This is a genomic window from Alienimonas chondri (assembly GCF_013036045.1).
GTDB classification, from domain to species: Bacteria; Planctomycetota; Planctomycetia; order Planctomycetales; family Planctomycetaceae; genus Alienimonas; species Alienimonas chondri.
The window spans coordinates 1-45224 of sequence record NZ_WTPX01000023.1 but is presented as its reverse complement, the minus strand read 5'-3'; the positions used below and the strand labels follow the sequence as shown (position 1 = coordinate 45224).

General features: G+C 67.3%; 42 protein-coding genes. 23 read left to right on the top strand and 19 right to left on the bottom strand.

Annotation, left to right across the window (positions count from 1 at the left end):
- Positions 1-220 precede the first annotated feature (220 nt).
- The 3 genes from rplI to dnaB all read left to right on the top strand — a co-directional run bounded on the left by rplI (position 221) and on the right by dnaB (position 2653).
- Positions 221-745: a 50S ribosomal protein L9 gene (gene rplI / locus LzC2_RS05610; protein WP_171184640.1), complete on the top strand. Its 525-nt coding sequence runs from the start codon at positions 221-223 to the stop codon at positions 743-745.
- 2 nt (positions 746-747) lie between these two features.
- On the top strand, positions 748-1023 hold the full coding sequence (locus LzC2_RS05605; RefSeq protein WP_171184638.1) for a DUF7660 family protein: 276 nt from the start codon (positions 748-750) through the stop codon (positions 1021-1023).
- Positions 1024-1183: 160 nt separating this feature from the next.
- Positions 1184-2653: a replicative DNA helicase gene (gene dnaB / locus LzC2_RS05600; RefSeq protein ID WP_171184635.1), complete on the top strand. Its 1470-nt coding sequence runs from the start codon at positions 1184-1186 to the stop codon at positions 2651-2653.
- 37 nt (positions 2654-2690) lie between these two features.
- Here dnaB and LzC2_RS05595 read toward each other — a convergent pair whose 3' ends face one another.
- The 3 genes from LzC2_RS05595 to argJ form a co-directional block, all read right to left on the bottom strand.
- Complete coding sequence (locus LzC2_RS05595) at positions 2691-3890, bottom strand: aldose epimerase family protein (protein WP_171184633.1); 1200 nt, start codon at positions 3888-3890, stop codon at positions 2691-2693.
- 82 nt (positions 3891-3972) lie between these two features.
- The gene (locus LzC2_RS05590; RefSeq protein WP_246254780.1) at positions 3973-7053 is read right to left on the bottom strand and encodes a proline dehydrogenase family protein; all 3081 of its coding nucleotides are present in this window, start codon (positions 7051-7053) and stop codon (positions 3973-3975) included.
- A 138-nt stretch (positions 7054-7191) separates the two neighbouring features.
- Entirely contained in the window at positions 7192-8382 is a 1191-nt protein-coding gene (argJ, locus tag LzC2_RS05585) for a bifunctional glutamate N-acetyltransferase/amino-acid acetyltransferase ArgJ (RefSeq protein ID WP_171184632.1), read from the bottom strand.
- Between the two features lie 80 nt (positions 8383-8462).
- On the opposite strand from argJ, the gene LzC2_RS05580 reads away from it, so the two are divergent.
- Positions 8463-8747, top strand: coding sequence for an addiction module protein (locus tag LzC2_RS05580; RefSeq protein WP_171184630.1), 285 nt, complete (start codon positions 8463-8465; stop codon positions 8745-8747).
- Positions 8737-9051: a type II toxin-antitoxin system RelE/ParE family toxin gene (locus LzC2_RS05575; protein ID WP_171184628.1), complete on the top strand. Its 315-nt coding sequence runs from the start codon at positions 8737-8739 to the stop codon at positions 9049-9051. Before LzC2_RS05580 ends, LzC2_RS05575 begins: the two co-directional genes overlap by 11 nt.
- A 7-nt stretch (positions 9052-9058) precedes the next feature.
- Here LzC2_RS05575 and argC read toward each other — a convergent pair whose 3' ends face one another.
- Positions 9059-10093, bottom strand: coding sequence for an N-acetyl-gamma-glutamyl-phosphate reductase (gene argC / locus LzC2_RS05570; protein ID WP_171184625.1), 1035 nt, complete (start codon positions 10091-10093; stop codon positions 9059-9061).
- A 125-nt stretch (positions 10094-10218) separates the two neighbouring features.
- On the opposite strand from argC, the gene LzC2_RS05565 reads away from it, so the two are divergent.
- From LzC2_RS05565 to LzC2_RS05535, 7 genes are all read left to right on the top strand, one after another.
- Positions 10219-11436 carry a cupin domain-containing protein gene (locus LzC2_RS05565; RefSeq protein ID WP_171184623.1) on the top strand — a complete coding sequence of 406 codons (1218 nt, stop codon included), beginning with the start codon at positions 10219-10221 and terminating at the stop codon, positions 11434-11436.
- Between the two features lie 83 nt (positions 11437-11519).
- On the top strand, positions 11520-12551 hold the full coding sequence (locus LzC2_RS05560) for a sugar phosphate isomerase/epimerase family protein (RefSeq protein ID WP_171184621.1): 1032 nt from the start codon (positions 11520-11522) through the stop codon (positions 12549-12551).
- A 127-nt stretch (positions 12552-12678) separates the two neighbouring features.
- Positions 12679-13830: a Gfo/Idh/MocA family protein gene (locus LzC2_RS05555; protein WP_171184619.1), complete on the top strand. Its 1152-nt coding sequence runs from the start codon at positions 12679-12681 to the stop codon at positions 13828-13830.
- Between the two features lie 190 nt (positions 13831-14020).
- A complete protein-coding gene (locus LzC2_RS05550; RefSeq protein ID WP_171184617.1) occupies positions 14021-14500 on the top strand; it encodes a GreA/GreB family elongation factor in 480 nt (159 codons plus the stop codon).
- Between the two features lie 81 nt (positions 14501-14581).
- Complete coding sequence (locus LzC2_RS05545) at positions 14582-15907, top strand: outer membrane protein assembly factor BamB family protein (protein WP_171184615.1); 1326 nt, start codon at positions 14582-14584, stop codon at positions 15905-15907.
- A gap of 69 nt (positions 15908-15976) precedes the next feature.
- A complete protein-coding gene (locus LzC2_RS05540; protein WP_171184613.1) occupies positions 15977-16180 on the top strand; it encodes a hypothetical protein in 204 nt (67 codons plus the stop codon).
- Complete coding sequence (locus LzC2_RS05535) at positions 16180-16572, top strand: type II toxin-antitoxin system death-on-curing family toxin (RefSeq protein WP_206678575.1); 393 nt, start codon at positions 16180-16182, stop codon at positions 16570-16572. Before LzC2_RS05540 ends, LzC2_RS05535 begins: the two co-directional genes overlap by 1 nt.
- 70 nt (positions 16573-16642) lie before the next feature.
- Here the strand turns inward: LzC2_RS05535 and LzC2_RS22115 are convergent, their stop codons facing one another.
- Both LzC2_RS22115 and LzC2_RS05525 read right to left on the bottom strand, forming a co-directional pair.
- Entirely contained in the window at positions 16643-16945 is a 303-nt protein-coding gene (locus LzC2_RS22115; protein ID WP_246254779.1) for a hypothetical protein, read from the bottom strand.
- A gap of 600 nt (positions 16946-17545) precedes the next feature.
- The gene (locus tag LzC2_RS05525; RefSeq protein WP_171184611.1) at positions 17546-19750 is read right to left on the bottom strand and encodes a sigma 54-interacting transcriptional regulator; all 2205 of its coding nucleotides are present in this window, start codon (positions 19748-19750) and stop codon (positions 17546-17548) included.
- A gap of 130 nt (positions 19751-19880) precedes the next feature.
- Between LzC2_RS05525 and LzC2_RS05520 the strand changes: the two genes are divergently transcribed.
- A complete protein-coding gene (locus LzC2_RS05520; RefSeq protein WP_171184609.1) occupies positions 19881-21173 on the top strand; it encodes an outer membrane protein assembly factor BamB family protein in 1293 nt (430 codons plus the stop codon).
- Positions 21174-21321: 148 nt separating this feature from the next.
- Positions 21322-21666, top strand: coding sequence for a hypothetical protein (locus LzC2_RS05515; RefSeq protein ID WP_246254777.1), 345 nt, complete (start codon positions 21322-21324; stop codon positions 21664-21666).
- Here LzC2_RS05515 and pheS read toward each other — a convergent pair.
- From pheS to LzC2_RS05470, 9 genes are all read right to left on the bottom strand, one after another.
- The gene (gene pheS, locus LzC2_RS05510; RefSeq protein WP_171184604.1) at positions 21663-22712 is read right to left on the bottom strand and encodes a phenylalanine--tRNA ligase subunit alpha; all 1050 of its coding nucleotides are present in this window, start codon (positions 22710-22712) and stop codon (positions 21663-21665) included. The genes LzC2_RS05515 and pheS overlap by 4 nt on opposite strands.
- A 108-nt stretch (positions 22713-22820) precedes the next feature.
- The gene (rplT, locus tag LzC2_RS05505) at positions 22821-23183 is read right to left on the bottom strand and encodes a 50S ribosomal protein L20 (RefSeq protein ID WP_171184602.1); all 363 of its coding nucleotides are present in this window, start codon (positions 23181-23183) and stop codon (positions 22821-22823) included.
- A gap of 122 nt (positions 23184-23305) precedes the next feature.
- Positions 23306-23506 (bottom strand): 50S ribosomal protein L35, encoded by a 201-nt coding sequence (rpmI, locus tag LzC2_RS05500; protein WP_171184600.1) that lies wholly within the window; start codon positions 23504-23506, stop codon positions 23306-23308.
- Positions 23507-23686: 180 nt separating this feature from the next.
- Complete coding sequence (infC, locus tag LzC2_RS05495) at positions 23687-24229, bottom strand: translation initiation factor IF-3 (RefSeq protein ID WP_171184645.1); 543 nt, start codon at positions 24227-24229, stop codon at positions 23687-23689.
- 123 nt (positions 24230-24352) lie between these two features.
- Complete coding sequence (gene fliM, locus LzC2_RS05490) at positions 24353-25444, bottom strand: flagellar motor switch protein FliM (RefSeq protein ID WP_171184598.1); 1092 nt, start codon at positions 25442-25444, stop codon at positions 24353-24355.
- A 170-nt stretch (positions 25445-25614) separates the two neighbouring features.
- Entirely contained in the window at positions 25615-26874 is a 1260-nt protein-coding gene (locus LzC2_RS05485; RefSeq protein ID WP_171184596.1) for a glutamate-5-semialdehyde dehydrogenase, read from the bottom strand.
- 102 nt (positions 26875-26976) lie between these two features.
- On the bottom strand, positions 26977-27528 hold the full coding sequence (locus tag LzC2_RS05480) for a Crp/Fnr family transcriptional regulator (RefSeq protein ID WP_171184594.1): 552 nt from the start codon (positions 27526-27528) through the stop codon (positions 26977-26979).
- A 212-nt stretch (positions 27529-27740) separates the two neighbouring features.
- Entirely contained in the window at positions 27741-28970 is a 1230-nt protein-coding gene (locus LzC2_RS05475) for a Glu/Leu/Phe/Val family dehydrogenase (protein ID WP_171184592.1), read from the bottom strand.
- Between the two features lie 61 nt (positions 28971-29031).
- Positions 29032-30165, bottom strand: a complete 1134-nt coding sequence (locus LzC2_RS05470) for a hypothetical protein (protein WP_171184590.1) — start codon at positions 30163-30165, stop codon at positions 29032-29034.
- Between the two features lie 517 nt (positions 30166-30682).
- On the opposite strand from LzC2_RS05470, the gene LzC2_RS05465 reads away from it, so the two are divergent.
- The gene (locus LzC2_RS05465) at positions 30683-31150 is read left to right on the top strand and encodes a hypothetical protein (RefSeq protein ID WP_171184588.1); all 468 of its coding nucleotides are present in this window, start codon (positions 30683-30685) and stop codon (positions 31148-31150) included.
- Between the two features lie 220 nt (positions 31151-31370).
- On the opposite strand, the gene LzC2_RS05460 is transcribed toward LzC2_RS05465, so the two are convergent.
- The gene (locus LzC2_RS05460) at positions 31371-32636 is read right to left on the bottom strand and encodes a 1-acyl-sn-glycerol-3-phosphate acyltransferase (protein ID WP_171184586.1); all 1266 of its coding nucleotides are present in this window, start codon (positions 32634-32636) and stop codon (positions 31371-31373) included.
- A 213-nt stretch (positions 32637-32849) separates the two neighbouring features.
- Here LzC2_RS05460 and LzC2_RS05455 point away from each other — a divergent pair, with 213 nt between their 5' ends.
- Together LzC2_RS05455 and dxs are read left to right on the top strand one after the other, a co-directional pair.
- Positions 32850-33836, top strand: a complete 987-nt coding sequence (locus tag LzC2_RS05455) for a polyprenyl synthetase family protein (RefSeq protein ID WP_171184584.1) — start codon at positions 32850-32852, stop codon at positions 33834-33836.
- Between the two features lie 81 nt (positions 33837-33917).
- Entirely contained in the window at positions 33918-35867 is a 1950-nt protein-coding gene (dxs, locus tag LzC2_RS05450) for a 1-deoxy-D-xylulose-5-phosphate synthase (protein WP_194362332.1), read from the top strand.
- Positions 35868-35933: 66 nt separating this feature from the next.
- Here the strand turns inward: dxs and LzC2_RS05445 are convergent, their stop codons facing one another.
- Positions 35934-36929, bottom strand: coding sequence for an NADPH:quinone reductase (locus tag LzC2_RS05445; protein ID WP_171184582.1), 996 nt, complete (start codon positions 36927-36929; stop codon positions 35934-35936).
- 555 nt (positions 36930-37484) lie between these two features.
- On the opposite strand from LzC2_RS05445, the gene LzC2_RS05440 reads away from it, so the two are divergent.
- On the top strand, positions 37485-38063 hold the full coding sequence (locus tag LzC2_RS05440; protein WP_206678572.1) for a hypothetical protein: 579 nt from the start codon (positions 37485-37487) through the stop codon (positions 38061-38063).
- 102 nt (positions 38064-38165) lie between these two features.
- Here the strand turns inward: LzC2_RS05440 and LzC2_RS05435 are convergent, their stop codons facing one another.
- Complete coding sequence (locus LzC2_RS05435) at positions 38166-38861, bottom strand: hypothetical protein (protein WP_171184578.1); 696 nt, start codon at positions 38859-38861, stop codon at positions 38166-38168.
- Positions 38862-39162: 301 nt separating this feature from the next.
- On the opposite strand from LzC2_RS05435, the gene aspS reads away from it, so the two are divergent.
- From aspS to LzC2_RS05420, 3 genes are all read left to right on the top strand, one after another.
- Positions 39163-41022 carry an aspartate--tRNA ligase gene (aspS, locus tag LzC2_RS05430; protein ID WP_171184576.1) on the top strand — a complete coding sequence of 620 codons (1860 nt, stop codon included), beginning with the start codon at positions 39163-39165 and terminating at the stop codon, positions 41020-41022.
- 39 nt (positions 41023-41061) lie between these two features.
- Positions 41062-41454, top strand: coding sequence for a hypothetical protein (locus tag LzC2_RS05425; protein ID WP_171184574.1), 393 nt, complete (start codon positions 41062-41064; stop codon positions 41452-41454).
- 70 nt (positions 41455-41524) lie between these two features.
- Positions 41525-41803 (top strand): hypothetical protein, encoded by a 279-nt coding sequence (locus tag LzC2_RS05420; RefSeq protein ID WP_171184572.1) that lies wholly within the window; start codon positions 41525-41527, stop codon positions 41801-41803.
- Here the strand turns inward: LzC2_RS05420 and LzC2_RS05415 are convergent.
- Positions 41796-42317, bottom strand: a complete 522-nt coding sequence (locus LzC2_RS05415; RefSeq protein ID WP_171184570.1) for a DUF1569 domain-containing protein — start codon at positions 42315-42317, stop codon at positions 41796-41798. The two genes, LzC2_RS05420 and LzC2_RS05415, sit on opposite strands and share 8 nt — an antisense overlap.
- Positions 42318-42495: 178 nt before the next feature.
- Between LzC2_RS05415 and LzC2_RS05410 the strand changes: the two genes are divergently transcribed.
- Positions 42496-43515: an ATP-binding protein gene (locus LzC2_RS05410; protein ID WP_171184568.1), complete on the top strand. Its 1020-nt coding sequence runs from the start codon at positions 42496-42498 to the stop codon at positions 43513-43515.
- A 120-nt stretch (positions 43516-43635) separates the two neighbouring features.
- Positions 43636-45012 (top strand): hypothetical protein, encoded by a 1377-nt coding sequence (locus LzC2_RS05405; RefSeq protein ID WP_206678571.1) that lies wholly within the window; start codon positions 43636-43638, stop codon positions 45010-45012.
- The last annotated feature ends 212 nt before the right edge of the window (positions 45013-45224 follow it).

Sequence of the window (45224 nt, the reverse complement as noted above, 5' to 3'; positions counted from 1 at the left end):
GCGGCTATCAGCGCGGCAGCCGCGGCGGCGGGGGTGCGCAGCAGTCCTCCGGCGGCCCCGGCGGCGGGGATAGCGGCGGCAGCCCCGCAGACGACTATTATCAGGACGCCCCGTCCGATCTCGGCGACGACGACGTTCCCTTCTGACCGGTCGACGCGGTTTGCCCGAACCGCCTCGCCCTTCCCGATCAACGACTCACCCGTTTTCCGCTGACGCCCCGATGACCGCCCCCAACAAGACGCGCGCCCGCACTTCCCGCCGAGGTGTCGGCGGTTCCAGCAACTCCTTCGTCGAAGTGCTGCTCGCCGAACCGATCGTCGGTCAGGGCAACCGCGGCGAGATCGTCCGCGTTCGTCCCGGCTACGCCCGCAACTACCTGTTGCCGATGGGGCTGGCCACGATCGCCACGGAGAACAACCGGCGGCAGGTGGCCAAGCACCAGGAACGCATCGGCCAGATCGAAGGCGAACGCCTCAAGACCCTCAAGACGACCGCGGATTCGCTGGGCCGGTACTCCGTGACCCTCGAAGCCAACGCCAACGAGGAAGGCCACCTGTACGGCTCGATCGTGCAGACGGACATCTCCAAGGCACTGAAGGCGGCCAGCTTTAACGTCGAGCCGGATCAGGTGAAGCTCGAGGGTCCGCTGAAGGAACTCGGTATGTACACCGTGAAGATCGAATTGCACGAGAAGGCCAAGGCCGACGTGAAGGTCTGGGTCGTCCCGGGCGCTGCCAAGGGCTGACGATGGCGGTCGCGTCATCAGGTTCGTCGTCCCTGCCGCATCCTGAGGGGGTGCGGTCTCGGGCGGAGTTCGCGGAGTTTCTTCAGCGACTCAGAGGCGACTTGGAAGTGCGACCGGATGAGTGGGAGAACGTCACGCTCGAATCGTTCCTCGAAGCCTTCGCCGCCATCGCCCACGACGCCCCCGGTTGGGTGAAGAACGGCGTATGCAGCGATGTCGAATCGCCGTCGTGGGCGCTCTTCGCACGGTTGGTCTCGACGGCCGCGCATTACGAGTGACGCCGCGGCGGCGCGGATTGGCGCGGTCGTACAGGCGGATCGCCGGTTCCGGTCGATCGGCGGCAGTGAACTTGCGTTCCCGCCGGTCGATGACCGACCTAGAACGAATGACCCGTTCCCCGGGTCGTTCGCCCGCCTCCCCACAGGACTTCCCGCTCTGATGTCCGATCGCTTCGATTCCGCCCCCGCCCCCTGGGACGCCCCGGACAGCGGTCGGAGCGAGGGTCGCGGTCTTTCGAAGCGGAAGAAAGGCGGCGAGGGGTCGGCCGGGATCGACCGCACCGGCGCCCTGCCGCCGCAGAACCTGGACGCCGAACGCGGCGTACTGGGCAGTCTGCTGGTGATGAACGAGGCAATCGACGACGTCGCCGAGTTCCTCACCGCAGACCACTTCTACAGCGATCGCCACCGGGCGATTTACGAGGCGATCCTCAAGCTGTCTGAGAGCGGCGCTCGCGGGATCGACCTCGTCACCGTCGCCGACAAGCTTGCTCAGACGGGCATGCTGGAGGAGGCCGGGGGGCTGGTTTACCTCGACGAAGTATGCGCCAGCGTCCCGCACGCGGCTCACGCGAAGTACTACGCGGAGATCGTCCGCGAGAAGGCGGTCCAGCGGAGCCTGATCTACGCCTGCACCGACGTGCTGACGGAGTGCTACGACTCCTCCCGCCCGGTGCAGGAGGTGCTCGATTCGGCGGAGCAGAAGATCTTCGCGATCTCCGAATCGCAGGACGGCGGCGAGAAAATCGCCATCGATCAGATCCTCCAGATGGCGTGGGACCGGATCGAGGAGCGGGCCAACAGCGACGGCGACGCCACCGGCCTGCCGACCGGCTTCCTCGACCTCGATCAGAAGACGAACGGCTTCCAGCCTGCCGAGTTGATCATCCTCGCCGCCCGTCCTTCGATGGGAAAGACGGCGCTGGTCTGTAACTTCGCCGAGGCGATCGCGGACAAGACCGGCAAGGGCGTGCTGTTATTCAGCCTGGAGCAGAGCAAGCTGGAACTCGCGGAGCGATTCCTCTGCATCCGGGCCCGGGTCAACGGGCACAAGCTGCGGGCCGCGGACTTCGACGATGCGGAGCGCCATCGCCTGATGGTCGCCAGCGGCGAATTGAACGAGATGCCGCTGTTTATCGACGACAAGCCGGGCCGGACGGTCTCCCAGATCGCCGCGATCGCACGACGGCTGAAGCGTCAGAGCGACCTGGGCATCATCATCGTCGACTACCTCCAGCTCGTGGAGCCGGAGGACAAGAAGGTGCCCCGCGAGCAGCAGATCGCGTTCATCTCCCGGCGACTGAAGTTCATCGCCAAGGAACTGGACATCCCCGTGATCGCGTTGGCTCAGTTGAACCGCGGTGTCGAACTCCGCGAGGACAAACGGCCTCGGTTGGCGGACCTGCGTGAGTCCGGCGCCATCGAGCAGGACGCCGACCTCATCGCCTTCCTGCACCGCCCGGAGATGTACGACGCGGAGGATCGCCCGGGCGAAGCGGAGATCGTGATCGCCAAGCACCGCAGCGGCCCCACCGGCATCGTCACCCTCACGTGGCGGGCGGAGTGCATGCGGTTCGAAGACTACGCCGGCACCGCGGGCCCGGACTACGCGGTCAGCGAAGGGTTCTGAGCGGCTGCGACGCGGGCTCCGCAACCCACGTCGCAGCTCACTCCGCGGCGTCGGTGGTGAAGCGGAAGGTCGTCGTGCTTCGCATCGTCTCGCCGGGCCGCAGGATCGTGGACGGGAAGGCCGGCTGATTGGGGCTGTCCGGGAAGTGCTGCGTCTCCAGACAGAAGGCCCCCCGCTTCGTGTACGGCCGGCCGGACGTGCCGACGATCGAGCCGTTGAGGAAGTTGCCGGTGTAGAGCTGTACGCCGGGTTCGGTCGTCCTCACCTCTAAGATTCGACCGGTCAGCGGTTCATGGACGCGGGCCGCGAGGGTCGGTTCCTCCGCTCCCGCATCGCCGCGGTTCAACACGAGGTTGTGGTCGTAGCCACCGCCGATTTCAAGTTGTTCGTTTTCGGCGTCGATGCGTCCCCCGATCGGCGTCGCCGCCCGGAAGTCGAACGGCGTCCCCTCGACCGGGGCCAGTTCGCCGGTGGGAATCAGCGTGTCGTCGACGGGGGTGAAACGATCGGCGTTCAGCGTCAGTTCATGCCCGAGCACGTCGCCGGCACCCTCCCCCTTCAAGTTGAAGTAGGTGTGTTGGGTGAGGTTCACCGGGGTGGGTTTGGTGGTCTGTGCGCCGTAATGGACTGTCAGCGTGTCTCCAAAAAGGCCGTAGACGACGATTGCGGTCAGTTCGCCGGGATAGCCTTCCTCGCCGTCGGGACTGACGTAGCGGAAGGCGACGGTGTTGCCGGCCACCGGCGGCATCTCCATTTTGAGGAGGGCACCGTAGTCGTCAGAGCGTTTCCCGGGGCGGCGGGGGTCTTGAGAAAGGATCGTCTCCCACCGGACTGAATCAAATCCGACGTCGCCGCCGTGCAGGCTGTTCAGGCCGTTGTTCGCGGGCAACTCGTAGCTCTTGCCGTCCAACTCGAACGTCGCCCCGGCGATGCGGTTGCCGTAGCGGCCGACGACGGCCCCGAAGTACGGATTCCGCCCGCTCTGCACGTCGTCGATCCAGTCCGACAACTCCGGCCCGTGGCCGAGGGCAACGTTCGTTCGGTTCCCCTCCCGGTCCGGGCAATCGATCGAGAGGATGCGAGCGCCGTAATTCGTCACCTTGACCGTCACCCCGGCGCCGCCGTCCAGCGTGTAGACGCGGAAGGCGTCGGCGGGTTCGGAGGTCACGGTCTGGGCGGGCGCTGGGGAGACAGCCGCTGCGAAGGACACGGCGGCGAGAAATGATCGGGCGAACATAACGGCGGTTCCGAATGGGCGAACCGCGTCACCGTAGCCACCTCCCAAGCCGGACGCATGCGTCCGGCCTGGAGGGGTTCGCTCACTCGCCCTTCTGGGGGGCGGACGGCTTTGCGGCGCCGGGGGCGAAGCCGCGTCGCATGGTGTTCTCCGTCACGTTGACCGGGACGAGGAACTGGTGCAGGTAGTCCGGCCCGCCGGCTTTCGTGCCGACGCCGGACAGCTTGTAACCGCCGAACGGCTGCCGGTTGACCAACGCTCCGGTGCATCCCCGGTTCAGGTAGATATTCCCGGCGACTAACTCGCGACGGGCGGTTTCGAGGTTCTCCGGCGAGCGGCTGAACACGCCGGCGGTCAGGGCGTAGTCGGTCGCGTTCGCCACCTCGATCGCCTCGGCGAAGGTCTTCACCTTGAGGACCGCCAGCACCGGGCCGAAGAGTTCGTCGTTCGCCAACGGATCATCTTGCGTCACGCCGGTGAAGACGCGCGGGGGGACGTAGTGCCCCTTGGCGGGCAGATCGAAGTCCGACAAGTCGAGCGTCGCGGCCAATTCGACCTCCTCGCCAAGGTTCTTCAGAGCCTTCTCGATGCGGGCCTTGGAGTCCGCATCGATCACCGGGCCGACCTGCACGCCGGGGCGCTTCGGCTCGCCGATTTCCAAGCTCTCGACGGCCCCTTTGAGCCGTTTCATGAACTCATCGTGGCAGTCGGCCAACACGACGGCGCGACTGCACGCGCTGCACTTCTGGCCGGCGTAATCGAACGCGCTGTGCAGCACGCCGAGAACGGCTTCGTCGAGGTCGGCGTCGGCGTCGACGATCACCGCATTCTTGCCGCCCATCTCCGCGAGGACGGTTTTGACGTGATCCTGACCCGGAGGAGTCTTCGCGGCCTCGGCGTTGATGCTCAGACCGACCTCGCGGCTGCCGGTGAAGGCGACGAGGGAGACGTCCGGGTGCTTGACCAGCGGCGGGCCGATCAGTTCGCCGTCGCCGGGCAGATAGTTCACCACGCCGTCCGGAATGCCCGCGTCCCGCAGCACGTCCATCAGCAAGGCGCCGATGACGGGGCTTTGCTCCGCCGGCTTCATCACGACGGTGTTGCCGGTCACCAGCGCGGCGGCCGTCATGCCGGTCAGGATCGCGAGGGGGAAGTTCCACGGCGCGATGACCACCGCGACGCCCCGGGGGCGATAGCTCAGCACGTTGTGCTCGCCGGGCACGTCGACGACGCGGCCCGCGGCGAGATCCCGCATCTGCTGGGCGTAGTAGTTGAGGAAGTCGATCGCCTCGGCGACGTCCGCATCGGCCTCGCCCCAGCTCTTGCCGACCTCGCGGACGATCCAGGCGGACAGCTCGAACCGGCGGTGCCGCAGGCCGTCCGCGGCGAGTTCGAGGTATTCGCAGCGATGCTCGGGGCCGGTGCGCATCCAAGCCGGGAACGCCTTCTTCGCCGCGGCGACGGCGGAGTCCGCGTCGCGGGGGGTGGCCGCGGGCGCCTTGCCGATGACCGTCACGCCGTCGGCCGGATCGCGGGAGACGAGGTTCAGGTTCGGCTGCACGCTGCGGCCGTCGATCACCAGTGAGTACTCCCCGCCCAGTTCCCCTTCGACCTGCTCAAGCGCGGCGAGCATCGCGTCGCGGTTCTCCGCAATCGCGAAGTCGGTCAGCGGTTCGTTGGCGAAGCCGCCGTGCGGCGGGTTCGTTTCAAGCTGTTCGGGGGGTTCGGCGTCGCCGGCGGTGACGGGATTCATGAACAGTTCGGCGGGGTCGGCGTCGGGGTCGTGGGCGTGGCGGACGAACGAATCGTTCGAACTGTTTTCAAGCAATCGGCGGACGAGATACGCCATCCCGGGGATCGGCTCCCCGAACGGCGTGTAGATGCGGACGCGGCGGCCGGCGTCGCGGAGCAATTCGGCCTGCTCCCCCGCCATGCCGTACAGCATCTGCACCTCCCAGGCGCCGTCCGGCACCTCGAGCGCCTCGGCAACGGCTTCGGCGTGGGCGAGGCTGCGGAGGTTATGCGAGGCGATCGCCGGGCGAAGCGTCTCGTGGTTCGCCATCAGGAACCGCGTGCACCGCTCAAAGCAGGCGTCGCTGTCCGGCTTCCGCGTGTAGACCGGCACCGGCCAGCCGCGGGCCGCGGCGGTGACGGTTTCGTAGTCCCAGTAGGCGCCCTTCACCAGCCGCACGGTGATCGGCGTGCCGCGGTCGTTCGCCCAGCGATTCAGATCTTCCAGATCCTGCTCCGCATCGCGGAGGTACGCCTGAATGACCAAACCGGCGTCCGGCCAGTCGCGGAACTCCTCTTCGATCAGCACCCGTTTGGCGATCTCCAGCGTGATCGCTTTGAAGTCGTACTGCTCCATGTCGAAGTTCACGAACGCCCCACGTTCCTTCGCCAGCCGCAGAATCGGGCGGAGACGCTCCGTGACGCCGTCGTAGGTGCCCGACGGATCCGCCGGATTGAACCGCGGAAACAACGCCGAGAGCTTCAGCGAGACGTTCACCCGCGGAATCGGACCGACGTGGTCGGTATCGGTCGGTTCGTTCTCCGGCCAGGCGTTGACGGCCTCGGAGAGACCTTCGATCAGATCGAGGTACTGCTGCTGATACTGGTCGGCCTCGATGTCGGAGACCACCGCTTCGCCCAGCAGGTCGAGCGTGAAGGCGAAGCCTTCGCGCCGCAGTTGGCGAACCGTCTTCAACACCTCCGGGACGGTCTCCCCGGCGATGAACCGTTCGGCCATCTGGCGGGCGTTCCAGCGAGCGCCCACCGCCAGCGCTTTGCCGACCATGCTGTTCGGGTCGCCGTTGAGGGCCAGCCGAGCCGGGGCCGGCAGCCGGGAGACGTCCGTGAAGTATTCCCGGAGATGCTTCGTGACCGCCCGGTGCGTGCGGAGCGTGGGCAGCACGTCGACAAAGCGGAACGCCTGCACCTTGAGGGCTTCGTCCCCCATCGCCCACTCCATCAGGCGGTCGTCCCAGAACCGCTTGGAGAACATCGACGCCCCCCGCCGTCCCCGCCGCGTCCAGTGAGCGGTCGCGGTGCGGATCGCGGCCGCATCGAGGGCGTCGAGATCGAGCGCAGCGACGGCGTCCGGTCGGTCGGGCCGAACGGCGGAGGCTGGGGCTTCTGGAGCAGGAGGCGTGGCGATCGCCAAAGCGGGTTGTACCTTCCGTGGGGCGGAGCGAAGCGAGGGAGTGTAACATCGCGGCCCAAAAGGTCTCGTCGGCATCCTCCGATGAGACGGATCTCTCGCTCCCGCAGCACTCGACGAGCGCGAGCAGGAGCAGCGCGACTACGTCGTGTAGTCGGCGTTCAGACGGACGTACTCCGCCGTCAGGTCGCAGGTCCAGAACCGGCAGATCCCCGGGCCGTCGCCGAAGTTCAATCGGAGCGAACAGTCCCGGTGGGAGCGAATCGAGTCGCTGAGCGTCGCCTCGTCGAACTCGACCGGCACCCCGCTTCGGCAAACCGCCTGGCCGTTGATGTCGAGATCGAACCGACTCGGTTCAAACGGCACCCCGGCGTAACCCGCAGCCGATTTGATCCGGCCCCAGTTCGGGTCGGCGCCGTGGATCGCCGTTTTCACCAGCGGACTGTCCGCGACGGTGCGGGCGATCGTGGCGGCGTCCTCGTCGCTGGGCAGCCCGGTCACGTCGATGGTGACGAAATGCGTCGCGCCTTCGGCGTCGCGAATGATGTCTGTGGCGAGGTCTTCGCACACCTCGTTCAACGCCGCGGCGAAGGCCTCCTCATCGCACGGCCCCGCGGCGCCGTTGGCGAGCAGCAGGACCGTGTCGCTGGTCGACATGTGCCCGTCGACGCTGATCCGGTTAAAGGACCGATCCACCGCGGCCCGCAGCAATCGATCGGCGTCTGAAGGCGTGACCGCGGCGTCCGTCAAGACGACGCCCAACATCGTCGCCATGTTCGGCGCGATCATCGCGGCGCCCTTCGCCGCCCCGCTGAGTCTCGCTTCGCCGCCCTGCTCCGTTTGGAGGGTGCGAGTCGAAAGTTTCGCGAAGGTGTCCGTGGTCCGCATCCCCTCCGCGGCGGCATGCAGATCGTTCGGCGTCTCGCCCAGCGCCGCGGCGAGCTTCGGCAGGCCGGGGCGAATCGCGTCCATGTTGAGGAAGTGCCCGATCACCCCGGTCGAGCAGATCGTCACCGCCTCGTCGTCGCAGCCGAGCGCGGCGGCGATCGCGGCGGTCATCTCGCGGGCGTCGGCGAGGCCGCGGGCGCCGGTCGAGACGTTCGAACATCCGCTGTTCATCACGACCGCTCGCGCGGCGTCGCTCGGCACGCGCTCCCGGCTGACCTGCACCGGCGCCCCGACGACCACGTTCTGAGTGAACACCCCCGCCGCGGTCGCCGGGCGATCCGACACGAACAACGCCAGATCCCGCTTCGCGGGGTCGGATTTGACGCCGCAATTCACCCCCGCGGCGGAGAACCCAACGGGGAGCGGAACGGACTCAGCGGGCATCGCAGCTTCGATCTTCGGTCGGTCGGGGGACGGCGGTACAGTAACGTTCCCACTTCGCCCCGTCCCGTGAGCCTTCTCCGATGACCACCCTCGCCGAGATCGAAGCCGCCGCGTTTGCGTTGCCGGAAGAAGACCGCGTCGAGTTGGGCCGCCGGCTCGTCGAAGGGGCGGCAGTCGATTCGCCCGACGCCCCCCCGCCGGGCATTCTCGCCGCGGACGCGGAGGGCGTCCGCGCAGCGGAGCGACGGTTGGAGGCGTATCGTCGGGGCGAGTTGAAGGCCGTCCCTCATGAGGAGGTGATGCGGAAGGCGGACGCCGTCCTCGAAGCCGCACGACGCGAGCAGGAAGCTGCCCGTGCCGCTTAAGACGCTCGACGAAGCGGAAGACGAGTTCCTCGAAACGCTCCGTTACTATGCGTCGCAGGACTGGCGGACCGGTCATCGGTTCCGCCGGGCTTACGATACGGCGATCGCCCGCATCGCGGCCGACCCGACATCGCTTCCTTGGCACCACGAAGCTGCGTCCGACGAAACACGCTTCAAGCGGATCGACGGGTTCCCGTATCTGGTTCTGTTCACGACGGTCAATCCAGGTGGAGTCGTCGTGTTGGCGGTCTTGCACGAGTCGGCCGGCCCTTCTCGACTCTCCGCGGCCGAAAGGCGCACGTAGAGGTTGTTTACCCGCCCACTTCCGGGAAGCCGGTGATCTCCGGGCGGCCGGTGATCAGATTGAAGTTCTGCACGGCGACGCCCGCGGCGCCTTTGACCAGATTGTCCAACGCGGCGAGGACGACCACCTTCCCCTTCGCGACGCGGACCGTCAGGTCGCAGAAGTTCGTGCCGACGGTCGCTTTCGTCCCCGGCAGACCGTCCAACACGCGGACGAACGGGCTGTTCGCGTAGAACATCGACAGCGCCTCCCGGGCCGCCTCGGCGGTCAAAGGCTCGGCGGGCGTCGCATAGATCGTGGCGAGAATCCCCCGATCCATCGGCACGAGGTGCGGGGTGAACAACACGTCGACCGGCTTCTGGGCCACATCGGAGAGCACCTGCTCGATCTCCGGCTGATGGCGATGGTCGCCGACGGCGTAGGCGGCGAGGTTCTCGTTGACCTCGCAGAACAACGTGCCGAGCTTCGGGTTCCGACCGGCGCCGCTCGTGCCGCTCTTGGCGTCCACGATGATCCCGGTCGGCTCGATGTAGCCGCCGGCCAGCAACGGGGCGAGAGCGAGGATCGTGGTGCTGGTGTAGCACCCGGGGTTAGCGACGAGCCGGGCGCCGGGGATCTGCGTCCGAAGCAATTCCGGCAAGCCGTAGACCGTCTCCGGCAGGCGGGCGGCGTCGACGTGGTCGAGCTTGTACCACTCCGCGTAGACCGCGGGATCGTTCAGGCGGTAGTCGGCGGAGAGGTCGACCACTTTCGCCCCGGCGTCCAACAGCGCCGGCACGACGGCCATGCTGGCGCCGTGGGGCGTGCACAGGAAGACGATCTCGGCCCGCTCGGCGAGTTGCTGCGGGGATAGGTTCTCGCAGTGAAGATCAAGCCGCCCGCGGAGCGACGGGTGCACGTCGGCGACGTGGGGAGCGTCGTCTCGGCGGGTGGTGAGCGCAGTCACCTCCGCCCCCGGGTGGCGAGCGAGGATGGTGAGCAGTTCGCGGGCGGCGTACCCGGTCGCGCCGTGAACGGCGACGGTGGTTCTGGCGTCGGACATGGCCGGAAGTGTAACGCCGCGGCTTCGGGGAACCTCCCGAGATTGGTCCGCGGTCGGTTTCACATGGACCGCGGAAAGGGCATCATCCGGGGCCGATCCGTTGCCACGCCGATCTTTCCCCACCAATGCCTGACGCTTCGTCCTTCGCCGCCGCCGCCCTCAAAGCCGGGAACGGCATTCTTCGACTGTCGCCCACCTGGGTGCCGCGGTCGTTCCTGCAGCCGGGGCGTCGTCTGAAGCTGCGTCCCCAGGATTACTACGCGCTGGGCAAAGAGCGCGGCGGAATCGACGAACGCTGGTTCGCCAGCACCACGCCGGCGGCCAACGAAGGCGCCCCGCCGGACGAGGGTCTCTCCTACGTCGTGCACGACGGCGATCGCCTCACGTTGCGGGACGTGATCGCGGAGCTGAAGGCCGATGCGATCGGCGAAAGCATCTGGAACAAGTACGACCGCTGGCCGGTCTACAGCAAGTTCTTCGACAACATGGGGCCGATCCCCCATCACATGCACCAGAGCCAGGAGCAGGCGGAACTGCTCGGTCTGGAAGGCAAGCCGGAGAGCTACTACTTCCCCCCGCAGATGAACGCCATCGGGAACAATTTTCCCTACACGTTCATGGGATTAGAACCCGGCACTTCGAGGCAGGACGTAATCGACTGCCTCGATCGCTGGAACGAGGGCGACAACGGCATCCTTGATCTGTCCAAGGCCTATCGGCTGAAGCCGGGCACCGGCTGGCTGATCCCGCCCTGCGTGCTGCACGCCCCGGGCTCGCTGGTGACCTACGAACCCCAGTGGGGCAGCGACGTCTTCGGCATGTACCAGAGCCTCGTGGAAGGCCGCAGCGTCCCGCGCAGCCTGCTGACGAAAGACTTCCCCGAAGAACACCACGACGACAACGCGTACCTCGTCGACGCGCTCGATTGGGACAAGAACGTCGACCCGAACTTCAAGGCAAACAACTACCTGGAGCCGATCGTCGCCGACGAGGGCGAAGGCTACGCCGACCGCTGGGTCGTCTACGGCCGTATCGAAGGCGCCCAGCTGTTCACGGCGAAGGAACTGACGGTCGAACCGGGCGCCCGCTGCACCATCACCGACGGCGGCGCCTACGGCTGGATCACCGTGCAGGGCTGCGGCAGCATCGGCGGCGTGGAACTGCAAACCCCCGCGATGATTAAGTTCGGCGACATGACGATGGACGAGGTCTTCGTCACCGCTCCGACCGCCGGCAAGGGCGTCGAAGTGATCAACACCGGCACCGAGCCGCTCGTCGGCCTCCGCTACTTCGGCCCGGAAGCCCAGGTGAACGCCCCGGACGTCGGGGCTCACACGGCCTGAGTCCCGCAATCCGCGACGGCGTCGGCGGGGTACGGCCCCGCCGGCGCTTCGATATTCCTCATTCGACATTTCCGCAACCGCTCATGCCCTCCTTCCCCAAGCTTCACAACGCCGCCTGGCCCGGTCTCGTCGGGAAGGAGCCGGACACGGACAACCCGCCGATCGATCTGGAGACGATGCTTGATCACACGGCGAAGGCCGAGGTGGACGGGCAGAAGTTCGACGGGATCGACCTGTTCCTGTTCGATCCGCACGTGTCGATCGACGCCGACCGCGATGCGTTGGAAAAGCTGGCCGAAATGGTCGGCTATCGGAATCTCGTCGTCGGCAGCGTCGTGGCCCCGGTGTGGGAGCCGACCGGCGGCGGCAGCGCGATGGATCCGGGCGAGGGCCGCACGAAGTTCCTCACCCAGATTCGCAAAGCCTGCCACATCGCGAAGGAGCTGCGGGAGATCGGCATTCGGCGCTACGGCGTGGTGCGGATCGACTCCGCGACTCCGCCCGCCGATTGGGCCGACCATCCGGAAGCCGGCACCCAGGCCATCGCGGAGACCTTCCGCGAAGCCGCCAAGATCGCCGAGGATCACGGCGAACGGCTCGCCGTCGAGGGCGAAATCTGTTGGGCCGGCATGCATAGCTGGCGCGAAGTCTTGAAGCTGCTCGAAGCCGTCGATCGCCCCGGCGTGGTCGGCTTCCAAGCGGACATGGCCCACACGTTACTGTACCTGATGGGTTACAACGCACCGGAAGATGCCCTGCTCCCGCGGGACTTCGACTGGTCCGACACCGCGACCCTCGACGCCGCGTACGCGGAGATGACGGACGCGCTGCGGCCCTGGACGATCGACTTCCACGTCGCCCAGAACGACGCCACCGTCCACGGCACCGGCTCGCACGACAAGACCGGCCGTCACTGCCTGCCGGACGACCCGAACGGCAAGCTGGATATCGCCAAGCGAGCCGGCGCGTGGCTGGACGGCGCCGACGATCGCGGCATCAAGCACATCTGCTGGGACGGCTGCATGTTCCCCAACGACGTGATGGCCAAGGAGGAGACCTGGAACTCCATCCTCAAGGCGATGATCTCCGTCCGCGACGCCCACGGCTGGGGCTGACCGGCGGGACGGGTCGTCGCCGTCGCTTTCCCAACCCGACGCGTCAGCGAGGGACGATCGCTCATCCACCCGCAGCCCTCGCTGACGCTTCGGGTTAGTACCTCATTACCGCAATACCGCTCGAATCATGCCCGCCGACGCTCCCCCCCTCAACATCGGCCTGATCGGATACGGCTTCATGGGCCGCGCCCATTCGAACGCCTATGTCCAAGCCGGCAACTTCTTCGACCTGCCGCGGAAGCCGACGCTGAAAGCGGTTTGCGCCCGCAACAAAGATCGGGCCCAGGCGTTTGCGGACACCTGGGGCTACGAGTCCGTCGAGACCGACTGGCGGGAACTGCTGAAGCGGGACGACATCGACGCCGTCGACATCGCCACGCCGAATAACCTGCACCACGAGATCGCGATCGCCGCCGCGGAGGCCGGCAAGGCGATCCTGTGCGAGAAGCCGCTCGCGATGGACTCCGCCCAAGGGCGGGAGATGGTGGACGCCGTCGAGAAAGCCGGCGTCGCCAACACGGTCTGGTACAACTATCGCCGCATCCCCGCTGTCTCGCTGGCGAAGCAGCTGATCGACGAAGGCTTGCTTGGCCGGATCTTCCATTACCGGGCGAACTTCCTGCAGGACTGGACGATCAACGAAGAGCTGCCGCAGGGCGGCGAAGCGTTGTGGCGGCTCGACGCCGCCGCGGCCGGCAGCGGCGTGACCGGCGACCTGCTCGCCCACTGCATCGACACCGCCCTCTGGCTCAACGGCGGCGTCTCCGACGTCTCCGCCATGACCGAGACCTTCATCAAGGAGCGGGTCCATCAGGGCACCGGCGAGAAGCAGAAGGTCACGATCGACGACGCCTGCGCCTTCCTCTGCCACTTCGAGAACGGCTCGCTCGGGCTGTTCGAAAGCACCCGCTACGCCCGCGGCCACAAGGCGCTCTACACGCTGGAGATCAACGGAGAGCACATGTCGCTCCGCTGGGATCTGCACGATCTGACCCGGCTGGAAGTGTTCGACTACCGCGACGAAAGCGCCATCCGCGGTTGGAAGAGCGTGCATGTCACCGACAACGGCGGCGAACACCCCTACATGGATCACTGGTGGGTGCCCGGGTTGTCCGTCGGCTACGAAACGAGCTTCGTGCACCAGGTCGCGGACTTCGTGACGAGTCTCGACGGCGGGGACTTCAAAGGCCCGACGTTCGCCGACGCGCTCGACACGCAGAAGGTCTGCGACGCGGTCCTCAAAAGCGCCGCGGATCGCAGTTGGGAAACCGTCGGTTGAGCGACGGAACTGAATAGGACACCTGACGGGCGAAGGTCGCTCGTCTATGATGCGGTCTTCCCGCCGACCGCCGTACCGACCGGGGGACGCCCACCGTGGCGTCCCCCGGTCGTTTGCGCCGTCTCGCTTGCGACGTCGCGTCAGCGCCGTCGGCGGTTCAGATTCTCGCTTTCCCTGCTGGGTATTATCCATGGACCGCCAACCGATCACCCGCGAAGGGTACGACAAGCTAAAGGCGGAGGTTCACGAGATCGAGACCGTTCTGCTTCCCCGCTGCCGCGAGGCGATCAAGACGGCCCGCGAGGAGGGCGACCTGTCCGAGAACACGGAGTATCACAGCCAGCGGGAGACCCAGGCGATGCTCAACGCCAAGGCCGCCCAGATCAAAACGAAGCTGGCGAACTCCCAGATCACCGACGTCAGCGACCTGCCGACCGACAAAGTCGCGTTCGGCTGCATCGTCACCGTGAAGGACGGCGACGGCGAGGAGAGCCGCTACGAATTGGTCGGTCCCGGCGAGGATGACTACATGGCCGAACCGATGAAGATCCTCACGGCCAGCCCCGTCGGCGAAGCCTTGATCGGGAAAAAAGTGGGCCAGAAAACCAAGGTTGAGAAGCCGGCGGGAACCGTCACCCTGACCGTCGTGAAGGTCGAAGCCCCGGCCTGAGCGCTGAACCTGAGTGCTGAACAGGGGCGACAGCGGAGGGCGCGGGGTACGATCACGGCCCCGCCTCCACGAAGACCCGCCGTGATCCGCTTCGCTTTGCACTCTGCGGCCCTCGCCGCCCTCCTCGCGACGACCGCGTCCGCCGCCGACTGGCCGCAGTTCCGCGGGCCGGACGCTCAGGGTCACGCACCCGTTGACGAAACCGGTCTGCCGGTCGAGTGGAGCGAGACGAAGAACGTCGCCTGGGCGGTCGACACCCCGCCGGGGTGGTCCTCGCCGGTGGTCGTCGGCGACCGTGTTTATCTCACCGCGGCGTCCGAACCGCAGGGCGGCGAGGTCACGCTCTCGGCTTTGTGCCTGTCAACCGCGGACGGATCGGTGATCTGGGAGAACGATCTGTTCGAGAAATCGACCGAGGAGCGGATGCATAAGAAGAACAGCCGGGCCTCGCCGACGCCGATCTTCGCCCGGCTCAGCGACGGATCTGCGGAAGACGGAGCGTTATTCGTTCACTTCGGCCCCGGCGCCACGGCCCGACTGAAGGCCGACGACGGGTCGGTCGTCTGGACGCGGGACGACATCGATTACCCGCCCGTTCACGGCGGCGGGCCGTCGCCCGTGCTCGTGCACGATCTCCCGGGCGGCCCGATTCTGTTCTTCCCCTGCGACGGGGGCGAAGATCCCTTCGTCATCGCTCTCGACGCAAGGACCGGCGAGACCCGCTGGAAGAAGGATCGGCCGGACGTCGGCGCGTCGAAGACCTTCTCCTTCGCCACGCCGCTGCTGTTCGACGCAGACGGACCCGGTCCCGCCCCGACGCAGATCCTCAGTCAGGCGACGAATCAGGTCGTCGCTTACGACGCCGCGACGGGCGATGCTCTGTGGGCTGTGCCGTACGAAGGCTTTAGCGTGACGCCCCGCCCGGTCGTGGGCGACGGCAATCTCTTTCTCTCCACCGGCTTCATGCGACCGACGGTGATGGCGATCGACCTCCAGCAAGCCGCCGCCGCGGGGCCGCCCCGCGCGGACGGCCCGGTCGACGCTGCGGGGGACGCGATTGTGTGGGACCTCTCCCGCGGCGGCCCGACCACCCCGAGCCTGCTGCTCATCGACGGGCTGCTGTACTTCGTCAGCGACAACGGCGTCGCCTCCTGCGTCGAGGCCGACAGCGGCGAAGTCGTCTGGAACGAACGATTGGGCGGGAACTTCTCCGCCTCCCCGACCTACGCCGACGGCCGGATTTACTGGCTGGACGAGGACGGCAAGTGCACCGTTTCCGCCCCCGGCCGCGAGTACCGCGAGTTGGCGGTGAACGAACTGCCCGGCCGCACCCTCGCCTCCCCCGCGGTTAGCGGCGGGGCGATCTATCTGCGAACGGACTCCAAGCTGTTCAAACTGGCGAAGTGACGCCGCGGCCCTCGAGCGGCACGGGCCGGTAAACTGAACCGCTCCTTCCCGCATGTTGTCTGGTCGACCATGAACGCCCCCGCCACGCTGACCGTTGAGCTTCCTGCCGCACTCACCGAATGGGTGAAGGCGGAAGCCGCGAGACGAACGGTCGGCGAGGAGGAGATCGTTCGTGGGGCCGTCGAAGCCGCCGCGGAACGCAGTCGCCGGGTCTCGACAGCCATTCAGGAGATCGTGACCGACAACGCTGAGTTGTATCGAAGGCTGTCCTGATGGAGCGACTGACCCTCGACGACCTGCTTGAGCTTCACGAGGCGATTCTGGCGACATCGGGCGGATCGACCGGACTGAGAGATCCGGGGACGGTGCATTCCGCGTTGTCCCAGCCGTTCGCGGCCTTCGGCGGAAAGGATCTGTATCCGTCGCTGGAAGAGAAGGCGGCGTGCATTTGCTACACGATCGTCCGCGGGCATCCCTTCGTCGACGGCAACAAGCGCACCGGGCACGGCGCCGCCGCGTTGTTTCTGAAGCTCAACGGCTTCGAGTTGCGTGCTGAAATCGACGATGCCGAAGCGACGATTCTCGCCCTCGCCGCGGGGACGCTTCCACGGGAGGAACTGACCGTGTGGGTTCGAGATCATGCGGTCCCGCACGCCGCGGACTGACGACCGCGCAAGCAACGACCCGGACGCTGAGAGCGTCCGGGTCGTTGAGAATCAGGCGGTCGATCGCCGCTCAGTTGCCGACGCCGAAGCCGGCGAGGATGCCGGCGAACCGGTCCGGGGCGTGATCGCAACAATCGTCGTTGTGCCACAGCGGCAAACCGGCCGCATAGCGGGCCGCCAATACCAGCACTTTGTCTTCGCTACCGGGTTTGGCTTCGGTGGGGCGGGACGGGTCGATGCCCATCGCCAGGAAATCCGCCTCGTCCGTGAAGCCGTCGCCGACGCCCCCCATTTCCTGAAAGCCCTCCATGGGCATATCGTCGACGGCCAAACCGTCATCAGCGAAGGTGGGAGCGGAAAACTGCAGCGACATGGGCGGTTTCTTTGAATTCAGGCCGAGCCGCGGCTTCATACAAGAGGCACGAAGCGGAGGACGTCGGCGGTCGTCACGGCGAACCGGGGGCGGAACCCCGGTGTCGAGTTAAGGAAGGTTTGAAAGTGTCGTGTGAACCCCGCCGCGAAAGCGGGCGATCCCGACCGTCATGGATGACGGGGCGGGACGGACGAAGCGATCCCCACTCTGCGGGCGATCGAACCGTCGGGCGGCGGGATGGCGGAAGGAGTCCGGGCGGCCGCATCGTGCAGACCGGTCGACAGACACCGCCGGCCGAGTTGCCGGGCCTTTCCATAACGGAAGGGAATATCCCGAGGCAATTCAGGGGGCCGGGAGAGCTGATTCTCCGCCCGCGCCGCGTCCTGTCAACAAAATCTTAGTCGATCCGAGTCATTCCACCCCTCTTCAGCCCGCAATCGGAACCGGATCGGCAACACCCCCGGTCGCGGGCAGGCAACGCCCCGATCGACCAAAATTGAGTGGCGACTTGAACGCAACGTCCCGCTTTGGACGGATGAATGAGGTCAGGCCTCCAGCGGGCAGCTCATCGACGCCGGGTTGACGGAGCCTCCGGCCGAGTCAAACGTCCGCGCCGGGCCGTTCCACGCCGTATTTCTTCAGTTTGCGGTCCAGAGTGCTGCGTTCGATTCCGAGGATCGACGCCGCTTTCGATTTGTTCCAACCCGTGTGACTGAGCGTCGCCAGGATGTGCTCCCGCTCCAGGACCTCCAACGAGATGGACCGATAACGCCCCCCCACCCGCGAAGGGTCGTCCGCCCCGGTCGACGTGCCGTCGAGCTCCGATTGCCCCACAGGCGGAGCGAACGCGGTGAGGCGCAGGTCCGCCGGTTCGACATGACTGCCGCGGCACAGGACGACGGCCCGCTCCACGGCGTTCTTCAACTCCCGCACGTTCCCGGGCCAGCGATACTCCATAAGCAACTGCTCGGCGGCCGGGGTAAATCCCTCGATCTCGCGGCCGGCCCGGGCGGCGCTGACTCGGAGGAAATGTTCCGCGAGGACCGGCACGTCCTCCGGCCGATTCCGCAGCGGCTCGACCGTCAGAACGACGACGTGCAGTCGGTAGTAGAGGTCTCGACGGAAGGCGCCCTTCTCCACCGCGGCTTCCAGATCGCGATTCGTCGCGGCGACGACTCGGACGTCGCAGCGGATCTGTTCGCGACCGCCGACCCGCTCGAATGCGTGACCCTCCAGCACACGCAGGAACTTGGCCTGAATCGCGGGGCTCATCTCGCCGACCTCGTCCAGAAACAGCGTTCCGCCGTCGGCCGCCTCGAACTTCCCCACGGTCTTGGCCGTCGCTCCGGTGAAGGCGCCCTTCTCGTGGCCGAATAATTCGCTTTCGAGCAACGATTCGCTCAGCGCTGCACAGTTCATCGTGACCAACGGCCCCGCGGAGCGCGAGCCGTGTCGATGCAACGCCCGAGCGACCAGCTCCTTCCCCACGCCGCTCTCCCCGCGAACCAGCACGGTCGCATCGGTCGGGGCGATCCGCCGGAGTTCCTCGCGAAGGGCGATCGTCGGACCGCTCTCGCCGATCATCTCCCCGCCCAGCGCATCGCCGTCGAACAGCGAACGACGCAACGTCGCGTTGACCTGCTCCGCCTTCGACAACCCGGCCGCCAGCGATTCGGTCTGCTTGGCCAGTTCCTCCCGGTCATGGGCGAGGTCGTCCCGATCCCGCAGGTTGGCCAGCGCCAGGGCGAGCTGATCCGCCACGGCGAGGGTGAAGTCCAGGTCGCTGGAATCCAGCGGGTTTCCCGGATCCAGCGAGTACAGGTGCACCAGTCCGATGATGCGCTCGGCCCCCTCTTCGATCCCCTCCCCGCCCGGCCGCTCCGCCAAGGGACGAAGCGGGGCGCAGATCAAACTCTCGGCACGCAATTGCCCGAGACTGTCGCGGCCCGCCAGACGATCGTCGTCGTCCACATCCTCGGCCAAGACGGCCTCGCCGCCGGCCAGCACGGCCCGGGAGAGGCTCTCGCTGACGAGGCGGTACGGCCCGTCGGTGCGAGCCCGGTGGGCGACGAGGCTCAGATGCCGCACGGTGCGGGCGGCGCGACGGTGGGCGTCCGGATCTTCGTCTGCGGCCTTGCTGGTCGACTCGCCGCTGGCTTGATCGCCGGCGAGCAAGAGGACGGCGGCGATGTCGGCGGGGGTGCGATCGAGCAGCACGTCCAGCGCCGCCTCGCCGGCGGCGGTCGCATCGGCGGCCGAACCGAGCGCCAAAGCCAACCGGTACAGCGTGGCGGCCCGGCGATCTCCGGCGGCGGGGCCGTCCGGCGAACGGCCCGACAGACGGGTATCGCGGCGCCGATCGAGGATCTTCGGCTCCTCGGGCGTCCCAGCTCCCCCTTCCTTCGGGAGGACTCCGCCGCGGGTTTCGCCCTCCAATCCGTCGTCGCCGTCCGGCAACGGGGCGGCGGGATCGTGCGTAAAGATCAGCCGGCTCTCGCCGACTGACAGCTCGTCGCCCTCGGCCAACGCTTGGGGAGTCTCCGGCGGCACGGGGTCGCCGTTCAACGTCGTGCCGTTGCGGCTGTTCAGATCGCGGACGTGCCACTCGCCGGCATGTTCGCCGGAGGTCGGCACGAATAACTCCGCGTGGCTGCGACTGGCCCGTTCGTCGGAGAGCGTGACGCGGCAGTCCATCGCCCGACCGATCGTCGTGGAGACCGCCGGGTCCAGGCGGTACAGATCTCGCCAGCCGGACCCGCCGCGGGTGGCGAGATAGGCGGGCTGCGTGCGGGGGGCGGCGCTCATCGGAAACGAGTCTACCGCGACGACGTCCGGCTCGTCCCGGACGACCCCGGCACGTCGCCAGTTGCGAACGGGCGAGCGGGGGAAGAAGGTGCGTCGTCTCGCCCCTCGAACTCCCACACCGGAACGCCCCGTGCCCGCCGCCCCCCTGCTCCTCGCGGCACTCGCCTGCCTGGCGCCCGCCGGCGCCGCGACCGCCGATGCGAACGCCTCCGATCAGTGGCCCCGGTTCCGCGGGCCGGACGGCACAGCCGTCGCGGAGGGCGCCTTTCCGGATACGTTCGACGCCAAGGCGCTCTCCTGGAGCGCTCCCCTGCTGGGAACGGGTTCTTCCAGCCCGGCGGTCTGGGGCGATGCGGTGTTCGTCACCTCCGCGGACGGTCCCCGTCGATTGCTGTACCGAATCGACGCCGCGACCGGCGATTTGGCGTGGATGAAGGACGTTCAGGTGAACCCCGACGGTCCCCCCGCCACGCCCGGTCTGCACGCCCGCAACGATCCGGCGTCCGCCACCCCCACCGTGGACGCCACGCGCGTATTCACGCTGTTCTCCGACGGCGAACGCATGGTCCTGAACGCCTATACGCACAGCGGTGAAGAATTGTGGCGCCGGGACCTCGGCCCCTTCGTCGGTCAGCACGGGCATGGGACCAGTCCGATCCGGGTCGACCTCCCCGAAGACGACCTGCCGGAGGCCGAGAGCGCCCGTGAACTGCTGGTGCTGACGAACGATCAGGACGGAGCGGGCGGCGTGCTGGCCCTCGATGCGACGACCGGCGAGACCGTTTGGACCACGGAACGCGCGAGCGAGAAGGTCGCCTACGCCACGCCGACGGTCCTGCGTCGCCCCGGCAAGCCGCTGACGTTGGTGACCGCGAGCGGCTCCGCGGGCATCATGGCGTTGGACGCCGCGACGGGCGCGGAACTGTGGCGAACGGGCGAAATGCCGGCCCGGGTGGTCGCCTCCCCGGTGATCGCCGGCGGGAAAGCGTGGGCCCTGTGCGGCGCCGGCGGCGCCGGCAAGTTGTTGGTGGGGGCGAATCTCGAGACCGGCGCCGTCGAAGTCGAGCACACGCGGTCTCTGCCGTACGTCCCGACGCCCGCGGCCGCGAACGGGCTGCTGTTCCTCTGGGGCGATCGCGGCGTGGTCACGGTGCTCGACGCCGAGAACGGCGAGGCCCTGTGGACGGAGCGGGTCGGCGGCAATTACAGCGGCTCCCCGATCGTCGTCGGCGACGCCGTAGTCTGCGTGACCATGGACGGCGTCGTGACGGCGCTGGACGCCGCTCGGAAATACCGTCTGCGGGGCACGTCCCCGCTGGGGGCGGACACCCAGGCGACACCCGCCGTCGCCGGCGGCCGAGCGTTCTTCCGGCTGGAAGATCGGTTGATCTGCCTCCCGCTGGAACCGACCGCCGCCCTCTGATGTGAACCGCGATGAGCAGTACACTGAACGCGGTTTACCGCACCCCCTGATGGGATTCTGACCGATGCCGGCATGGACGGGGGGGCCTTGCCCCGGTTGTCAGGAGGAGGTGCCCCCGCGGGTGTTGCGGTGTCCGAGTTGTCGGACGTTGCTGGCCCCGGAGTTGTCCGAGCATGAGTTCAACCCGCCGGAGTTCACCCCCCTGGCTGAGGTGGACGGACCGACGATCGTGCGGCCCAAAGGCGAACGATCGCGCTGCCCGGGCTGCGGAGAGGAGTTGCGGGTCGCCGCCAAGTACGTCGGGGTGCCCGTCGCCTGCAAGAAATGCGGCGAGCCGATGACGGCCGGCACCTCAGAACATCGCGTCGCCTATCTTGCGGATTGCCCGCACTGTCAGAAGGAGATCCGCGTGGGGATCAAGTACGTCGGGCAGCGCGTCCAATGCAAGTTCTGCGAGGGCGAACTGACGGTCTCGGAGCGTGCCGCCAGTTAGCCGAACTGCCGCAGGAATCGGACGTCGTTCTCGGTGAGCAGGCGGATGTCGCTGATGCCGTGCCGCATCATGCAGAAGCGTTCCATCCCGAAACCGAAGGCGAATCCGCTGACCTTCTCCGGGTCGTAGCCGACGGCTTCGAGGACGTTCGGATCGACCATCCCGGCGCCGCCGAGTTCCAACCAGCGGCCCTCCGCCCCGCCGTCGCCGGTGCCGGCCCCGTGCCACAACGCGTCGGCCTCGACGCTGGGTTCGGTGAAGGGGAAGAAGCTCGGCCGGAACCGCACCTTCGTCCCCTCGCCCAGATACGCCCGGCAGAACAGGGTGAGGACCGTTTTGAGGTGAGCCATCGTCACGCCCTCGCCCACCATCAGCCCCTCCATTTGATGGAACTGACAATGGTGCGTGGCGTCGATTGTGTCCGGCCGATAGACGCGGCCGATGGAGATGACCCGCACCGGCGGCGGGGTCTGCTCCATCACGCGGATTTGCACCGTGCTGGTCTGCGATCGCAGCAGCAGCGGCCCTTCGCCCTTCCCCACGCTCGCGGCGGAAAGGTAGAAATTCTCGAGCGGATCGCGGGCGGGGTGATCGTCCGGGATATTGAGCGCGTTGAAGTTGTGCCGCTCGTCCTCTACCTCGGGCCCGTCGACGGCCGTGAAGCCGAGCCGGCCGAGAATGCCCTTGAACTCCGCGATCGTGCGGGTCAAAGGGTGCACCGCCCCAATCCGGTGCGGAGCGCGCCCGGGGAGCGTCACGTCCAGCGCGTCCACGGCGGCCCCGGCCCTCGCGGATTCCAGCTCCGCCTGCCGCGCATCGAGCGCGGCCTGCACCCGCGTCTTCACCTCATTGAACGCCTTGCCGACCGCCGGCTTGTCCTCCTTCGGGACCGACCCGAGGGACTTCTGGAGGTCGCGCAGTCGCCCCTGCTTTTTACCGAGGAACTCGATGCGAGCGGCTTCGAGATCGTCCGGAGTCGCCGCGGCGGCGAGAGCGGCGGTCGCTTCGCGTTCGTAATCGGCGAACGCGGCAGTGGGGTCGGACATGGGGAAGCTCCAACTACCAAAAGATCAAGAACCAAAGCGGGCCGTCGACAGCATCAAGCTCCGCGACCCGACTTGGTTCTTGAGTTTCTGGTCCGTGATGCTTCGCGATCAGGCCGCGGACGGGATCGCGTTCTTGGCCTGCTCGAACACTTCATCGAACACGGCGGGCTCGTGGATCGCCAGCTCGGAGAGCGACTTGCGGTCCAGTTCGATCCCGGCGTGCTTCAGGCCGAAGATGAACTCGCTGTACCGCAGTCCACGGACGCGGCAGGCGGCGGACAGACGGGTGATCCACAGCCGGCGGAAGACTCGCTTCTTGGTCTTCCGGTCGCGGTAGGCGTAGGCCCGGGCGCGGATGACCGACTCCTTCATCGTCCGCAGCAGCTTGCTGCGACCGCCGCGGAAGCCCCGCGCCTCGCGGAACAGACGGTTCTTCTTCTTGTTCCGGGCGGACCCGATACGAACGCGCATTGAACTTGTGCCGTTGTGCGGAACCCGGGGCGGCACGAAGCCGACTTACGCCCGAAGCCCCAGCGGGGGGTTGGAGAAAGGGCTAGCCGCTCTCTTGAAGAGAGCGGCTAACAAAACGAAGACTACTTACCGGGAGCGATCGCCTTGGCGATCTTCTTGGCCTCGGTGCCGCAGATGATGCCTTCCGTCCGCAGATCCCGTTTGCGGGACGCCGACTTGCCGGACAGCTTGTGCCCGCGGTTCGAGCTACGGTGCGTGGCCTTGCCGGATGCGGTGATCTTGAACCGCTTCTTCATGCCCTTGTGGGTCTTTTGCTTGGGCATGGCGGGGGCGGCGGTCTAGAGGAACTCTTGCGGAAAAGGAGGGTCGGGAACGGTAGCGATCAAGCGCCGGGCGGTCCAGCCCACGAACAGAACGAGATTCACGATCGAGGGAAGCGAAGCGCTTCCCCGCCGACCGTACGCCAAAGGGCGCCGGTCCATCGCGACTCTCGCAGCTGCGATCTACTTGGGGGCGAGGACGGTCGACATAATCCGACCGCCTTCCATGCCCGGCGGCTTCTCGACCTTGGCGATGTCATCCATGTCTTCGATCACCTTGAACAGGATCTCGCGGCCCCGCTCGTGGTGAGCGTTCTCGCGACCGCGGAACAGGATGTTCACCTTCACCTTGTCGCGGTGGCCCAGGAACTCCCGGGCCTTCTTCATCTTAAATTCGATGTCGTGATCGCCCGTCTTGGGCCGGAGGCGAACCTCCTTGATCTGGCCGTGATGGCCGCCCTTGCCCTTCTGGGACCGCTTCTTCTGCTGATACTTAAACTTGCCGTAGTCCATGATCCGGCAGACCGGGGGCCGCTCGTTAGGGGCCACTTCGACGAGATCCATCCCGGCGTTGCGGGCGGTCTCCATCGCCTCCTCGGTCGGGATCACCCCGAGCATCTCGCCGTCCTGATCGACGACGCGGACGGGGGTGAGACGGATCTGTTCGTTGATCCGCTGGGCGTCTTTATCGGTAGCGGTGCGGTCTTCGCGGGGGGGACGACGAATGGGAGGTGCCTTGCGGTCGGACGAGGGGTCGGGAATGAGGCGACACGGGGACGCACGCCTATTGTAACGGCGAGAGGCGGCCCGGACATCTATGCGAACATCTAGCCGTCCGGCGCCGCTCCGTCAAGAACTGGCCGCTGTTGATGGGTCCGACGCCGGCTGGGCGGGTGGCTTCGCCCGCTCCTCCTCGGCGGCGGACGGGGTGAGGCGGGGGTCGACGGGCTTCAACACCGGCCCCGTCACCCGCACCGCTTTGTGGCCCCGCAGCGAGCCGGGACGACAGCGGAAGGCCGGCTTCTCGCCGACTCGCAACTCCAGCCCTTCGCGGCTGTCGCACTCCGTCAGGATCACGTCTCCCGGCGCCAACTCTGCCAGATCGCGGGCCGTCAGCGTGGTCACGGCCAGCGTGACGTCCAACGGCACCCGGGCCCGACTGACGCCGCGATCCAACACGACTTTCTCACGCGGGTCGGAGCTGCGTTTGCCGTAGGTGCTCCAGGCGTCTCCGCTGAACTGGCCGGCGACGGGTTCGAGCGTGTTGAACGGAATACACAGATTCATCATCCCCCGCGCTTCGCCCAGCGTCAGTTCGAAGGCGACCAGCACGACGACTTCGTTCGGCGGTACGACCTGCACCAACTGCGGGTTGCTCTCCGTTTGCACCAGCGAGAGCTGCAACTCGATCAGCGATTCCCAGGTTCGGCTGAGCGAAGAGATCGCCAACGTCGTCATCCGCCCGACCAGCCGGCTTTCGATCTCCGTCAGCGGTCGATCCGGCGGAGGATCGCCGGCGGCGGTGCTGCGGCCCCCGCCCAGCAGTCGATCGACCAGCGGAAAGACGACCGCCGGACTCAGTTCCAGCACCATGTGCCCGTCCAGCCCCTCTGCCCGCAGCAGATTGAAGCAGGTCGGATTCTCCAAGCTGAAGACGAACTCGCCGTAGGTCAGTTGATCGACCGCGACGAGCTTCACCTCCACGATCGTCCGCATGAGGTTCGACAGCCCGGCGCCGAACTCCCGACTGAAGCCTTCGTGCAGGCCGCGCAGCGCCCGAATCTGCTCCTTGGAAACGCGTTCCGGGCGTTTGAAGTCGTACAGGGCGACGCCGTCGGCATCCATCGATGCACGGCCCGCCGGCGCCGGCGCGACGGGGCCGTCCGGCTCCAGCGCCGCGAGCAACGACTCGACTTCGGACTCTGTGAGAACGTCGGGCATGGGGGCGGCTTGAGGGTGCCCGGCGGTTGTAGGCTACCTCGGCAGAATGACGAATGCCGGATGAGGAATGCCGAGAGAGGGCAACCGCGTCGCCCCCTTCCCGCCGCATTTCTCATCCGGCATGCGGATCATTCAGCGGGCGGACGCCCGCCGCTCGACGAACGGCTCCCCTAGCCGCGAACCTGCCCTTCGCCGCGGACGATATACTTGTAGCTGGTGAGTTCCTGCAGGCCGCAGGGGCCGCGGGCGTGCAGCTTGTCGGTCGAAATGCCGATCTCGGCGCCCAGCCCGAACTCGCTGCCGTCGTGGAAGCGGCTGGAGCAGTTCACCATCACCGCCGCGGCATCCACGGCCGCCTCCCACCGGCGGGCGGCGGCGAGATCTTTCGTCACGATCACCTCCGTGTGCCCGCTGCCGTGAGCGGCGACGTGGTCGACCGCGGCGTCCAGATCGTCCACGACCTTCACGCTGAGGATCAACGCGAGATATTCCGTGTCCCAATCTTCGGCGGTCGCCGGCTTGGCGTCGGACAGAATCGCACAGGTGCGCTCGCAGCCGCGCAATTCGACGCCCTGCTCCGTCAGCGCCGCGGCGACCTTCGGCAGGAAGGTCTCGGCGACGTCGCGGTGCACGAGCAACGTTTCGAGGGCGTTGCACACGCCCGGCCGCTGGACCTTGCCGTTCACGGTCAAGTCGGCGGCCATGTCGAAGTCGGCGGAGGCATCGGCGAAGAGGTGACAGATGCCGTCGAAGTGCTTGATGACCGGCATGGCCGCTTCGCGGGTCACGCGTTCGATCAAGCCCTTCCCGCCGCGGGGAATGGCGACGTCGATGTCGCCGCGCCGCTTGAGGAATTCGCCGACCATCGCCCGGTCGGTGGTCGGCACCAACTGCACCGTGGCCCGCGGCAGGCCGTGCTCTTCGAGCTGATCGGCCAGCAGGGCGTGGAGCGCCGTGTTGCTGTGAAACGCTTCTTTGCCGCCCCGCAGGATGACCGCGTTCCCGCTTTTCACGCAGAGCGCCGCGGCGTCCGCCGTGACGTTCGGGCGGCTCTCATAGATGAAGAAGACGACGCCCAGCGGCACGCGGACCCGGGTCAGTTCAATGCCGCTGGGGCGACGGGAGCCGTCGATGACCTCGCCGACCGGGTCCGGCAGGCTGGCCACTTCTTCCAGGCCGACGGCGACGGACTCCAGTCGATCAGGCGTCAAACGCAGGCGATCGACCTGTGCCTCGCTCAGACCGTAGTCCGGGGCGGCGGCGAGATCGCGCTCGTTTTCGGAGGCGAGACGTTCCGCGTTCGCCCGCACCGCCGCGGCACAGCCACGGAGCCAGGCGTTTTTGACGGCAGTGGAGGCGAGGGCCAGTTCGCGACTGGCCCGCTTCGCATCGCGGGAGAGTTCGGCGGCGAGGGCGGCGTGATCAGACATGGGGGCAGACTCAAGGAAAGGCCCTCCCATCCTCGCGTCCCTCCCCCGTTCTGTCAGCCCACCCTCCAAACGAGCCGAAAACGCGGTTCCGCCGGCGGGGTCTCAGGCGCCGAACAGCTTGCTGCGGAACTCGTTCCATTCGTCCGTCCGCTTGGCCCGATCGGTCGGGTCTGAGGTCTCGGCGAGGACGCGGGTGATCCATTCATCCATGCAGCGGAGACGATCGCTCATCACCGCGGCGGTCTGCCGGGCGATGTGAAACGCCGGACGGAGACCGATTTGCTCGAGCACCTCCCAGTTCTCCGCGCTCATTCGCAGCACGACGCATTCGCCGGTCGCCCGGACGTCCGCGGAGTGCGGAGCCGGGCTGAAGAAGCTCATCTCCCCGAACAGCGCCCCGGCATCCAACGTGGCCAGCACGCGGTCGCCGCCGTCCGGCCGAGCCTTCACCACCTCGCAGGAGCCGGACAGGATGAACCACAGGCAGCGGGTCTCGCGGCCCTCATGCAGGATCGTCTCGCCGGCGCTGAAGCGATGCCGGCTGGCGAGGTCGAGGAACTCCCGCCGCTGAGAGTTCGTCAGCTTGGCGAACGCCGGACAGACCTCCAGATCCGCGGGGGAGACGGGCGGGGCGTCGGCGGTCGATTGATCCATGGCGACAAGTTCCGCGACAGAAAGGCCCGCGCGATTTGGAGCCTCCGCCGTCGTCGACGAAGCGGTCTTGCGGGCGTGCGAAGACAAAGTCGCGGGCATGTCGGCGGCGGGGTCGGGAGGGGACGAGCGATTGAACAATAGTTCCTTCCGAACCGCTCGTCATCGGAAATCTCCGCGCGTCCCGACGGTCGACGGCGGTTCCCGTCGCGGCGCTAAATCCCGGCGAGCACCGTCGCCCGGCCGACCCGGCCGATCCCGACGAGATACGCGGCGGTCCGCAGCGGCACCTTTTTCTCCTGCGCCTTGTTCCAGACCGCCTCGAAGCTGTTGGACATAATCTTGTCCAGTTCGTTCCGCACGCGCGACTTGTCCCACTTGAAGTGCTGTCGGTTCTGGACCCATTCAAAGTAACTGACGGTCACCCCGCCGGCGTTTGCCAGAATGTCGGGCACGACCAACACATCGTTGCGATGAAAAATCTCGTCCGCTTCCGGCCGGGTGGGGTTGTTGGCGGCCTCGACGACGTACTTCGCCCGCACGTCGCCGGCGTTCTCCTTGGTCAGCACGCCGCCGATCGCCGCGGGGATCAACAGATCGACGTCGCTGGTGAGCACGGCGCCGCCGTCCAACGCGTCTGCGCCGGCGAACCCTTTTACGCCGCCGGTCTCGCGACTGTGGGCCAGCAAAGCGGGGATATCGAGGCCGTCGTCGTTCCAGACGGCTCCGTACGCGTCGGAGACGGCGCGGATCTTGACGCCGTCCTCGTGTAAGAATTCCGCGGTGAACGTTCCGACGTTACCGAACCCCTGAATCGCCGCGGTCGTTTCTTCCGGCGGACGGTTCTCCTTCTTCAACAACGCCAGCGCGACCTTGGCGACGCCGCGGCCGGTCGCTTCCTCACGTCCGTCGGCGCCATGTAATTCGACGGGTTTGCCGGTCACGCAAGCCGGGTTGAAACCGTGGTATTTTTGATACTGACTCATGATCCACGCCATCACCTGGGCGTTCGTGCCCATGTCGGGGGCCGGGATATCTTTATCGGGGCCGATCACGTCATGGATCGCGTCCACGAAACCACGCGTGACGCGTTCCAGTTCCGAATGAGACAGGGACTTCACGTCCACCGCGATGCCGCCCTTGGCGCCGCCGTAGGGAATATTGACGACGGCGGTCTTCCACGTCATCAACGTGGCGAGGGCCAGCACCTCGTCGGCGTCGACGGCCGCGTCGAACCGCAACCCCCCCTTCATCGGACCGCGGGCGCGGTCGTGCTGCATCCGATAGCCGATGTACGTCGCGATCTGCCCGTCGTCCTTCTGAACGGCGACCTGGCACTTCACTTCTCGCTGCGGAGTCAGCAGCAGCGTTCGCATATTTTGCGACAAGCCCATCAGGTCCGCCGCTTCGTTGAAGTAGCGAACGGTCGCGGCGTAAGCAGTCACGTCAAAGAGCCTGATGAGTGAGCGGACGAGCGGAAACCCAGTGTAAAGAGCGACGCCGGGTTTAGCCCGCCGCCCCCGACTCCGACGGCGCCGACAGCAGAAACCGGCCCAGCGTCTCCGCGAGCCGGACGTGCCCGGCCCGGGTCAGCTCCCCCGTCGGCGTCAGCGACGGCCCGGCCTCCGACGAGTCTCCCGCGCCTTCTTCGTGGGCGTGCAGCGCTGCGGCGGCGTTGCAGGTCCGCAGCCCGGCATCGGCCGCGGCGGCGAGGACCAGCGACACGGCCGACGACTGATCCGCATGCGTTCCGGCCGCCCGATCGGGCAGCACGATCACGGCCGCCCGAACGTGTAGTCCCTCCGCGATTCGGACCAATTCCGCGAGCGGCGCGAGCGCCTGTTCCGCCGCGAGCGCCGCCCGGGGGTCGCCGACCGTCACGTCCGCCGCCGGAGAAAGACGCTCCCCGCTCAACGGGCACCGCTCCGGGCCGGCCAGTGCGCGGCCGGCGAGTCGCACCGCCAGCGATTCCTGCCACCATTCGGGGCGCGGTCCGGCTTCGACCGTCTCGCCGCGCACCACCGCGGGATGCGGGCAAGCGACGGGGCGGCCGTCGGCATCCGTGAGCAGATCGCGTCGATACAACGCATCTTCCACCAGATCGGACGGCCGCACGCAGAGGAGAATCAGGTCCGGCTGCAACGCGCTCAGGCGACGAAGTCGCAGCACGCTCAGCAGGGGACAGTCGCCGGGGATGGCGGCGTTGACCACCTCCGCCCAGGTTCCCGGCTCGACCCGCCCCGCCGCGGCGGAGAGCGTCGGCGCCAGTCGTCCGGCAAACGTGTCCTCATCCGGGAGACCGGCCGCCAAGACGGCTTCGTCCCCCAGGAGCAACACCCGTCGCAGGCCTTCCGGCTTGGGCACCGCGGCCTCCCCGCCTCGCAGACCCAGACTATTTAACAGGAGGACGTGCGGCGCGCCGGTGTCCGGGTCGATCCCGGCGACCTGACCGAAGGACGGCAACGCATGCCGGGCCAGCGGGCACGGGACGGCGTCTGTCGTGGGACAGGGCGGTCGCGACAGCGCTCCGTCGGAATAACTGTCGGCGGCCCGGACGGCCAACTCCACGGCTGCAAATCCGATCGGCAGCAACCCGACGGCCAACAGCAGAGGCCGCAGTCGGGGCGGGCGAATCGGCATCGCGGTCGAGTTCGCGGGCCGGGAGGAAGCGGACGGGGACGGAAACGCATCGAGCGCCGGCGGGCGGACCGGCGGACCGCCGGTGATAGTTCAGCGACGGCGAACGACTCAACCCCGCCCGCCTCCCCGACGTTCCCGTCCGCCGGCCAACGCCGGCCCCGCGATCAGAATCGCGGCAGCTCACAGGACCGTTCGAAGCCTCGTTTCGCAGCAACCTCGTCCGGCCGCACCTTCGCCGGTGACGGCTCCGCAACGCTTCCCAATTCATAACGATCGCGCTGACCGATCGGATTCATTGAAAGGTTCTCCTAAAGTTTGAGCGCGGCCGGCTCCGCGACATTGACGGGAAGAATAGCGACGGATATCTATTAACTCGACTCTAACGACGAGTCTAAATGAAGACGGCCCGCCGCCTCGACGCGGGCCTCGACGTCAAATGAACTACGGCGTCGCCCGGTACGCTTCCTTTCTCCCTTCCCACTACGCATTCGGGCTATACAGCCCGCTCCAGACGCACATGGCAAAACTGTCCGAACTTTCCATCGAAGAACTCAAACGCGAACTCGAGCAGCGCGAAGGGGCGCTGTCCGGGCTGTACGAGGAGCGCGATGAGCTCGAGTCCAAGCTCAAGGAAGTGAACGAGCAGATCGCCGCCGGCGGCACCAAAGGCGACGCGAAGAGCGAAGCCCCCAAGAAGCGCCGCGGTCGTCCGCCCGGCTCCAAGAATAAGCCGAAGGCCGCCAGCGCCGCCAAACCGTCCGCCGGTCGCAAGCGGCCCAAGAACGATAAACCGCTGCCCGCCGTCCTCGCCGACGTGCTGACCGGCAAGAGCAGCGGCATGTCGCTGGACGACATCCACGAAGCCGTCGTGGACACCGGCTACAAGACGTCCTCGAAGAACTTCAAGAACGTCATCTATCAGAATCTGTACAACAAGGACGAGTTCACCAAGTCCGGCGACGGCAACTGGGTCTACAAGCCGTAACCCCGAGACGTCCGCTACGGCCGAGCGCTAGCGCGTTCATGGCCCGCATCAAACCGCCCCCGGCCGCCCATCGCGGCCGGGGGCGGTTTTTCTTTTGATCCCGAGACCGTCCGCCGCGTGACTTACTCCTCAGTCGCGCGACTTGCCCCCCAAGAAGGCGCCTCCCTTACAGTCGATCTCCGGCACGGGACTTCAATGCTTCGCAGCGGCCGACGAAGTCTTATGCCTCCGCGATTGCCGGCACGCCGGATTCCACGTCCGTCGCGTTCGGCGGGTTGAGGCCGATCAGCTTGTAAATCGCCGCTTCGACGTCGCCCAATAACGGATCCGGGCCGCCGCGCGGGCGATTGCCGTCCACGGGGATCGCCTCGCCGACGTTCACCCGCACCCGCCAGCGGCCGAGGATTTGGGAGGCGTCGTTGAGATCCTCGTCAATTCGCTCCAGCGTTTCGAGCATCCGCTCCGGCGGAGCGTCGTCGGTGAGATAATTCGGCGGATAGAGAAAGTGCACCTGTTGGGCAAAGAATGCCGCATACAGCTCTCGCCGCATTCGGGTCTTCTCGGCTTCGGAAACATCGTCCGCGATCAACGACGGCAGCAATTTGGTTCGAATGGCTTTCACACGGGTGATCGTCGTGCCCTCGCTGCTGAGTCCCCCGCGTTCCTCGACCGGCCGGAGGATCGTCTCAATCAAGGTCGCCGCTCGCTGGGTGCGATCGCCGGAGGAGGCGCCGCCGGCGAATTGCACTTCACGCAGCGCCAACAGGGCGTCGCGGAGTGAACGGACCCGGTCGATCATTGGAACCCGCGGGTCCGGCCATTTCCCGAAGCGTTCCTCCAACCGACGCACGACCGGCTCCGCGGCGGCTTCCGGGTCGTCCAGAAATTCATATCGCAGGCCGATCGGGTGAATGACCACGCCGGCGTCGGAGTCGGCCCGGCCGTCCTTCTCCGCCTGCTTGGCCCGACGTTTCGCCGCGGACCGGGCGATGACCGCGGTGCCGTCCAATAAGGGGCTGGGGCGGTCGTTGGCGACGCTGACGACGCCCTCCGGGAAGAGCACAAGCGGCCGGTCGCCGTCGATCAACGCATCCATCGCGCAACTGAGCGCCGTCCGGTCGTTGCCCTCGCGGAACACGCTGAAGGCGCCGAGGTTCCGCATCATCCAGGCGTTCAGCTTGCCGCCGAATCCGTCCTGTTTGAAGAGGTGCCAGCTCGCCATGCTATAGGTGGGCAGACCGAGATGGGTCTGCATCACGCCCAACGTCATCGGGTCCGATAGGCGCACGTGATTGGGCGTGAGCAGCACGCCGGCGCCCCGCTTCACGCTGGCCTGCAAGGCCTCCCCGCCGGTGACCTGCACGTCCGCGATGCCGTACGAATGCCGCAGAAACGTCGGTAGGAACGGGTCGAAGACCTTCACCCAGAATGTCCCCCGCTTGGGGGGAATGAATTCGTACGGTTCCTCGACGACCAGTTTTTGCATAAGACCTGTGGAGCCCACGGGAGACGAACGGAGCCACGGGAATCCCGTCCGGGCGCGGCGAACTATAACGAACGCCCGCCGGCGGCGCCGCGTTCGTTTTCGGAGGGGACGGCGACGACGTTGACGGCCCGGGGCGAGCGGCGGGAGACTTCCGGGTCGCCCCCTTCCTGCCGCATCGGCTCTCGGCCGCCGGCCAGTCTCGCCCCGTTCTTCATGTCCTCACCAGCGGATCACGCCGAACTGTTTCCCGGCTTCGAGGTGCTGCGGGACCGGGTGGAGAGGGCGTTGCGGGAGGTTCTCTCGCCGCCTCAGCAGAGCGGCCCGTTCGCAGGCCTCGACGCCGACTGCCCGGATCGCCTCCGCGAGGCGATGCGGCACAGCCTTCTGGCCGGCGGGAAGCGGTTGCGCCCCGTGCTGACGCTTGCCTGTGACCAAGCCTGTCGAGCGAACGAGGCGGGATCGGGCGCCGACAGGCACGGCGATGACAACGCCCTGCGGGCCGCGGTCGCGGTGGAACTGGTGCACACTTACAGCCTCGTGCACGACGACCTGCCCTGCATGGACGACGACGATCTGCGGCGGGGGCGGCCGACCTGTCACGTCGCCTTCGATGAGGCGACCGCGGTGTTGGCGGGGGACGCGCTGCTGACGCTGGCCTTTCAGACGCTCGCAGAGTTGGACCCGCCGGGAGCCGTCGCGGGTTGCGTCGTCACGTTGGCCCGCGCCGCCGGGGCCGTGGGGATGGTCGCCGGTCAAATGGCGGATTTGGAAGCCGAAGCGGACGGCCCGCCGCCGACGAACGACGTCGACCGGCTCTCTGCCGGAGCGCATCTCCAGTCGATCCATCGCCGAAAAACGGGCGCTCTCATCGCCGCGTCCTGCGAGATGGGCGGGATCGTCGCCGGCGCCGACCGTGGAACTCGCGCGGCCTTGAAGCGTTACGGCGAGCGCCTCGGTCTCGCGTTTCAGATCGCCGACGATCTGCTGGACCTCTCTGCAGACACCGCGGCGCTCGGCAAAACGGCGGGCAAGGACGTCGCTGCGGGCAAGCTCACTTACCCCGCCCTGCACGGCGAAGCGGGGAGCCGGCGGATGGCGGAGACGGTCGCGGGGGAAGCGATCGCGGCGCTCGAATCGCTGGGCGAAGCAGCCGAACCGTTACGAGCGTTGGCCCGGTATGCGGTCGAACGGGATCGGTAGGTTCCCCAACCCGCCCACACCCGTCACAATCACGTCACCGATTGCCCCTCCGCGTTAGCCTGAACCGACATTCTCGGTTTGATGCACGCCCTTTCCCGCTCGCCCCTCTCCGTGCAGCCCCGCCCCGTGCCGTACGACATCCTCCCCCGCATTCACGACCCGCGGGATCTGGATGGGCTGACCGACGCGCAGCTCGAACAGCTCGCGGCGGAGATCCGGGAACGGCTGTGCAGCATCGTCTCCGACCGGGCGGCCCACTTTGCCAGTAACCTCGGCGTGGTCGAGCTGGCGATCGCCCTGCACAAGGTCTTCGATTTCAAGACCGACCGCCTGATCTGGGACACCGGTCACCAGATCTATCCTCACAAGCTGCTGACGGGCCGCTTCCCTCAGTTCGAGACTCTCCGCGAACGCGGCGGGTTGATGGGTTATCCGAACCCGGAGGAGAGCGACTACGACCTGTTCGTCACCGGGCACGCCGGCTCCAGCGTCTCGACCAGCCTCGGCTTGAAGGCCGGCGACGATCTCGTCCACAAGGGCGAGGACCGCAAGAGCGTCGCCGTCATCGGCGACGGCGCCCTGCCCAGCGGCGTGGTCTTCGAGGCGTTCAACAACGCGGCGGGGCTGCAAAAAGACCTGCTTGTCATCCTCAACGACAACGAAATGGGCATCTGCCCGCGGGTCGGCGGGTTGGCCAGCTATCTCGATTCCGCCCGCACGGCCCCCTATTACGACGGACTCAAGAAGGACGTCGCCTGGCTGCTGAACAAGATTCCGGTCGTCGGGGAGCAGTCCACCAAGCTGCTGTCGCAGGGCAAAGACGCGCTCAAGCACTTCCTGCACGGCGGGATGCTGTTTGAGGAACTCGGGTTCCGCTACATCGGCCCGGTCGACGGCCACGATCTGAAAACGCTGACCGCCGCCCTTGAGCGCGTGAAGCACGTTCGCGGGCCGGTGCTGCTGCACGTTTTGACCGAGAAAGGCCACGGCTTCGCCCCCGCGGCGAGCGACCCGGTCACCTTCCACACCCCCGCCCCGTTCCAGCGGGACGACAGCGGGCAGGAAGTCGCGGAGATCCGCACCAGTTCCACGAAGGCGTATACGAACTACGCCGCCGACGCGATTCACGCCGCGCTCTCCCGGGACGACCGGGTCGCCGTGATGACGGCGGCGATGTGTCAGGGAAACAAGCTGGAGAAGGTGCGGGCGGACTTCCCCGATCGCTTCTTCGACACCGGCATCTGCGAGGGCCACGCCGTGGCGTTTGCCGGCGGGATGGCCAAAGCCGGCGCCCGGCCGATCGTGGACATCTACTCCACGTTCCTCCAGCGCAGCTTCGACCACATCTTCCAGGAGGTCGCCCTGCAGAACCTGCCGGTCACCTTTATGCTGGACCGGGCCGGCCTGTGCGGACCGGACGGGGCGACGCATCACGGCGTGTTCGATAACTCGTACATGCGAGTTTTCCCGAACATGACCGTCATGGCCCCCGGCGACGCCGGGGAGATCAAAGCGATGCTCGACTTCAGCCTGCAACACGACGGTCCGTGCAGCCTGCGATATCCCAAGACCGCCGCGGTGACCGTCGATCGCCATGCTCCGCCGATCGAGCACGGCAAGGCGGAAGTCTACGAAAACGGCCCGGACGGCCTGCTGATCGGCTGCGGCATCATGTTCCCCGTCGCGGTCGCCGCCGCCGAGAAGCTGCGTGAAGAGGGCCTCGACGTGACGGTTGTGAACCCGCGATTCATCAAGCCGATCGACATGGAGACCCTCGGCCCGCTGATGGACGAAGCCCCCTTCGTCATCACCGCGGAGGAGAACGTCGTCACCGGCGGGTTCGGCAGCGCCCTGTTGGAAGCGGCGAACGCCCGCGGCGTGCGGACCGATCACGTTCGCATCGTCGCCCTGCCGGATGAGTTCATTGAACACGGTCCGCGAGACGAGATCCTCGCCGACTTCGGTCTCGACGCCGACGGCCTGCGGAATACCGCGTTGAGCCTCGCCGACCGCGGCGTCACGGCCGCGTAGGGTTCGCTCCGCGGACCGTTTCCTGAAGCGACCAAGTCTCCTTACCAACGGTCCGCGGAGCGGACCCTACAGTTCGATCACGAGCTTCCCGCCACGGTCGCCGGTGTCGCCCGCCTCCAGATCGGCGTGCGCCCGGGCGATCTCCGACAGCGGATAGGTGCGGGCGATCAGCGGTTCGATCCCGGCGACGCCCGCGGTGGCGGTCTGCAATTCGGCCGGCGAGGCGTTGAACATTGCAAAGCCGCGTAGGGAGAGGTCGCGTGGATACAGTTGGCCCAGCGGCACGGTCAGAACCGCGTCGCGGCCGGCCAGCAGCACGATCCGCCCGCCGACTCGCATCAGCGACATCGCGTTCGGCACGTTCGGGTCGCGGTGCGTCTCCAGCCAGACTTCGAACCCACCGGGGTCGAAGCGGTTGAGCCGCGGGATCAGCTCCGGGTCGCGGTAGTCGAACGCTTCTTCGGCTCCGCGGCGGAGGCACTCCTGTCGCTTCTCGTCGGATCCGGCGGTCGTGGCGACGCGGTATCCGGCTCTTCGTGCCAACTCAATGGCGATCGAACCGACCCCGCCGCTGCCGCCCTGCACGAACACCGAGGACTCCTCATCGCCGGAGCCGATCTCGCCCAGCGCTCCCGTGCGAAACAGGCCGAGGTGCGCGGTGACCGCGGCCAGCCCGCACGCCGCCGCGTTGAGTAGGGCCCCCTTCGGCGGCACGGGGAAACACTGCTCCGCCGGTTCGCAAATGACCTCAGCGGCCGATCCGTCCCGACTGATCCCGCGGCTGACGCCCCACACCCGATCGCCGACGGCCAGTTTCGTCACGCCGGCGCCGACGGCCTCGACCGTTCCCGCCCAGTCGCAGCCGATGACGCGGGGCCGTTCCTCCGAGGCACGAGGACCGGCGGAGACGGCGCCGGAGCGGACGTACGTGTCGATCGGGTTCACGCCGACCGCGCCGACCTTCACCCGCACTTCGTTCTCTCCGGGTTCGCCGGGATCGGGACGCTCGCGTACCTGGAGCACGGCGGGCGAACCGGGCGAAGTAAAAACAGCGGCGCGCACGGCGGTCTCTACAAAATGAGGATGGGCGAACGACCCTATCCGCCCTGCCGTTCGTGAGCGACGGTGAGGGGCACCCCTCACGGACGACGCCGGGAGGAATGGGTCGTAACGGTGGATCGGACCGACCGGATGACTCCGCACGTACGGCCCCCGCACGACCGGCCGTTCGCGCATCACCGTCGCGGCTCGGCGTCCAGATCGCCGGACGAAGGGGCCACACGTTGCGTGAGGGCGGCGAGCAGGACGACCTCCTTCACACCGATGGGACGAGTCCGGTGGAATCCGGTCCGCATCGTCGGGCGTCCCGCGCGGAGGTGCGGGCGATCCCCCCGCGGCCTGCGGGGAACGTTCACCACCCGGAAGGATTCACCCGTGCCCCGCCCGCTCCCTCCTGCGATCCCATCCTGCCGACCGCGGACGACACGACAGCGGCTGGGGCGACTTACGGTCGCCGCGGCGCTCGGGTGCGGGCTGACCCTGTCCGCAGGCGGATGCGGAACGACCCGCCAGCGGGTGATGCGTCCGGTGACGGGAGTGATGCGATCGGTCCCGGTGGTGAAACGCTTCGTCCCGGCAACGCCCCAACCGGCCCGCGTGCTGCACGCTCCTCCGCCGTCGCAGTCGTCTCCGCCCCCGCCCCGCATGGATTCCGTGCCGCGGTCGGAGCTGTCCCGTGAATGGGATCGGATGCCGGTCGACCCGTTCGCCGGCCCGCCGGAACTGGAGTCGGCGACGCCGCCGCCGAATCCGACTCCGCCCACGCCGAACCCCCTGCCCGGCGGCGCCCGTCGGCCGACGCGAATCATGTCGCCGACGCCGGACCGCAGTCCGTCGGACCAGTTGATCGCGCCGCCCGCCGATCCGGCCGAGGGCGCTCCCGCTCCGCCGGCCCCGGCCTCCGCGCCGGAAGACCCGAGCGCCTACTATCCGGTCGGAAAGAACCGCGGCCCCATGGCTTCGCTGTGGAAACGGGTCTCTGACTTCTCGCCGCTCGGCAAGAAATCGGAATCCACCGCTCCGGCGCAGCTCGTTTCTCATGAGAGCGCCGACGCCGAGGAAGCCCCGCGGACTGCGGGCTGGAAAGCCGCTCTCAGCCGGTTCAGCAATCCCCTGCGGTTCGGTCAGCGGGACTAAGGGGTCAACGTCGAGCGGGGACGGGCGCACGAAAAACGCCCGCCCCCGGTCGGGGCGGGCGTGGGCAGGCAGTCGTGCTGCATCAGCGGAACGGGAGACGAATTACTCCTCGTCTTCCAACTCTTCGGACGGCTGCTCTTCGTCCTCGAGTTCCGCTTCGGCTTCGGCGGCTTCTTCCTTCATCTCGGCTTCAGCCTCGGCAGCTTCTTCCTCGACGGCGTCGCCGGCCTCTTCAACCTCTTGGGCGACCTTGTCAGCGGCGCCTTCCAGCTCAGCGGCCGCTTCGTCGCCTGCGGCTTCGGTCTCGGCCTTCATCTCAGCGGCGTCGGCGGCGAGGGCGTCGGCGGCCGCATCGAGGTTCGCTTCGGCTTCGGCGGCGTCCAGATCGACCGGGTCGTCAGCGGGATCGACGGGGACGACCGGAACCACGGGGCGAGCGGTTTCGCGTTCTTCCATCTCTTCGGCCTGCTCTTCGAGGAGTTCGGCTCGTTCGCGGGCTGCGGCTTCCGCCAACTCACGCTGTTCCTCGGTCAGCTCTTCCATCGCTTCTGCGATGTCGGCCCCTTCTTCCGCTCTCTCTTCGGCCATCTCTTCGTCCGCCTCGTTGTAGGCGTCCGCGATGTTGTCGCGTTGTTCCATCCGCTCCTCGGCGAGCTCCTCGTCGGCATCGACGATCTCTTCGTTGAGATCCTGCTGCGCTTCGACGACGTCTTCACGGGCGTCCTCGACGCTCTCCTCGCAGCCGACGACGAGACCGACGCACAGAGCCGCGGGGACGAATAGAGTCAGGCGTTTCATGGTTTCGATTGGGATTGGTAGGGGTTGGAGGCCCAACGGCGGCGCGGCCGTTGAGCTGGGATTCTAACATGCACGCTGCATGCCGAAGCCGGTTCACAGGGGTTTGCACCCCAAGGATCAGTTTTTGCCAAGCCATGACCGGTCGTCTCGACACCAACGCGGCCATCGACCGACCACCCGCGACCCGTGCGGTCCGGGCCGCTTCTCCCGCCGTTAAAGTCGGGTCGGTTCACGCACGACGCGGGCCTCCTTACCATCCCGCGCCCCGCCCGTCGCGATCCTGCCCCCGCCGCCCCGCCTGATGCCCGGTCCCTCGTCGACTTCCTCCCGGTCGACCTCCACTCTGTCGACCTCCCTGCGTACTCACACCTGCGGGGAGCTGCGGGAGGAGCATGTCGGCCAAACGGTCACCCTCTGCGGCTGGGTGGCGAAATATCGCGACCACGGGGGCGTCGTCTTCATCGATCTGCGGGATCGGTACGGGCTGACGCAGCTGGTGTTCGACCCGGACGCCGGGGAGAAGCTGTCCGGCGACGGTTTGAACGCCGCGACGCACGAACTCGCCCGCGGCCTGCGGGGGGAAGACGTCGTCAAAGTCACCGGGACGGTTCATGCCCGCGGGGAAGGGCTCGTCAATCCGAAGCTGAGCACCGGCGCCATCGAAATGCGCGCCTCGGGCTTGACGGTTCTCAACAAAGCGGTCACCCCGCCGTTCGAGCCGGGCGCCGACCAACTGCCGGGCGAGGAGCTGCGACTGAAATATCGCTACCTCGATCTGCGACGGCCGGCGTTGCAGAAGATCATGGAACTCCGGCACCGGCTCTCGAAGGTCACGCGGGACTACTTCGATGAGCACGGCTTCCTGGAAGTCGAGACGCCGATCCTCGGCCGGAGCACGCCGGAGGGCGCCCGCGACTACCTCGTTCCCAGCCGCGTGCATCCGGGCGAGTTCTACGCCCTGCCGCAGAGCCCGCAGCTCTACAAGCAGATCCTGATGGTCGGCGGGACCGACCGGTACTTCCAGATCGCCCGCTGTTTCCGCGACGAAGACCTCCGCAGCGATCGGCAGCCGGAGTTCTCGCAGATCGACATCGAGATGAGCTTCGTCGGCCGCGAGGACGTGCTGAACGCGATCGACGGGCTGATCGCGGCGTTTTCCACGGAGTTGCTGGGCAAAGAGATTTCCCTGCCCCTGCCCCGGCTCACGCACGCGGAAGCCCTCGATCGCTTCGGCTCCGACAAGCCGGACACGCGATTCGGCCTCGAATTGAAGGATATCTCCGACGTCGCCGCCGCGTGCGAGTTCGGCGTGTTCAACAAGACGACCGCTTCCGGCGGGAAGGTCCGCGGGTTGTGCGCCCCCGACGCCGCGGCGAAGTACAGCCGCAAGGATCTCGACGGACTTACGGCGTTCGTCGGCGAATGGGGCGCCCGCGGCCTCGCCTGGTTCCGGGTGATCGAAGAGGACGGCGCCGTCAAACTGCAGGCGCCGACGGCAAAGTTCTTCACCGCGGAACAGCAGACGCAGATCATCGAGCGACTGTCCGCCAAGCCCGGCGACCTGTTGCTGTTCGTTGCGGACAAGCCGTCCGTCGTCAACGCGGCGCTGGCGAACCTGCGGAACCGGCTCGGCAAGGAGTTGGAGCTGTACGACCCCGCCGAGCTGGCGGCGCTGTGGGTGCTGGAGTTCCCGCTCGTCACGCGGAACGAGGAGGAGAACCGCTGGGAGGCGGAGCACCACCCGTTCTGCGCGGTGCACCCCGACGACGAAGAGAAGCTGAAGTCCGATCCCGGCGCCGTGCGGGCGGAGAGTTACGACCTCGTTTGCAACGGCTATGAAGCGGCCAGCGGCAGCGTCCGAATCCACGATCCGGGGGTGCAGCAGGCGGTTTTCGACCTGATCGGCATGGACGCGGAAGAAGCGGAGCGGCGCTTCGGCTTCCTGCTGGACGCCCTCAAGTACGGCGCCCCCCCGCACGCGGGCATCGCGTTGGGACTGGACCGCTGGGTGATGATCCTCGCCCAGTTGGACAACATCCGCGACGTGATCGCGTTCCCCAAAACGCAGAAGGCCGCCGACCTGATGACCGGCGCCCCCGGCGAAGTAGACGGCAAGCAGCTCGAAGAACTGCACATCCGCACGGTTGCGCCGCCGAAGTAGGGGCCGGTCTCGGGCAACCGCGGCGGGCTCTCACGAACAATGACGCCGCCCGCCGCGAACCTCTCCCTTCTGTGGAAATGCGTTGCGGCACTCGTCGCGGCCGGGTTCGGCGCGACTGTCACTGCGTCGACCGACGTGGAAACGATCCCGGCCGCGCTCATCGTCGCCGGGTTCGCCGCGGTCCCAATCGGCAGTTACGCAATTGCAATCTGCGGCCCATTCCTGTGGCTCGGACCGCGGCGCCGCTGGATCGCGTTCTCGGTCGGCGGCCTGATCTCTTGGCTCCCATGGCCGACGCTTTGGCTGGCAGAGTACGCCGAACCGGCGGAGATCCCGCTCGACCAAGTCGCGGTTTTCGGGGCGACATTTGCTTTCGGGGCAACCCTCGGCGCCGCGGCCGCGCTGTGGGGGTTCGAGCATCAGACCCGTTGAAGATCCCCACTGGACGCCGCGGCGATCGCGGCGTGCAATGGGGCGGTTCGCCTCACGCACGGAGTTCGTCATGACTGAAGCCGACGCTTCCCTCGAAGCGCTTCGGGGCGAGCCGGTAGTGCTGGATCTCGCCGCGCAGTGGGTCTATCTGGGCACGCTGAAGTCTTGGGACGAAGTCCATCTGGTGCTGAGCGACGCCGACGCCCACGACCTGCGGGACACTTCCACCACGCGGGAGTTATACGTTCTCGAAGCGGCCCGCTACGGCGTCGCTCCGAATCGCAAACAGGCGCTGGTGCGTCGCGACGCCGTCGTCGGCATCAGCCGTTTGGAGGACGTACTCACGTAACGTCCGCCTCCTCGGTCGAATCGATCGGTTCGAGGAACCCGAGGTGCAGGGCGCAATGCAACGCGTGCATCTGCTGGACTTCGTCCCGGGTGGCCTGCCCGAACATCGGACTCGGGGCGTACTCGCCTTGATGAGCGACGAACCGGGCCACGGTCGCTTGGAATCGCTCGATCGCGGCTTCCTCCGCCGCCCGTTCGTCGCCGGCGCCCGCTTCGAGGGGCGGGTGCACCGTGCTCGGAGCAGTCGGCAGCCCCGCGGACATCCGGCCTTTGGCCAACGTCTTCCGCATCATCCGCGGGGCGAGCGTGTTCCTGATCAACCAGAACGCCGGCCTCGCCAGCAGCGGTTGCGGCGGGAAACCGTCGATCGCAAAGCCGAGCCAATCGGCGAGGTGTTCGCAGCTCTGACGGAGATCCCAATTTCCCAGTGAGCGGTAGCCCCGCTCGCGAAGTCGATCGACTTCGGCGACGGCCTCGGAGACGGAGGCGAACGTAAGCGTGCGAGGGGCGTCCATGGCGGATCAGAGGCGAGTCGAACGACGTAGACCGGACGATAACCCCGCGAACTGGGGGAGTCAGGCCGCAATCGACGCGGCTCCGATTGACGCAGCCGGGCCGCGAACGGATCGTGCAGTCCGCTTCGGGAGGCGTTTCCCGCGGCGACCGTCCGCTTCCCTGCCCGTCGAGCCCGCCGTGCCCCGTTTGCTCGTCGTGGACGATCGTGAAAGCGATCGCCAGAAGGTCGCCCGCCTGCTGGTCGATCTGCCGGACGTGACGATCGAGGAAGCGAGCGATCGGGATTCCTTCCTCGCCGCGCTCGAGAATCCGCCGGACATCGTCCTGACGGATCTTCACCTGCCCGACATCGACGGCCCGTCCGTGGTGGAGGCGGTGTGCGAACGGTGTCCGTACGTGCCCGTGGTCCTGATGACCCGGCACGGTTTGAAGGACGAAGCGGTCGCCGCGTTGAAGGCGGGCGCCGCCAGTTTCGTGCTCAAGAAAGACCTAAAGAGTCAGCTCAAGCTGACGGTCATGCAGATGATCGTCGTCGCCGTCGAACGACGCCGGCAGGATCGTCTGGCCCGCTGTCACACCCGCCAGCACCGCGTGCTGGACCTGCCGACCGATCCGGACATCATCGGTCCCACCGTTCGGCTGGCGAAGCGGATGGTGGAGGAAACCGCCGCCGTCCCCGCCGGGCCGCGCGGACTCGACAAGCAGGAGTACGAACCGGAGCTGATCGGCTTCAGCGAGACTGACCGGCTACGGATCGGGGTCGCCCTGGAGGAAGCCCTCACCAACGCGGTGTACCACGGGAACCTCGAACTCGATTCGGAGATGCGGGACCACGACGAGGCTCGGTACTACAGCCTCGCGCGAGAGCGCGCCCTGCTGCGTCCCTATAGCCAGCGTCGAGTCCGCATCGAACTGACGGTCGCCCGCACCGGCGACCCCTGTCAGGCCGGCGCGGACGATCTGGACGTGCTTCGCCGCCCCCCCTCAGGGCCGAACCTGCGTTTCTACGTCGAAGATCAGGGCGCCGGCTTCGATCCCGCGTCCCTGCCGGACCCGACCGATCCGGAGAACCTGATGAAGGCCCACGGCCGCGGCCTGCTGCTCGTGCGGACCTTCATGGATGAGGCGACCCATAACGCCAAGGGAAACGCCATCACGTTGATCAAAACCGCCAAGGGCGACGGCGATACGGAGTAGAGCCGACAAGGGACAGATTCCCCGCGTCACGAACCGATGACGCGAAGACGGTCGAGCGAGTCCGCCCGGCCTTTCCGTCCCAAAGGAGGACGGCGCCGGCGGGGTTCGCTCGTCGCTACGATGCCGACCGCACCCACCCAAGGAGGTTCCCGCGTGTTTCCGTCCGCTCGTTCCGCCGTCGCGGCGCTGCTGCTCGTCCCCGCCCTCACCCACTTCGCCCGCGAATCGGCGGCGCAGGAAAGGGCGGTGCTGACGGAGTCCCCCGCCGGAACGCATGCCGTCGTGCTGACGGTCTCCGCGGAGGGCACGATCACGCCCCGGGTCGGTGACGAGCCGCTGGCCGCCGAGATGCGGGCGACGTACCGATTCCGCACCAGTCCCCTTCCGGTCGAAGGCGAGGGGCCGACCGGGCGACGGGCTGTCCGCTACTACGACGCTGCCGGCCTCGAATGGAAAGTCGGCCCGGAATCGACCTACGCGAGGCTCCGGGGCTCCCGGCGGATTGTCGTCGCCACCGGCGTGCCGACCGGAGTAACTGTGCTTTCACCCGGCGGCCCGATGCGATTTGGGGAATTGGATTTGCTCGACACGCCTCTCGATCCGCTGCTGATCGGCGGCCTGCTGCCCGCGGGCAGCGTCTCCGTCGGCGACGACTGGACGCCGCCCGATTGGGTCGGACCCGCATTGGCCAGCGTGGAGGCCATCGGCGAGAACGAGCTTCGCTGTCGCCTGACGGCTCTCACGGACAAGACGGCCGAAGGTTCATTCCGCGGTAAGGTCGCCGGTGAAACGGACGGCGCCCCGTTGACCGTCACCCTTTCGGGCACGTTCACGTTCGCACGCGACGCCAAGATCATCACGAAAGCCACGCTGACCCAAAAAGTGGAAAGCAGCCCGGGGCCGATCTCGCCCGGCCCGCGTCTGACGTTCACTGCGGACCTCAGCCGCACCCCGGAGGCCGCCGCCGGCCCGCTGGACGACGACGCGTTGCAGCTCGCCCGCGAGGAAGTACGCACGCCGGAGTCTATCAAGGCCGCCCAGCAGGTTGAGTTGATTACCCCGTGGGACGCTCGGGCAACGCTGGATCGGGATTGGCGGTTCGTCAATCAGACCGCCCAGGCAGCGGTCGTCGTGCAGATGGAACGCGGCGTTCCCGTGATCGCCGCCACGCTCCGGCCATTGCCGGACGGAGAGAAAGGCGAGGAACCGGACGCCGGGGCGTTTGAACGCCGTGTCCGCCTGACGCTGGAGAAAACGCCGGGCAAGATCGACACCACCGCCACCCTCGACGTGCCGGACGAGGCGGACGCCGGTCGCGCGTTGTTGCTGGTGCGAGTCCTCGGTCAGAACGCCGACGGCGAGGCGGAGGTCCGCGATTATTACCTGCTGGCGGACGGAACGAAGCGGGCGGAAATTGTCTTCTCCTATCCGCCGGAGAAGGAAGCGGACGTCGGCGAACTGGCCTTTCCCCTGCTGGATGCGGTCCGCTGGCGGTAGCGGTCCCCGGTGTGAGGACGACTTCGCGCGGACGATTTCCCGCCGGCGGCGGACGCCCGTCGGGTAAAGGCGCCAACACCGGCCGTCTTGCTCGCGTAAGATGGTTGCCCTAGAACGAATCGGACGGTTCTTGTCCCGCGGCGCGTCGCCGCATGTCGGAATCGTCGCCTTCGGCATCGACGCCCCTCCCCCTGCCCCCCGCACCGGACGCC

Coding starts and splice junctions, on each gene's coding strand:
- argJ (WP_171184632.1), bottom strand. CDS start 8,382: ATGCCCGCTGAGTCCGTTCCGCTCCCCGTTGGGTTCTCCGCCGCGGGG.
- LzC2_RS05605 (WP_171184638.1), top strand. CDS start 748: ATGGCGGTCGCGTCATCAGGTTCGTCGTCCCTGCCGCATCCTGAGGGG.
- LzC2_RS22115 (WP_246254779.1), bottom strand. CDS start 16,945: ATGTCGCTGCAGTTTTCCGCTCCCACCTTCGCTGATGACGGTTTGGCC.
- LzC2_RS05470 (WP_171184590.1), bottom strand. CDS start 30,165: ATGCCGATTCGCCCGCCCCGACTGCGGCCTCTGCTGTTGGCCGTCGGG.
- LzC2_RS05465 (WP_171184588.1), top strand. CDS start 30,683: ATGGCAAAACTGTCCGAACTTTCCATCGAAGAACTCAAACGCGAACTC.
- LzC2_RS05415 (WP_171184570.1), bottom strand. CDS start 42,317: ATGGACGCCCCTCGCACGCTTACGTTCGCCTCCGTCTCCGAGGCCGTC.
- pheS (WP_171184604.1), bottom strand. CDS start 22,712: ATGTCCGACCCCACTGCCGCGTTCGCCGATTACGAACGCGAAGCGACC.
- LzC2_RS05540 (WP_171184613.1), top strand. CDS start 15,977: ATGAACGCCCCCGCCACGCTGACCGTTGAGCTTCCTGCCGCACTCACC.
- LzC2_RS05560 (WP_171184621.1), top strand. CDS start 11,520: ATGCCCTCCTTCCCCAAGCTTCACAACGCCGCCTGGCCCGGTCTCGTC.
- aspS (WP_171184576.1), top strand. CDS start 39,163: ATGCCCGGTCCCTCGTCGACTTCCTCCCGGTCGACCTCCACTCTGTCG.
- LzC2_RS05580 (WP_171184630.1), top strand. CDS start 8,463: ATGACCACCCTCGCCGAGATCGAAGCCGCCGCGTTTGCGTTGCCGGAA.
- LzC2_RS05535 (WP_206678575.1), top strand. CDS start 16,180: ATGGAGCGACTGACCCTCGACGACCTGCTTGAGCTTCACGAGGCGATT.
- LzC2_RS05405 (WP_206678571.1), top strand. CDS start 43,636: ATGCCGACCGCACCCACCCAAGGAGGTTCCCGCGTGTTTCCGTCCGCT.
- dnaB (WP_171184635.1), top strand. CDS start 1,184: ATGTCCGATCGCTTCGATTCCGCCCCCGCCCCCTGGGACGCCCCGGAC.
- LzC2_RS05525 (WP_171184611.1), bottom strand. CDS start 19,750: ATGAGCGCCGCCCCCCGCACGCAGCCCGCCTATCTCGCCACCCGCGGC.
- LzC2_RS05420 (WP_171184572.1), top strand. CDS start 41,525: ATGACTGAAGCCGACGCTTCCCTCGAAGCGCTTCGGGGCGAGCCGGTA.
- LzC2_RS05595 (WP_171184633.1), bottom strand. CDS start 3,890: ATGTTCGCCCGATCATTTCTCGCCGCCGTGTCCTTCGCAGCGGCTGTC.
- LzC2_RS05485 (WP_171184596.1), bottom strand. CDS start 26,874: ATGTCTGATCACGCCGCCCTCGCCGCCGAACTCTCCCGCGATGCGAAG.
- LzC2_RS05425 (WP_171184574.1), top strand. CDS start 41,062: ATGACGCCGCCCGCCGCGAACCTCTCCCTTCTGTGGAAATGCGTTGCG.
- fliM (WP_171184598.1), bottom strand. CDS start 25,444: ATGCCCGACGTTCTCACAGAGTCCGAAGTCGAGTCGTTGCTCGCGGCG.
- LzC2_RS05555 (WP_171184619.1), top strand. CDS start 12,679: ATGCCCGCCGACGCTCCCCCCCTCAACATCGGCCTGATCGGATACGGC.
- rplT (WP_171184602.1), bottom strand. CDS start 23,183: ATGCGCGTTCGTATCGGGTCCGCCCGGAACAAGAAGAAGAACCGTCTG.
- LzC2_RS05435 (WP_171184578.1), bottom strand. CDS start 38,861: ATGAAACGCCTGACTCTATTCGTCCCCGCGGCTCTGTGCGTCGGTCTC.
- rpmI (WP_171184600.1), bottom strand. CDS start 23,506: ATGCCCAAGCAAAAGACCCACAAGGGCATGAAGAAGCGGTTCAAGATC.
- argC (WP_171184625.1), bottom strand. CDS start 10,093: ATGTCCGACGCCAGAACCACCGTCGCCGTTCACGGCGCGACCGGGTAC.
- LzC2_RS05550 (WP_171184617.1), top strand. CDS start 14,021: ATGGACCGCCAACCGATCACCCGCGAAGGGTACGACAAGCTAAAGGCG.
- LzC2_RS05455 (WP_171184584.1), top strand. CDS start 32,850: ATGTCCTCACCAGCGGATCACGCCGAACTGTTTCCCGGCTTCGAGGTG.
- rplI (WP_171184640.1), top strand. CDS start 221: ATGACCGCCCCCAACAAGACGCGCGCCCGCACTTCCCGCCGAGGTGTC.
- LzC2_RS05460 (WP_171184586.1), bottom strand. CDS start 32,636: ATGCAAAAACTGGTCGTCGAGGAACCGTACGAATTCATTCCCCCCAAG.
- LzC2_RS05565 (WP_171184623.1), top strand. CDS start 10,219: ATGCCTGACGCTTCGTCCTTCGCCGCCGCCGCCCTCAAAGCCGGGAAC.
- dxs (WP_194362332.1), top strand. CDS start 33,918: ATGCACGCCCTTTCCCGCTCGCCCCTCTCCGTGCAGCCCCGCCCCGTG.
- LzC2_RS05480 (WP_171184594.1), bottom strand. CDS start 27,528: ATGGATCAATCGACCGCCGACGCCCCGCCCGTCTCCCCCGCGGATCTG.